The organism is Nonomuraea coxensis DSM 45129 (assembly GCF_019397265.1).
In the GTDB taxonomy this organism is placed as follows: Bacteria; Actinomycetota; Actinomycetes; order Streptosporangiales; family Streptosporangiaceae; genus Nonomuraea; species Nonomuraea coxensis.
The window spans coordinates 8,402,501-8,458,571 of the sequence record NZ_CP068985.1 but is presented as its reverse complement, the minus strand read 5'-3'; the positions used below and the strand labels follow the sequence as shown (position 1 = coordinate 8,458,571).

The following is a 56,071-nucleotide window of genomic DNA, read 5'->3' as shown; positions in this document are numbered from 1 at the left end:
CGCTCACACCGTGTCACCGGCGGAAAGGTCATCTCGTCTCAGAGGGCATGACGAACGCAGAACAGACCACAGTGCTCATCACCGGCGCCAACAAGGGCCTCGGCCTGGAGACGGCCCGGCGGCTCGGCGCGGAAGGGTGGAAGGTGTTCCTCGGCTCCCGCGACGAGGGCCGCGGCCGGGCGGCGGCGGCCACGCTCGCCGAGGGCGGCGCCGACGTGGTCGTGGTCCCGCTCGACGTCACCTCCGACCGGTCGGTGGCCGACGCCGTACGGCTCGTCCGCGAGCACACCGACCGCCTCGACGTGCTGGTCAACAACGCCGGCGCGCCCGGCAACGTCGTCCCGCCCGCGCAGACGACCGCCGAGGAGGTGCACGCCGTCTACGACACCAACGTCTACGGGCCGGTCCGGGTGACGAACGCGTTCCTGCCCCTGCTCCAGGCGGCCGACAACCCGCGCGTGGTGATGGTCTCCAGCGCCGGCGGCTCCTTCGCGGTCATGGCCGACCCCACCCAGCCGGTCACGAAGATGCACGAGCTCGCCTACAGCTCGTCGAAGGCGGCACTCAACATGATCACCGTCCGCTACGCCCAGGCGCTCCCGCACGTCAAGGTCAACGCCCTCACCCCGGGGGAGGTCGTGGCCCGCAAGTTCACCGCCACCGACATGAACCACCACACCGGACAGCTCACCGTCACCGAGGGCAGCGACCCGATCATCGAGCTCGCCACGCTGGACGCGGACGGGCCGAGCGGGATCTTCATCGACCGCCTCGGCCCCATCGCCTGGTGACCAGGACCCAGGGCTTCGAGCAGCTCCGGCCGCTGCTGTTCTCGATCGCCTACCGCCTGCTCGGCAGCGTGGACGACGCCGAGGACGCGGTCCAGGAGACCTGGCTGCGGTACGCGGCCGCCGGCGCCGCGCCCGACTCGGTCAAGGCGTACCTGTCGACCGTGGTCACCCGGGTGGCGATCGACCAGCTCCGGTCGGCGCGGGTGCGGCGGGAGTCGTACTTCGGGGAGTGGCTGCCCGAGCCGCTGCTGGAGGACCCCTACCAGGACCCGGAGCGCTCGGCGGAGCTGGCCGACTCGGTCTCCACGACGGCGCTGCTGATGCTCGAACGGCTGAGCCCGGCCGAGCGGGCGGTCTTCGTGCTGCGCGACGTGTTCGGCTTCGAGTTCCCCGAGATCGCCGACGCCGTGGGCCGGTCGGAGGCGGCCTGCCGGCAGCTCGCCGTACGGGCCCGCCGGCACATGCACGAGGGCCGTCCCCGGTTCGCGGCCGGCCGGAGGGAACGCGCGGAGCTCGCCGGGCGCTTCTTCGACGCGATCCGCGGCGGCGACGTCGGCGCGCTGCGCGAGGTGCTCGCCGCCGACGTGCGGGCGTTCGGCGACGGCGGCGGCAAGGCGCCGGTGCTCGCGCGCGCCATCGTCGGCGCGGACAACGTCGCCCGGGTGTTCGCCCGGCTGGTCCCCGCGCTCCTCGCGATCGGCGGCTCGGTCGAGGCGCGCGAGCTGAACGGCGAGCCGGGGGCCGTCTTCCGCGACGCGGAGGGCAAGGTGATCAACACGGTGTCGCTGGACATCCGCGGCGGCAGGATCGCGACGATCCGGGCGGTCGCGAACCCGGACAAGCTGCGGCACCTGGGCCCGGTGGGCGACGCTTACAAGGTCAGCCGCGAGGCCCACGAGGCGATGCGCCACGCCGGATGACGCGGCCCGGGGCGACGTGACCCGATGACGGCCATCGGGCTCACGTCGCGCGCGCGTGCGGCCCCAGCCGCCGCGATCACATGTTGATCATGTGCCCCGCGAGCCCGTGGACGGCCTCCTTGACCGCCTCGCCGAGCGTCGGGTGGGCGTGGACGTTGCGCGCCACCTCGTGCACGGTGAGGTCCCACTGCTGGGCCAGCGTCAGCTCCGGCAGCAGCTCGGTGACCTCGGGGCCGATCAGGTGGGCGCCGAGCAGCTCGCCGTGCGTGTCATCGCTGATGATCTTGACGAAGCCGGCGCTGTCGCCGAGACCGTGCGCCTTGCCGTTCGCCGTGAACGGGAACTTCGCCACCTTCACGTCGTAGCCCAGGTCACGGGCCTGCGCCTCGGTGTAGCCGAAGCTCGCCACCTGCGGCTGGCAGTAGGTCGCCCGCGGGATCATGACGTAGTCGAGCTCCATCGTCTCGGCGTCGCCGATCGTCTCGGCCGCGATGACGCCCATGGCCTCGGCCGCGTGCGCCAGCATCAGCTTGGCCGTGACGTCGCCGATGGCGAAGATGTGCGGCACGTTCGTACGGCAACGGCCGTCCACGGCGATCGCGCCCCGGTCGGTCAGCGCCACGCCGGTCTTCTCCAGGCCGTAGCCGTCCACGCGCGGCTGGAAGCCGATCGCCTGCATGACCTTGTCGGCCTCCAGCACCTGCTGCTGGCCGTTCTTGGTGACGGTGACCTTGACGGAGGAGCCGGTGTCCTCGATGCCGTCCACACGGGTCGAGGTCATCACCTCGATGCCGAGCCGCTTGTAACGCTTGGCCAGCTCGGCGGAGACCTCCTCGTCCTCCAGCGGCACGACGCGGTCGAGGAACTCGACGATGGTCACCTTGACGCCGTAGTTGTGCAGCACGTACGCGAACTCCACGCCGATGGCGCCGGCGCCCGCGATGATGATGCTGCGCGGCAGGTCCTCGCTGAGGATCTGCTCCTCGTACGTCACCACCCGCTCGGACAACTGCGTGCCGGGGATCAGCCTCGTGGTGGCCCCGGCCGCGATGATGCAGTGGGAGAAGGTGATGGTCTCGCCGTTCACCTGGAGGGTGTTGGCGTCGAGGAACGTGCCCCGCCCGTCGTACTCGGTGATGGCGTTCTTCTTCATCAGGTAGTGAACGCCCTTGACCCGGCCGTCGGCCACCTTGCGGCTGCGCTGGAAGGCCGCGCCGTAGTCGAAGGTGACCTCGCCGCTGATGCCGAAGGTCTTGGCCTCGTTGTGGAAGATGTGGGCCAGCTCGGCGTTGCGCAGCAGCGCCTTCGACGGGATGCAGCCGACGTTCAGGCAGACGCCTCCCCAGTACTTCTCCTCGACGACCGCGGTGCGCAGCCCGAGCTGGGCGGCGCGGACCGCGGCCGTGTATCCTCCCGGACCCGCGCCGAGAACGACGACGTCATAGTGAGTGCTCATGAGTCGGACCATACCGCTCGCCCGGAACCACCCCTGACGCTAGACCTCCACCTTGTACGGAAGGGTCAGCTCATCGGCGGGAACCCCGCGGATGCCCCAGTTGACCCGCGGCATCTCGATGATCGTGATCTCGATGTCCTCGGGGTCGTGCGGCCAGCGGGCGTAGAGCTCGCGGATGAGCGCCCGCTTGGCGTCGTCGCTGCGGCCGGTGAAGCAGACCACCTCCACGACGACGTAGCGCTCGCCCCGCTGGGGGCAGACGAAGTCGTCGGGGTCGAGCAGCAGGAAGCGGTGGAACCGCTTGTCCTCCGGCACGCCCCACGCGCTCACCAGGCACTCCTGCAGCATGTCCGACAGCTCCCGCTGCCGCCCGGCCCACACGTCCCTGCGTCCGTACACCTTCACCTGCGCCATACGCGCCACTATAGGAGGTGTGATCCGCATCCTCCTCGCCGACGACGAGGCCCTGATGCGCGCCGGGGTGCGCGCCATCCTCGCCGCCGACCCCGAGCTCGACGTGGTGGCCGAGGCGGGCGACGGACGGCAGGCCGTCGACCTGGCCATCAGCCACCACCCGGACGTCGCGCTGCTCGACATCCGCATGCCCAGGCTCGACGGGCTGGCCGCCGCCGCCGAGATCCGCGGGGCCGCGCCGGGCACCGCGGTGGTGATGCTGACCACATTCGGCGAGGACGACTACATCGCCAAGGCACTCGACGTCGGCGCGGCCGGGTTCCTGCTGAAGTCGGGCGACCCGCGCGAGCTGATCGCCGGGATCCGCGCCGTGGCGGAGGGGGCGGCGTACCTGTCGCCGCGGGTCGCGCAGCGGGTCATCGCGCAGTTGTCGGGCGGCCGGATGGTCCGGGGCGCGCGGGCGCGCGACCGCGTCGAGGCGCTGACCGGGCGGGAGCGGGAGGTGCTGGCCCTGGTGGGGGCGGGGCTGTCCAACGCGGAGATCGCGGGCCGGCTGCACCTCGTGGAGGGCACGGTGAAGGCGTACGTGAGCGCCATCCTGACCCGGCTCGACGTGCGCAACCGCGTCCAGGCCGCGATCATCGCCCACGAGGCCGGGTTGGTAGCCTGACCCGTGATGTATCGCCTCGTGTTCACGCAGGTCTTGCGGCGTTTCGACGCCGAGGCCGTGCACCGTCTGACCGTGAGCGCCCTCGCGCTCCTCGCCCGCCTGCCGCTGCTCAAGCGGCTCCTGCACCGGGCGCTCGCGCCGCGTGACCCGGTCCTGCGGGTCAGCGCGTTCGGCGTGCACTTCCCGGGCCCGCTGGGGCTGGCCGCGGGCTTCGACAAGGACGCCGCCTGCGCGGAGGCCGTCGCGGCGCTCGGCTTCGGCCACGTCGAGGTCGGCACCATCACTGCGCACGCCCAGCCGGGCAACCCGCGCCCGCGGCTGTTCCGGCTGGTGCCGCAGCACGCGGTGATCAACCGGATGGGCTTCAACAACGACGGCGCGAAGGCCGCCGCCCGCCGGCTGCGCCGTCCGCGCGGCGTGCCGGTCGTGGTCGGGGTGAACATCGGCAAGACCAAGGTCGTCCCCGAGTCGGGGGCGGTCGCCGACTACGTCGCCGGCGCGAAGGAGCTGGCGCCGCTGGCCGACTACCTGGTGGTCAACGTCAGCTCGCCCAACACCCCAGGGCTGCGCGACCTCCAGGCGGTCGAGCTGCTGCGCCCGCTGCTCGCCGCCGTCAAGGAGGTCGCCGACGGCACGCCGCGCCGCACCCCGCTGCTGGTCAAGATCGCGCCCGACCTCGCCGACGAGGACGTCGACGCCATCGCCGACCTGGCCCTGGAGCTGGGGCTCGACGGCATCATCGCGACCAACACCACGGTCAGGCACGGCGGCGAGACCGGCGGGCTGTCCGGCCGCCCGCTGAAGGAGCGCTCGCTGCAGGTGCTGCGCCGGCTGCGGGCCCGCGTCGGCGACCGCCTCACGCTGGTGTCCGTGGGCGGCGTCGAGGACGCCGACGACGTCTGGGAGCGGGTGCTCGCCGGCGCGACCCTGGTGCAGGGCTACACCGGCTGGATCTACGGCGGCCCGCTGTGGGCGGCCAGGATCCACCGGCAGCTCGCCCGCCGGGCCCGCAGACACGGGATGAAGAGCATCGCCGAAGCCGTCGGCCGCACCGCCTAGGGTGGAAAGGTGATCGAGACGGTAGCAATCGCCGACGGCGTCGTCCTGCGCCCGCTCACCGAGCAGGACGACGAGGCCCTGCTCCGGGCCTACACCCACAACCGTGACCACCTGCGCCGCTGGGAGCCGCGGCGCCCCGACGAGTTCTACACGCTCGCCGGCCAGTCCCACCGGCTCAAGGACCTGCTGCGGCAGGCGGCCGACGGCCGCACGGTGCCCTGGGTGCTGGCGGACGGCGACGAGATCGTGGGCGGCATGACGCTCAACAACCTCGTACGCGGCCCGTGGCTCAACGCCGACCTCGGCTACTGGACCGACGCCCGCTACACCGGCCGCGGCCTGACCACCAGGGCCGTGCTGGAGGTGTGCCGGCTGGCCGACCAGGTGCTCGGCCTGCACCGCATCGCCGCGGCGACCCTGCTCGACAACGTGGCCTCGCAGAGCGTGCTCCGCAAGGCCGGCTTCGAGCAGGTCGGCACCGCGCCCCGCTATCTGGAGATCGACGGCCGCTGGCAGGACCACCGGCTGTTCCAGCGGATACTCAACGACCGCCCCGCCTTCTCGTTCTGAGGGGGCTCACGACACGCTCGGCCTGGTGGACTCGGGGTCATGGGTCATGGCCTCGATGCGGGCCATGAGCTCGGTGACCGGCACGGGGCTCGCCCGGTGCGGGCGGCGCCGCTGCCACGGGTGCGGCCCGGCGAGCGGCCGGTACTCCACGCCGAGCGCGTCCAGCCGCCCCAGGTGCTCGGCCAGCCGCCCGTCGAAGCCGTCCTGGGCGGCGCCGGACCAGGCGACCTCGGCCAGCGCGCAGGCCCGGGGCCACAATTTGTAGTCGGCGGTGCGGGCGTCGGGGACGCGCTCGGTCCAGAGCTGCGCCTGCGCGCCCAGCACGCGGGCGCGCTCCTCGTCCGTCCATTCCTCGGGGGCGGGCACGAACGCGGCCACGTCCGCCACGGTGATCGCATCGGCGATCGCCTGCGGCTCGTCCGGCGAGGACGTCTCGGCGTAGTCGAAGTAGAGCGGGAACACCGGCGTCGCCACCACGTCGTGCCCGGCCGCCGCGGCCCGCCGGCCCACGCCCATGCCGCGCCACGGCATGACCACCGTGTCCTGCCGCAGGCCGCCGCTGACGAACGCCTCGTCCCACACCACGGTCCGCGCCCCCCGCTCGGCCAGCGCGTCGGCCAGCCGGCGCAGGAACCACGCCTGCAGCTCGTTGGCGGTGGCGAGCCCCAGCGACTCCTGGTAGGCGGTGATCTCGGGGGAGGCCGCCCAATGGTCGAGCACGACCTCGTCGCCGCCGATGTGCACGTACGGGGTCTCGCCGAGCGCGCCGATCACCTCGTCGAAGATCGTGGTCAGGAACTCCACGGTCGGCGGCAGCGGCGACAGGATCGCGGGGGAGATGCCCCACCGGTCCAGCACCTCGTACGGCTCCCCGGTCGCCCCGAACGTCGGATAGGCGGCCAGGATCGCCGAGGCGTGCCCCGGCACGTCGATCTCCGGCACGACCGTCACGCAGCGCGCCCGCGCGTACGCCCCGATCTCGGCCAGGTCGTCCAGCGTGTAGTAGCCGCCGTGCGGCACCTCGTCGTAGGCGGCGGGCTCCCCGTGGGGGTGGACGGCGGTGCGCGGCCGGTGCGAGGAGACCTCGTGCAGCAGCGGGTACGCCCGGCTCTCCACCCGCCATCCCTGGTCGTCCACCAGGTGCAGGTGGAGCCGGTTGAGCTTGTGCAGCGCCATGAGGTCGATCAGGCGCAGCACCTCGCGCTTGGGGAAGAAGTGCCGGGCCACGTCCAGGTGCAGGCCGCGCCACGGGAAGCGGGGAGCGTCCTCCACCCGTACGCCGGGCACCGGCCAGGACGCCCGCCCGGTGTGCCGGTAGGAGGCGGCCGGCAGGAGCTGGTGCAGCGTCTGCGCCGCGTAGAACGCCCCCGCCCGCCCGCCGGCGACGATCTCCACGCCCCGCGATCCCACCGTCAGCCGGTACGCCTCCGCGCCCAGCGCCGGATCGCGCCGCACGTCGATCTCGCCGGTGTCCCCGGGGCGCGGGTCGAGGCCGGGCAGGGCGAGACGGACGGCGTCCACGAGGTCGCCGGACACGGTCGCGCCGGTGGTCAGCTCGTACGAACCGGACAGGTGGGAGGAAAGTACGGGACGAGGGATCATGTCCCCAAATAGTGCTGCAATCCGTTCGCCAGCGCCACCGCGATCCGCTGCCGGAACGCCGGGCTCGACAGCTTGGCCGCGTCGCCCGCGTTGCGCATGTTGCCGGTCTCGATGAAGACCTTCGGCACGGTGGACAGGTTGAGCCCGCCGAGGTCGTTGCGGTAGTCGAGCGCGTTCTTGCCGATGTAGGTGGAGTAGGGGATGCCGGTGCCCTTGCGGAAGGCGTCCCGAATGTCGATGCCCAGCCTGGACGACTTGGCCACGACCTTGTCCACCGGGCCGCCGATCTTCTTCGGCATGATCACGTGGAAGCCGTGGTCGCGCGGGCCCGCGCCGTCGGCGTGGATGGAGAGCGCGGCGTCCGCGCCGGCCTTGTTGCCGATCGCGGCCCGCTGGGTGATGCAGGGGCCGACGCCGGTGTTGTTGCTCCTGGTGAGCTTGACGGTCGCGCCGCGCTCGCGCAGGATCCTGGTCAGCCGGGTGGAGACGTCCCAGGTGAAGGCGGCCTCGCTGTAGCCGCTGTTGGTCGAGGTGCCGGTGGTGTCGCAGGCCTTCTTCTCGGTCAGCACGTCGACCGGGCGGTTGATGATGTCCGGGCGGCGGTAGTTGTTGCCGTTGTGGCCCGGGTCGAGGACGATCACCTTGCCGTCCAGCGGCTTGCCCTTCGGCGGCTCCTGCTTGCCGGAGCTCTGCTCCTGCGCCGGGGTCTCCTGCGGCGGCGTCTGTCCCTGCGAGGGCTCCTGCCGCGAGCCGGCGGTCGCGGGAGCGGCCTGATCGGTCGCGGCGCCGCCGGAACCGGCACCGCCGCACGCGGAGGCGATCAGGCCGCAAGCGGCGAGGACTGAGGCTGCTAGAGCACGCATGGCGTCCAACCTACGTCAGACCGCTTGCTCAAACCCCTCATATGGCGTGCCCGGCGCGTTACCAGACGTGTTCGGCGACCTCCTGGCGCTCCAGCAGCGCGGCCAGCTCCCGCGCGTCCTCCGCGTCGAGGCCGAGCACGACGCGGGGGCGGCCCCACGGGTGGTCGAGGGAGTGGGCGACGTAGCTGGCGACGGATTCGGCACCGCCCTCGGCGCCCCGCCCCCTGCCCGCGCGCCAGTGCCCCCAGGCGCGTTCGAGCTCGGCAGCCGCGCGCTGGGCGCAGGACACCAGTTCCGGATCACGCATGACTGTTCCCCCGGATCAGATCGTGGCCGGAACGGATCCGGCCACCAATAGCATGACGCTGCCGAGTTAACCGCCGTGCGGCCGCGCCGCCGCACGGCTTGACCCAGCCTTGGGGCTTTTCAGACGCGACCCGTGCTCCGCCTCACGATCAGCTCCGGCCGCACCTCGCGCAGCCGCGAGCCCTTGCCGGGATCGCCGATCCGGTCGCTCAGCAGCGCCGCCGCCGACCGCCCCATGGCCCGCCTGGCCTGGTCGACGGAGGTCAGCGAGACGTGGGTGGAGGCCGACACCTGGGTGTTGTCGTAGCCGACCACGGACAGGTCCTCGGGGACGCGCAGGCCCAGGTCGGCGGCGGCGGACAGCACGCCGAGCGCGACCACGTCGTTGGCGGCGAAGATCGCCGTGGGCCTGGGGTCGCGGGTCAGCAGCGCCGTCGCCGCCTCCCGCCCGCCCTCCTCCGAGGCGTCCGCCGCTTCGACCATGATGTACGGCGCCAGCGAGTGCCTGCGCATCGCCACGAGGTATCCCTCGCACCGTGACGAACGCGGCCCCTCGATGTGCGCGATGCGCTTGTGGCCCAGCCCGACCAGGTGGTCGATGGCCAGGCGGGCGCCGAGCTGGTCGTCGTCGACCACGATGTCGACGCCGTCGAGCTCGATGTCACGTTCCCCGACGACCACCGTCGGCGTGTACGCGGTGGCCTCGATCAGCGTCTCGCTGGTCGGGGCGATGCCCAGCAGCACCAGCCCGTCGACCCGCAGCTCCAGGAAGGCCTCGACGGCCTCGTCCTCGAAGGCGGGGTCCCACTGGCTGTTGCCGATGAGCATGCGTAAGCCGTCGCCGTGCAGGCTCTCCTGCAGGCCGTCCAGGAACTCGGCGTAGAACGGGTTGTGCAGGTCGGCGACGAGCGCGCCGACGAGGTGGGTACGTCCTTCGACGAGGCTGCGCGCGACCGCGTTGGGCCGGTAGCCCAGCTCGCGGGCGGCCTGCAGCACGGCCTGGCGCCGGTGCTCGCTCACGTGCGGGGATCCTCGCAGCACGAGTGAGACCAGCGATTTCGAGACGCCGGCTCGCTCGGCGACGTTCCGGATGGTCGGTCTGGGCCGAGGCAAGGCATCTACCTCTCTCAGCTCAGTGATCGTTGAAGTTTTGACGGGCGGTCCTGACATGTGTCTCCCCCGCGATGCGGATATGGGCACCTGTCTGACCAAACGATCGAGTTCGCCGCAGGGTACGGCCTTCCCTGCGGATTGACGGACAGATGCGGACCTTGACCGGAAACGCACAGGCCAAGGGGTCGGATACCGTACAGGGGTGACATCCGGGAAGTCAGCCGAGACGGCACGGCCGGCGCGGCGCAGGCTCAGCGTGGACCGCCGTCGCGAAGAGCTGATGGCGGCGGCTCTGGAGCTTTTCAGCACCCGCGACGCGGAGGATGTCTCGATCGACGACGTGGCGTCGGCGGCGGGCGCCTCGCGCGCCCTGGTCTACCACTACTTCGGCGGCAAGCAGGAGCTCTACGTGGCCGCGCTGAAGAGCGCGGCCGAGCAACTGGAGTCGCGGCTCCGGCCGCAGGGCGGCGGCCGGCCGCTGGACGACCTGGCGTCCGGGCTCGGCCGCTATTTCGACTTCGTCGAGGAGCACGCGGCCGGCTTCGCGGCGCTGCTGCGCGGCGGCCCCGCCAACCGTTCCGGCGAGGTCGGCGAGATCGTCGACGGCGTGCGGCGGCGGTTGTTCCGCCTCATCCAGGAGCAGATGGGGGTCGAGGAGCCCAGCCCGGTGCTGCGCGCGACCCTGCGCTCGTGGATCGCGTCGGTGGAGACGGCCGGCCTCGACTGGCTGGAGCACCGCGATCTCGAACGCCCCGCGCTCGAACGCATGCTCGTGGACCAGATGGTGGCGCTGCTCGGGGTCGCGGCCGCCTACGACGCCGACGTCGCAGCCCTGCTGGAGCGGCTGGCTTAGGGCGCCGGCGGGCACGCGAGGCGGGCGGGAAGGATGGCGCCGGGCGGGCGGCGCCAACTCTTCGAGGTGGACCGGGCCCCAGTGCCGGCCAGGCCCACCCTTCACCCCCCTGAGGATCGTGGGACGACGACCCCCGGTTACTCGGAACGCTGCTGCGGAATCCCCGCGAGCAGTGCCCGGACCTCCGTCTCCCGGTAACGCCGATGGCCACCGAGCGTGCGGATGGACGTCAACTTGCCCGCCTTGGCCCACCGCGTGACGGTCTTGGGGTCGACCCTGAACATGGTGGCGACCTCAGCGGGCGTAAGCAGTGGCTCGGCCTCGGGTGTACGAGCTGACATTTGTGCGGCCTCTCCTCCGTGTGGACCGGCTTCGCGATCCTGTGACTGCCTTTTGCGCGTGTCACGGATGTCCGCCTATGGCGCAGAGCGTGCGGCTTTCCTGAGCCATATGCGGCATCACCCGATGTGACCATACCGCCACGCAGAGCGATTGGCGAGCCCTTCTTTGACCCAACTGCCCGCCCCCGTGGCCATGTCACGCTCGGTGATTCTAGCGACACGTTTCGTGGTATCGCAGTGAAAACGGCAAACTACTCAGTTCGCAGAAGAGAGCAGCCGCGAGCCGTGACCTACTCATGCAGGTCAGACGGCCGTATTGGGGTTCAGTTGGCTGATTCCAGCTGTTGCATTGACTTCCACCGCAGGATGACCCGCTGGTACATGGCGTAGGCAAGTTCTTCTTGACCCGTGTCCAGGCCCGTCAGGGCCGCCGCCATCTCCGCCACCGACTGGTCGGCCTGCAGCGCGTCGTCGTCCATCAGGTGCACCAGCCCGCCGTAGTCGAGCTCGACGAGGGAGTGCGGGTGGAACTCCTCCAGCCACCTGGCGATCTCCTCCACCTCGAAGCCGGCCGCGAGGTCGCCGAGGTGCTTGCGCAGGACGTTGAGCGCCCGCGCCGCCCGCCGCCTGGCCTGCGCCATGGAGGTGACGTAGATGAGGTTGCGCCCCGTAGCGGTCGTCTTCACATCCTGTCCAGGAACGGAGGAGCCGAGCACCAGCCAGCGCTCGTTCCCATCAAACGGCACGAACCACGAGGGCGGGACGTGCCACGCCGTGGACCTGATGTGGGTGCGCAGCGCCGACGACCCGGCCGTCCGCTTGAACCGGTCGAAGTCGTCGGCGACGCGGTCGGCGACGTTGCGCGGCACCAAGTGGTCCATCAGCTTCTGCGGAGTGGCCCCACGCCGCCGTGAGAAGGCCAGCCAGGAGCGCAGGCGCGTCTGCCAGGGGCAGACGTACAAGCGGTCCTCAACGCGCCGTAGATAGGCGTTGGGGCTCTCCTGGGCGGGAACGGGTTGAGGGGGCACGCCGAGCAGGCGCATCACCGACTCGTCGTGTTCCGCACTGAGCGCGTTGGCGCGGCGCGGGCGGTCACGTGAGTCGGCGTAGTCGGCCCACACCTTGCGCTCGGACTCGGCGAACGCGGTCAGTGGCTCATAGACGCGGAGGTAGGCGGCATAGGGCAGCACGGAGGAATCGTGTCACGAAGCGAACCTCCATCGCATCGTTGTGCCGTCACTACAGTGTCAGTGTGATCTCCGTCGCGAAGGAGCGGCGGACCGGACAGGGAGTCACCACCGTGACCGACGTCTTCGGCTCGTCCCACAAGGACGTCCATGAGCAGGTCGTCTTCTGCGCCGACGAGCAGAGCGGCCTGCGCGCCATCATCGCCATCCACAACACCGCGCTCGGGCCGGCGTTGGGTGGCACACGTTTCTATCCCTACGAGAGCGAGCAGGCGGCCCTCGCCGACGTGCTCAACCTGGCCAAGGGCATGGCGTACAAGAACGCCCTCGCCGGCCTCGACCACGGCGGCGGCAAGGCCGTCATCATCGGCGACCCCGCCAAGGACAAGAGCGAGGCGCTGCTGCGCGCGTACGGCAGGTTCGTCGAGTCGCTGGGCGGGCGCTACTACACCGCCTGCGACGTCGGCACCTACAGCGAGGACATGGACGTCGTCGCCCGTGAGTCGCGCTTCGTGACCGGCCGCACGGTCGCGCACGGCGGCGCCGGCGACTCCTCCATCCTCACCGCGTACGGCGTCTTCCAGGGCATGCGGGCCTCGGCCGAGCTCGTCCACGGCACGCCGTCGCTGCGCGGCCGGCGGGTGGGCGTCGAGGGCGTGGGCAAGGTCGGCCACCGCCTGGTCGAGCTGCTGCGCGAGGACGGCGCCGAGGTCGTGGTCTGCGACGTCGACCCCAAGGCCGTCGAACGGGTACGGGCCCGCCACCCCGAGGTCGAGGTGGTGGCCGACGCGGCGGCGCTGAAGGCGGCCGACCTCGACGTCTTCTCTCCGTGCGCGCTGGGCGGCGCGCTCGACGACGCGACGGTGGCCGCGCTGCGCGCGAAGATCGTCTGCGGCGCTGCCAACAACCAGCTCGCGCACGCCGGCGTCGAGAAGCAGCTCGCCGAGCGCGGCATCCTCTACGCGCCCGACTACGTGGTCAACTCCGGGGGCGTCATCCAGGTGGCCGACGAGATCGGCGGCTTCGACATGGAACGGGCGCGGGCCAAGGCGGCCCAGATCTACGACACGACTTCGAAGATCTTCCGAATCGCTGCGGAGGAGGGAGTTCCTCCTGCCGTCGCAGCGGATAGGCTAGCGGAGCGCAGAATGTCGGAAGTCGGGCGTATTAGGGCCATTTGGCTCGGCCAGTGACGCCCCACGCCCATACGACGTACCGAGCTGGGCACAAAACAGGTACGGTAATAGGCGAACGATAGGCTGACGTCCAAAGTCAGGCGGCGTCAGTGTGTGGTGCGTTAGCGACGAGGGGTCGGGGACGACCCCGACAAGGGGGTCGAGCCAATGGGGCGCGGCCGAGCAAAGGCCAAGCAGGTCAAGGTTGCTCGCCAGCTGAAGTACAACAGCGGTGGCACGGATCTTGACCGTCTTCGCGACGAACTCGGGGTCGGAGACTCCAGCCGCAATGACGACGCCGACGACCGCAACGACGAGCTGGCGGATCGCTATGCCGATTACGCCGACGACTACGGGGCCGACGACGAAGACCGTCCGTCCGGCCGCCGATAGGCGCACTCCTGGTTGACACATGATCGAGGGCCCGGCGCTCGCGCCGGATCCCTCGACTCATGCGCGTCGGGCCCCACGGGTGACCGTGGGGCTTCGTCATGCTCGCTCGCCGTCGAGTTCGCCGAGGAAGCGGGCGATCAGCGGGGCGATCTCCGGGAGTCGCTCCTCCAGCGCGAAGTGCCCCGTGTCCAGCACGTGCACCTCCGCGTCCGGCACGTCCCGCCGGTAGGCGTACGCGCCCGCCTCAGGGAAGAACATGTCCCCCCGCCCCCACAGCACCAGCGTGGGCGGGCGGTGCTCGCGCAGCCACGCCTGCCAGGCCGGATACAGCTCCACGTTGCTCCGGTAGTCGCGGGCGAGCGCGAGCTGGGCCTCCTTGCGCCCCGGCAGGTCGAGGAAGTGCTGGTCGAGGGTCCAGCCGTCGGGCGCCACCCGTGACGGGTCTGTCGTGCCGTCCTCGTACTGGGCGCGCGTGACCGCCAGGGTGAACAGCTCCGCGGGCGGTTCGGCGATGGTCGCGCGGGCCGTGTCCGACAGGCCCTCCTCGTAGGCGTTGGCGTTCTGGACGACGAGGGCGGCGATCCACTCGGGGTGCCGCTGCGCCACGCGGAAGCCGACGGGGCCGCCGAAGTCGAAGGCGTACCAGGCGAAGCGGGTCAGGCCGAGCGCCTGGACGAAGCCCTCGACGACGTCGGCGAGGCGGTCGAAGGAGAAGACGAAGCCGTCGGGGACGCGCGTGTGCCCGAAGCCCGGGTAGTCCGGGGCGATCAGCCGGAAGCGGCCGCCCAGCGCGTCCATGAGCCGCCTGTACTGGTGGGACGCGGTCGGGAAGCCGTGCAGCAGGAGCACGGGCAGGGCGTCGCGCGGGCCCGCCTCGCGGTAGAAGACCTGGACGCCGGCCACGTCCACGAACCCGTGCCGCACCTCGGGGAGATCCATAGCTAATGCCTCTTTCGCTCGAAGATGCATTAGTTATAGCCAGACGGATACTAACGGGTCAACCGGGACAGGTAGCATTAGGAAGTATGGAGCTGCTGATCGGCGAGCCGCTGGCGCTGGACCTGCTCAACACGCGCACCCGCGACCACGACGTCCTCGACACGCCCGGCGACTTCCAGACGTGGCTGGCCCGCCAGGCCGGCCGGCTCGACCCGCCGTCCGGGCCGCTCACGCCGGACGGGCTGGCCGCCGTACGACGCCTGCGCGGGCACGTGGAGGCGGCGCTCGACGCCGTGCGCGCGGGAGAGCCGCCGCCCGCCGCGGCGCTGGCCGCGATCAACGAGGCCGCCCGGGCCGCTCCCGCGCACCGCGTGCTGGAGTGGCGCGACGGCGGCCCGCGGGTGCGGGCGGAACGCGACGGCGACGCCACCGCAGCGCTGCTCGCGCTGCTCGCCGAGGCCGCCATCGATCTGCTCGCCGACCCGGCCGCCGGCCGCGTGCGCGGCTGCGAGGGGCCGGGATGCCGGCTGGTGTTCCTGCCCGCGCATCCGCGCCGCCGCTGGTGCTCGCCCGATTTGTGCGGCAACCGGGTGCGGGTGGCCCGGCACTACCGGCGGCGCAAGGAGACGTGAGGCCGCGCGCTCATCGCCGGCGGGCCCGGTGTTGAGCGGCGGCGCGGCGGCGCGGCGGCGGGCCAGGCGGTCAGCGGTAGCGGGCCTGGCCGGAGCCCTCGACGATCTCGCCCAGCACCCAGGCCGGGAGCCCGCGCTCGGCGAGCAGGCGCAGCGCCGCGTCGGCCGCGTCGGGCGCGACCACGGCGGCCATGCCGACGCCCAGGTTGAACGTACGGTCCATGTCCTGCCGCGCCACCCGGCCGTGGCCCGCCAGCACGTCGAAGATCGGCGGCGGCGTCCAGGACGAGCGGTCGAGCACCGCGTCCAGGCCGGGCGGCAGCGAGCGGGACAGGTTGCCCTCCACGCCGCCCCCGGTGATGTGCGCGTAGGCGTGGACCTCGACCGAACGGGCCAGCTCCAGGCAGTCGAGCGAGTAGATGCGGGTCGGCTCCAGCAGCTCCTCGCCGAGCGGCCGGCCCAGCTCGGGCAGCTCCGCGTCGAGCGACAGCCCGGCCTCCCGCAGGACGTGACGCACCAGCGAGTAGCCGTTGGAGTGGACGCCGGAGGAGGCGAGACCCAGCACGACGTCGCCCGCGCGCACGCGGTCGGGGCCGAGCAGCGCGTCGGCCTCCACGACGCCCGTGCCGGCGCCGGCGAGGTCGTACTCGTCGGCGTCCATCGCGCCCGGGTGCTCGGCCGTCTCGCCGCCGACGAGCGCCGCGCCGGCCAGCCGGCAGCCCTCGGCGACGCCGCCCACGATCTCGGCGACCCGCTCGGGCACCACCTTGCCGCAGGCGATGTAGTCGGTCATGAACAGCGGCTCGGCCCCGCACACCACGAGGTCGTCGAGGACCATGCCGACGAGGTCGATGCCGATCGTGTCGTGCTTGCCGTAGCGCTGGGCGATCATGACCTTGGTGCCCACGCCGTCGGTCGAGGTGGCGAGCAGCGGCCGCCGGTAACGCAGCAGCGCCGAGGCGTCGAACAGGCCGGCGAAGCCGCTGGCGTCGTCGACGACCTCGGGCCGGCGCGAGCGCGCGACCTTGTCCTTCATCAGGTCGACGGCCCGCTCGCCGGCGGCGATGTCGACGCCCGCGGCCTCGTAGGTGCTTGGGCTGCGCTCGCTCACGCCTTGGTCTCCAAAACGAACTTGCCGACGTTGTCCTGGTCGATCGGGATCGGGTACTCGCCGGTGAAGCAGGCCCGGCACAGGCGTTCGGCCGGCAGCGTGGTGGCCTTCGTCAGGCCCTCCAGCGAGATGTAGCCGAGCGAGTCGGCGCCGAGCGAGGCCCGGATCTCCTCGACCGTCAGCGAGCCCGCGATCAGCTCGGCGCGGGTGGCGAAGTCGATGCCGTAGAAGCACGGCCAGGCGACCGGCGGCGAGGAGATGCGTACGTGCACCTCGCGCGCCCCCGCCTCGCGCAGCATCTTGACGATGGCCCGCTGGGTGTTGCCGCGCACGATCGAGTCGTCCACGACGACCAGGCGCTTGCCCTCGACGACCTCGCGCAGCGGGTTGAGCTTCAGCCGGATGCCGAGCTGGCGGATCGTCTGGGACGGCTGGATGAAGGTGCGGCCGACGTAGGAGTTCTTGACCAGGCCCTGCCCGTAGGGGATGCCGCTCTCCTCGGCGTAGCCCACGGCGGCCGGGGTGCCGGACTCCGGCGTGGGGATGACGAGGTCGGCCTCCACCGGGTGCTCGCGGGCGAGCACCCGGCCCACCTCCACCCGGGTGACCTGGACGCCGCGCCCGGCGATCGTGGTGTCGGGACGGGCGAGGTAGACGTACTCGAACAGGCAGCCCTTGGGCTCGGCCAGCGCGAAGCGGCGCGAGCGGACGCCGCGCTCGTCGATGGTGAGCAGCTCGCCCGGCTCGATCTCGCGGACGAACGTGGCGCCCACGATGTCGAGCGCCGCCGTCTCGGAGGCGACCACCCAGCCGCGCTCCAGGCGGCCGAGGACCAGCGGGCGGATGCCCTGCGGGTCGCGGGCCGCGTAGAGCGTCTTCTCGTCCATGAACACCAGCGAGTAGGCGCCCTTGACCTGCGGCAGCAGCTCGGCGGCGGAGTCCTCGATGCTGCGGGTGCGGTCCTGCGCGAGCAGCGTGGTCAGGACCTCGGTGTCGGTGGTGGCCCTGGTAGACCCCGGCGCGAGGCGCTGGGCCAGCACCGGGGTGTTGATCAGGTTGCCGTTGTGGGCGAGCGCGAGCCCGCCGACCTCGGTGGAGCTCAGCGTGGGCTGCGCGTTCTCCCACACGCTCGATCCGGTCGTGGAGTAGCGGCAGTGGCCGATGGCCAGGTGGCCCCGCAGGGTGCCGAGCACCGACTCGTCGAAGACCTGGGAGACCAGGCCCATGTCCTTGTAGACGAGAATGCGGCTGCCCTCGCTGGCCGCGATGCCCGCGGACTCCTGTCCGCGGTGCTGCAACGCGTACAGCCCGTAGTAGGTGAGCTTGGAAACTTCCTCGCCTGGCGCCCAGACGCCGAAGACGCCGCAGGCGTCTTTAGGCGCGCGGTCGTGGGGGTCCAGGTCATGGCCGAGCCGGCCGTCGCCCTTCAGCACATGGTTCAGTCTAGGTCGGGGGCTTCCGTGCTCGCGCAACCGGGTGCGTCATCACACGGCGTGCGACGACCTGCCCGCGTTGGAGCCGTCGCGGACGAGCTCGCCCGTGACGTTGCGGTTGGCGGCCGAGCCGAGGAAGACGATCAGTGCGGCCATGTCGTCGGCGGTGGACAGGCGGCGGCTCGGGGTGCGGGCGGCGATCTCGTCGAGCACGGACTGGGGGATCGGCCGCCGGGCGTCGGTGATCGTGAGGCCGGCGACCGCCACGTTGACCAGGATGCCGTCCCGGCCCGCCTCCCAGGCGAGGGCGCGGGCCATGCCGTGCAGGGCCATCTTGGCGGTGCCGTACGGGCCCGGGCCCGGCACGCCCTCCTCGGCGACCCCCGACGAGACGAACACGATCCGGCCGAACCCGCGCCGCCGCATCTCCGGCAGCACCGCCTGGACGAGCAGCGCGTTGCCGACGACGTTGGCGTGCAGGGCCGCGGTCCACTCGGCGGCAGGGACGTCCTCGAACGGCATGCTGCCGGGCATGACCTCGCCCCATCGGACGGCGTTGGCCACGAGCGCGTCCACCGGGCCGGCCTGGGCGACGGCGGCGGCGATGGTGGCGTGGTCCGCCAGGTCGAGGTGGACGGCCGCGGCCTCGCCGCCATCGGCCTCGATGCGCTTGACGACCTGGCCGCGCGGGCGGCGGGCGCGGACCAGGTGCGAGAGCGCGTCGCGCTGACTGTCGTCGAGGTCGCGCAGCAGGTCCTCGTCCAGCTCGTGCCAGATCCGCTCCACGGGGTCGCGCAGGGCCTTGCCCGCCTCGGTCAGGTGCACGCGGATGAGACGCGGGCGGTCGGGGTCGGGGGAGCGGCGGACGAAACCGGCCCGTTCCAGCCGCTGGAGGGTCTTCGTGACCGTGGGCGGCTCGACGCCGAGGCGGGCGATCAGCTCGCTCTGCGTCAGGCCGTCCTCGCGCCAGAGCTGGTTGAGCAGCATCTCCTGCCCCACGTGCAGCCCGAGCGGCACCAGAGCCGCGGCGAGCTGGTTGCGCTGCCGCTTCATGAGGCTGATCAGGGCGTACGACAGGGTCTCGTCCAGCATGCCCTCATCTTGCCCGCCGCCTGCCGGTTGGGCGCATGGTGACCCAAGGATGTGCGCCCTTTTGCCGTGTCGCGGCGTTTAGCGGACGGCCTCCGCGAAAGGGTGAAGTGTCCGGCATGCAGACCCGTCGGGAGGCGCAGACGTGACCACATCCGGCGATCCGAACGAGCCCCGCGAGGGGCGGCGCGTCCCGCCGCGCGAGGAGGAGCCCGACGCGCCCGAGCCGTCACGTGAGGGCCCCGGGCCGTACGAGGGGGAGGAACCCATCGCCCCCGTGCCGCCCGTCGTGCCCCCGCCCCACGAGCCGCCCCACGAGCCGCCGCCCCAGCCCGGGCCCGGGCCCGTGGGGGAGCCCCGGCACCCCGATCTGCCCACCTCGCCCGAGACCCCGAGCCCGTCCGTGGGTTCAGGGGAGGAGCGGCCGAGGCCGGGGGAGGACACGGAGGAGACGCAGGCGTTCCCCGTCGTGCCGGGCGCGACGCCCGCCTACCCCGGCTGGGAGAGCTCCCCGGGCGGTTCCCCAGGAGAGGAGCCGCCGGCCAGGCCGCCCACACCCTCCCGCTACGAGCAGCCGCCCGAGGAGCCCCAGGGCCCGCACTTCGCCTCCCCCGGAGCCGAGCCGCCGGCAGGCGGACCTCCCGCAGGTGGGCCTCCGGCTGGAGGGCCGTCGGGGGGTGGGCCCGGGGGGCCGCGGCATCCTTATGGGGGTTACCCGGCCGGTGGGGAGGGTCCGCCGGTCGCGCCGCCGCCGCAGGAGGCCGTGCCCGGCACGAGCCCGTCCAGCCCGTACGGCGGCCCGCCCGGCTACAACCCGCCCTCCTACGGCTACCCGGGCGCCCCCTACCAGTACGGCGGCCAGCCGCCGCCCCCGGACCGGACCGGCAACGGCCTGGCCACGGCCTCGCTCGTGCTGGGCGTGGCCAGCCCTTTCCTGGTGTTCGTCTGCTTCACCGGCCTGATCACCGCGATCCTGTCGATCGTGTTCGGCTGCGTGGCCCTCGCCAGGAAGGCGGGCAAGGGCCGGGCCGTCGCCGGGATCGTGATCAGCGCGCTGTCCCTGATCCTGTTCGCGATCGTGGCGATCTGGTTCTGGAACGTCGTGCAGGACTGCGCCCACCTGACCGGCCCGGCGGCCGACCGCTGCTTGGAGGAGCGCTTTCCCTGGATGAAGGGCAGCCGGGGCTAGTCCACGAGAGGCAGGTACGCCGACAGGTCCGCGCGGGACCCGCTGGCCGAGACCGCGCCTTTGGCCACGGCCTCCTCCCACGTCAGCCGCCCGACGGCGAGCTCGATCCAGGTGCGCCCGTCGGTCTCCACCACGTTGGGCGGCGTGCCCCGGGTGTGGCGCGGGCCTGGGATCGCCTGGACGGCCGCGTACGGTGGCACCCGTACCTCGACGGTCCTTCCGGGGGCCGCGGCGGCCAGGCGGTCGAGGAGGTGACGCACGGCCTGCCTGGCGGCGTCGCGCTCGGGCGTGAGCCCCCGGTCGTAGGCGGCGAGCACGGCCGCGACCAGCGCGCCGGGCAGGGCGGCGGCGGGCCCGTCGTACGGCGGCTCGTCCAGGGCGACGAGCTGCGCGTCGAGGGCGGCTCTCAGTTTCTCCGGGTCCAGCTTGCGAGGTGGCACCCCGTCATTGTCTCCCGTGAGCGTTCATCAGGACGGAGTCCGTCGTTCACCTGGGGTTTCGGCGCCGACCGTAGCCTCCGGACGGTACTGACGCGCACATTCTTGGAGGATTTGTGGCGAAGCTCATCGGGGGCGGGCGGCGACCGCTGCTGCCGCTGCTCTCCACCCCGCACAAAGGCGGCCGTTCCGCACTGACCTGCCGGTTCCGATGTGGGGACGCGTGCGCGCACGACGTGGCCAACACTTCGGACAACGCCTACTTCGGCGACGTGGTGCAGGAGGCGCTCTCGCGCCGCGGGGTGCTGCGGGCGGGAGCGCTCGGCGCGCTGGTGGCGGGCGTGGGCGTGGGCGTGGGCGTGGCCGGCGCGGCCCCGGCCTTCGCCGACCGGCCCGGCGGGCCCGGGAACGCCCCCGCCCCGAAGGGCGGCCTGGCGTTCACCCCCGTCGCGCCGAACACCGAGGACGCGCTGACGATCCCGGCCGGCTACCGCTCCTCCGTGGTCGTGCGCTGGGGCGACCCGGTGCTGCCCGACGCGCCGGCCTTCGACTTCGACCACCAGACCGCCGAGGCGCAGGGCAAGCAGTTCGGCTACAACTGCGACTACGTGACGCTGCTGCCGCTGGGCCGCGACCGCGCGCTGCTGTGGGTGAACCACGAGTACACCGACGAGAGCCTGATGTTCCGCGGCTACACGGGCGGCGCCGCCGCGACCGAGGAGCAGATCAGGATCGCCCTCGCCGCGCACGGCGGCTCGGTCGTGGAGGTCGAGCGCGCGGGCGGCACCGGCGAGTGGAAGCTGGTCACCAAGGGCCGCCGCCGCTACAACCGGCGCATCACCGCCCAGACGCCCATGAGGTTCTCCGGCCCGGCCGCGGGCAGCGACCTGCTGAGGACGGCCGCCGACCCCAAGGGCATCAACCCGGTCGGCATGCTGAACAACTGCGCGGGCGGCACCACCCCGTGGGGGACCGTGCTGACCGCCGAGGAGAACATCGACCAGTACTTCGTCAACGGCGACAAGGTGCCCGAGGCGCAGAGGCCGTACATCGCCCGCTACACGATCACCACCGGCACCCCGTCGGGCAACCGGCGCTTCGACCGCGTCGAGGAGCGCTTCGACCTGGCCAAGCACCCGAACGAGGTCAACCGGTTCGGGTGGATCGTGGAGATCGACCCGTTCGACCCGGACTCGACCCCGATCAAGCGCACCGCGCTCGGCCGCTTCAAGCACGAGGCCGCGACCACGACGCTGTCCCGCGACAACCGCCTGGTCGTCTACATGGGCGACGACTCGCGCTTCGAGTACATCTACAAGTTCGTCTCCAAGAACCGCTACATCCCGGGCAACGACCGGCACAACCGGACGCTCCTGGACGAGGGCACCCTGTACGTGGCCAGGTTCACCGGCAACAGCCCGGCCGCCGAGCTCGACGGCTCCGGCAGGCTGCCCGCCGACGGGGCGTTCGACGGCTCCGGCGAGTGGATCCCGCTGGTGTCGGGCGACCGGTCGTACGTGGAGGGCATGACCGCCCAGGAGGTGCTGGTCTACACCCGCGTGGCCGCCGACAAGGCGGGCGCGACGAAGATGGACCGGCCTGAGGACATCGAGCGCAACCCGGTCACCGGCGGCGTCTACGTGGCGCTCACCAACAACACCAACCGCACCCCGGCCCAGGTGGACGAGGCCAACCCGCGCTCGTCCAACAAGCACGGCCACGTGCTGGAGCTGGTGGAGAAGCGCGACGACGCCGCCGCGACGACGTTCTCCTGGTCGGTGCCCCTGGTCTGCGGCGACCCCGCCGACCCGGCGACGTACTTCGCCGGCTACGACAAGAGCAAGGTCTCGCCGATCTCGTGCCCGGACAACGTCACGTTCGACCGCGACGGCAACCTGTGGATCTCCACGGACGGAAACGCCCTCGGCTCCAACGACGGCCTGTTCGTCATGCCGGTGCGCGGCAAGGAGCGGGGTCACCTGCGGCAGTTCCTGACCGTGCCGGTCGGCGCGGAGACCTGCGGCCCGCTGGTGACCGAGGACCAGCGCAGCGTCTTCGTGGCCGTGCAGCACCCGGGCGAGCTGGACGGCGCCACGCCCGACCGGCCGGCCAGCCGCTGGCCCGACGGCGACCAGCCGCGCCCGGCCGTGGCCGTGGTCTGGCACGAGAGGAACAAGAAGATCGGCGCTTGACCTCAACATAACTTGAGGAAATAGCGTCCCATGCCATGAGCATGGAGATGACGGCCTGGCACCAGCTTTACTCGATGGACGACCAGCGGGAGCGTCGCCCCCTCTCACGGGCGACGCTCCTGCGCATCGGCGGCTTCGCCCGGCCCCACCGGGCCAAGCTCGCCCTGTTCGTGCTGCTCAGCGTGGTGCTGTCGGGCCTCGCGGTGGCCGCGCCGCTGCTCGCGGGCCGGGTCGTGGACGCGATCTTCAACGCCGAGCCGTTCGGCGTGGTGGCCGCGGTCGCGGTGGCCATCGCCGCGATCGCCGTCGCCGAGGCCGGGCTCGGGCTGGTCAACCGGTGGCTGTCGGCGGGCATCGGCGAGGACCTCATCCTCGGGCTGCGCACCGCCGTCTTCGACCACGTCCAGCGGATGCCGGTCGCCTTCTTCACCAGGACCCGTACCGGCGCGCTGGTCAGCCGGCTCAACAACGACGTGATCGGGGCGCAGCGGGCGTTCACCGACACTCTGTCCGGCGTGGTCGGCAACCTCGTGACGCTGGCGCTGACGCTCACCGCCATGATCGGCATCTCGTGGCAGATCACGCTGCTCGCGCTGGTGCTCCTGCCGGTGTTCGTGCTGCCCGCGCGGCGGATGGGCACGCGCATCGCCCGGCTGCGCCGCGAGGCGGCCGACCACAACGCGGCCATGGGCATCCAGATGACCGAGCGCTTCTCCGCGCCGGGCGCGACGCTGGTCAAGCTGTTCGGCCGGCCCTCCCACGAGTCGGCCGAGTTCGCCGCGCGGGCCCGCCGGGTCCGCGACATCGGCGTGCGCTCGGCCATGACCCAGTCGGCCTTCGTCACCGCGCTGACCCTGGTCTCGGCGCTCGCCCTGGCCCTCGTGTACGGCCTCGGCGGCTTCTACGCCCTGCGCGAGCAGCTCCAGCCCGGCGCGGTCGTCTCGATGGCCATGCTCCTCACCCGCCTGTACGCCCCGCTGACCGCCCTCGCCTCCGCCCGCATGGACATCATGAGCGCGGTCGTCAGCTTCGAGCGCGTCTTCGAGGTCCTGGACCTCAAGCCGCTCATCCAGGAACGGCCCGGCGCCCGCGAGGTCCCCGCAGGGCCGGTCGCGGTCGAGTTCGACGACGTGCGCTTCGCCTACCCCTCGGCCGACAAGGTCTCGCTGGCCTCGCTGGAGGCGGTCGCCGTGCTCGACTCGCGCGGCGGCCAGGAGGTGCTCCACGGGATCTCGTTCCGGGCCGAACCCGGACAGGTCGTCGCCCTCGTCGGCTCCTCGGGCGCGGGCAAGTCCACGATCGCCCAGCTCCTGCCCCGCCTGTACGACGTCGACTCCGGCGCCGTCCGCCTCGCCGGCGTGGACGTGCGCGAGCTGACCTTCGACTCCCTCCGCGACACCCTCGGCCTGGTCACCCAGGACGGCCACCTCTTCCACGAGACGATCAGGGCCAACCTGCTGCTGGCCCGCCCCGAGGCCACCGAGGACGAGCTGTGGGACGCGCTCACCCGGGCCCGCCTCGACACCCTCATCGGCTCGCTGCCCGACGGCCTCGACACCATGGTGGGCGAGCGCGGCTACCGCCTGTCGGGCGGCGAGCGCCAGCGCCTCACGATCGCCCGCCTGCTGCTGGCCCAGCCCCGGGTGGTGGTCCTGGACGAGGCCACGGCGGCGCTCGACGCGACCTCCGAGGCCGCCGTCCAGGCCGCGCTCACCGAGGCCCTCGCGGGCCGGACCGCCGTGGTCATCGCCCACCGCCTGTCCACGATCCGCGCCGCCGATCTCATCCTGGTCGTCGAGGACGGCCGGATCGTCGAACGCGGCACCCACGCCGAGCTCCTGGCCGCCGGCGGCCGCTACGAGGAGCTCTACCGCACCCAGTTCGACGACCCCACGACCGTCGAGGCGTTCGCCTAGCCCAGGTGCGAACTCGCCCTTCCCTGCCCCGTGATCCGAGCTGCCATCGCCTCCGAAGACGGGAAAGGTGGGCGATGACGGCCGGCGGATCCATCATGCCGAACGGCATGGAACATCACATCCGTGCGGATGAGCTCTTCTTCTCGACGACGGACCGGCGCGGGCTCCGCGAGCCGGTGCGCAGGATCGACGAGGAGGGCCGCTACCTGCTCAACAGCGCCATCGCCGACGCCCCCGTGCACCACCGCGCCGGCCGCGAGGCCGCCTCCGCCGTGCGGGCCAAGCTCATCGGCCTGCGGTCGGTGCCGCCCGAGACCTACCCGCACATCGTGGAGATGGCCGTGCCGCTGGTCGAGGGGCCGGACCCGGCGCTCTACGACACCTTCGGCGTCGACCTCGTCCTGGCGGGCATCGAAACCCTCGCCTGCCGGCGGCTAGGGTCCTCTTCGTGACCTTTGAGCTGATCTGCGAGATCGAACCCCCGACCAAGCCCGATCTGAAGCACGTCAGGCACCAGATCGGCACCATGAGCACGATCGCCCACTCCTTCCTCATCCCCGACAACCACATCGGGCGCGCGACCGTGTCGAGCGTGGCCGTGGCGCACGAGGTCGAGGCGATGGGCGGGCGGGGCATCGCCTGTCTCAACTCCCGCGACCGCAACCTGCTCGGCTTCCACCGCGACCTGCTGACCGCCGCCGCGTACGGGGTGGACCAGTTCCTGTTCGTGTACGGCGACAAGCCCACGAGCGGCAACCGGACCGGCGACCTCACCGTGCGCTCGATGATCGAGGAGGCGCGGGCGTTCTCGCCGGACCTCCGCCTCGGCGCGGCGGCCGGGCTGCGCTCCCTGCCCGCGTGGAAGCACACGGCCGACTTCCTGTTCCTCCAGGTCAGCTACTCGGTCGAGGATCAGCTCCGGTGGCGCGAGGAGCATCCGGCGGACGTGCCGGTCTACGCCGGGGTGATGGTCCTCGCCAGCGAGCGCCACGCCGCGGCCCTGGCCGCCGCGATCCCCGACATCGGCATCCCCGGCGACCTCGTCCGGCGGGTGGCGGCCGACCGCATGGCGGGCGTCGAGGCGGCCTGCGAGCAGGTGCTCGCGCTGCGCGAGTCGGGCGCGTTCGCCGGGGTCCACCTCGTCCCGGTCTCCCGCTACCGCGACGTCGAGGCGCGGCTCTCCGCCGTGCTCTGACCGCGCGCCAGCGCCGCGAGCAGCGCGCCCGCCACGGCCACCGCGAACAGCACCGCGTACGCCCGCTGGAAGCCGTCCATGAGCTGCCCGACGGCCACGGGGGAGAGCGCGGACAGCGTTCCGGCGTACACCTGGGCGCGCAGCTCCGGCCCGACGGAGGCGGTGAGCACGCTGAGCGACAGTCCGACGCTGATGACGATCCCGACGTTCATGATCATGACGCGGAAGCCGTTGACCACGCCCAGGCTGTCGCTCGGCAGCGCCGCCATCACCTGCGTGGTGTTGCCGGTCAGGAACGTTCCGCTGCCGCACCCGGCCACGAACAGGCCGATCCCGGTCACCCAGTACGGCGTCGCCGGATCGGTCGTCAGCATCAGCGTCCCGAGCCCCAGCGCGCTGAGCGTCGCCCCGCCGATCGACAGCGCGTACGGCGACACCCGCCGCCCCAGCAGCCCCACCAGCGGCGAGGCCAGCCCGATCCCGACCGGCACCGGCAGCACGCTGAGCCCGGCCGCGAACGCGTCCAGCCCTCGCGCGGCCTGGAAGTACAGCGCCACCACGAGGATCAGCGCCGAGCGGGCCAGCGCGTTGCAGAACGAGGCCGCGTTCGCGTACGCGAGCAGCCGCCCGCCGAACAGCCGCAGGTCCAGCACCGGGTTGGAGGCCCGCCGCTCGGCCAGCACGACGAGCGGCACCAGCAGCACGAACACCCCGGCCCCTGCCAGCACCACCGGGCTCGCCGGCCCGCGCGAGCCGGCCTCCGACAGCGCCAGCAGCAGCGCCGACAGCGCGGCGAACAGCAGCACGTTGCCCGGCGCGTCCACGGGCCTGCGCGGCCCCCGGGGCACCTTGCGCAGGATTGCCGCGCCCCAGCCGAGCGCGAGCAGCCCGGCGGGGACGTTCACCCAGAAGATCCACTGCCAGCCGGCCGTCGCGGCGATGAGGCCGCCGATCGTGGGCCCGGCGAGCTGCGCCACCGAGAGCGTGCCGATGTAGACGCCCATGCCCTGGCTCAGCCGTTCGGGCGGGAAGGCGTCGGTGATGATCACGGTGCCGTTCGCCAGGATCATCGCCGCGCCGACCGCCTGCACCACGCGCATCGCGATGAGGAACCACACGTCCGGCGACAGCCCGGCGAGCAGCGAGGCCAGCGTGAACAGGGCGAACCCCGCGAGGTACACCTCCCGCCTGCCCAGCAGGTCGGCCACCCGGCCGAAGAGCACCAGGGTCGCCGTGTTGACCAGGAGGAACGACAGCAGGATCCAGCCGGACTCCGTCGGCCCGGCCGCGAAGTGCCGCACGACGGTCGGTAAGGCCACGTTCAGCGTGCTGCCGGCGATGCCGATGAGGACGAGCCCCAGACTGGTGACCGAGCACGCCTTCCAGGCGTAGCGGAGGCGGCTGTCGTCTTGGGGGGTGACCGCGACCATGCTCCCACTATGACGTACGACGTACGTCCGATTTGGTGCGGGGGTTACCGGGCGCGCTTCCTGAGGCCGTCGAGGTCATGGATGACCACGCGCCGCCGCCCGGTCTCGATCAGCCCCCGGTCGCGCAGCGTGCGCAGCGCCTTGCTGACCGCCTCCCGCGACGCGCCGGTCCAGCCCGCCAGCTCGTCCTGCGACAGCGGCAGCGCCACGCGCACCCCGCCGTTGGTCTTCTCGCCGTACCGCTCGGCCAGCTCGATCAGGCGGGTCGCCACCCGGCCGGTCGTGTCGTAGGCGCCGTACTCGACGCGCTTCCTGTCGGAGTCGCGCAGCCGGCCGGTGACGAGCTTCATGAGCAGCACCGCGATCCGCCCGTGGGCCTCCAGGAACGCTGGGAAGTCGCGCACCACGATGCCGCTGATCGGCTCCAGCGCGGTGACCGTGGCCGAGCGCGGCGAGCCGTCGATGGCGGACATGTCGCCGAGCAGCCCGCCAGGCCCGCGTACGGCCAGTACCACCTCGGTGCCGCCGCTCGTGTGGGACGACACCTTGACCCGGCCGTCGAGCAGCACGAGCACCCAGTCGCCGCGGTCGCCCTCGTTCATCACGGCGGTGCCGCGATCCCAGCGGCGCAGGCGTCCGGCCGCGCGCAGGGCCTGCGCCTCCTCGTCGGTGAGCATCGACAGGAACTCGCCCGGCTCTGGGTCCATGCGCCCGATTATGTCGGCCTGGAACGCGCATAGCTACGGCTCCGCCGGAGGCATCGGCCGAAAGTACGGGCGCGGAGCGGGGGACCGGACTTGCGGTCGATGCCCGCGCCGGGGCCGCGTCGCCAGGATGAGGTCCCATGCCTTCCCCCCAAGATCACGCTCCGGGACCGGACCCCGGTGCCCTCGTCCGGCCGCGTATCGCCGCGCTCGACGTCCTGCGCGGGTTCGCGCTGGGCGAGATCCTGCTCGCCAACATCCAGCTCATGGCTTCCGGCGGCTCCGCCGTCGCGGTGCAGCCCATGGGCGACTGGGACCCCTGGCTCGGGCTGCCGATCTTCTCCCTGCTGTTCGGCATCGGGTTCTCGCTGCTGCTGGAGTCGGCCGCGCACCGCGACCCCCGCCCGTGGCTGGTCCTGCTGCGCCGGCTCGGTGCGCTGCTCGCGATCGGCCTCGTCCACATGCTGCTGTGGCCCGGCGAGGTCCTGACCAAGTACGCCGTCGTCGGCCTGCTGGTGCTGCTGCCGTCGAGCCGGATCCCCCGGTGGGCGGTGGCGGGCCTCTCCGCCGTGTTCCTGGCGGTGGCGGTGAGCAGCGGGGGCGGGCCCCTGCTGATCGCCGGGCTGTTCCTGCTGGGCTCGGCGCTGGTCCGCTACGGGGTGATCGCGAAGATCGAGGGGTCCACCCGGGGGCCGCTGCTGCTGGGCCTCGCCTTCGCGGCGGGTCTGGCCGCCGCCCTGTGGGAGCAGGCGAACCTGCGGGCGCTGGGCGAGACGGCCTACCTGCCCGCCCTGACCACCCTGGCCGACCTGCTGCTCGCCGCCATCTACGTGTGCGGCGTGCTGGTCCTGCTGAGGACGCCGCTGCGGCCGGTGCTGCGGTTCGTCTTCGCGCCGCTCGGCCGGATGGCGCTGACCAACTACCTGACCGCCACGCTCCTCGTCCTGGCGGCCGCGCACCTGCTCGGCCTGCCGATCGGCGAGTCGCCGACGGTGGCGTTCCAGGCGGCGGCGGTCATCCTCGCGGCGCAGTGGCTGTTCTCCACCCTCTGGCTGCGCCGCTGCCGCCAGGGCCCCCTGGAGTGGCTCTGGCGCTGGGCCACCTGGGCCCGCCGCCCCGCCCTGCGCCGCTGAGCCGGGAGCCCGCTACGCCAGCCCGGTCAGGACGTACGCCGCGACGAGCTCCTCCTTGCCCTTCAGGCTCAGCCGTCCCAGCGGGCTGACGCTCGCGCCCGCGCCGAGCTGCTTGAGCGTCGTCTCGCCGATGACGACCGTGCCGGGCTCGGCGACGCCCTCCAGCCGGGCGGCCACGTTGACGCAGTCGCCCATGGCGTTGAAGCCGCGCAGCTCGGGGCTGCCGATGTTGCCGACCAGGGCGGGCCCCGTGTTGATCCCCACCCGGAACGTCGGCCACGGCACGTCGTCCACCCGCTTCCACGCCATCTCCTCGGCCACCTCGGCCGCGGCCTGCTGCATCGCGAGCGCCGCCCGGCAGGCGGCCCGCGCGTGGTCCTCCTGCGCGGCCGGGGCGTTGAACAGCGCGAGCAGCGCGTCGCCCACGAACTGCACGATCGTTCCGCCGTTGTCGAGGATGCACGGCACGGCGGCCGTGTGGTAGCGGTTGAGCATCTCGACGATCTCGCCGGGCGTGACCTTCTCCGAGAACGTCGTGAAGCCCTTGAGGTCGGCGAAGAGCGCGGTCAGCTCGCGCAGCTCGCCGCCGAGCGCCGCCTGCGCCGGGTCGGCCAGCAGCGCGTGCGCCACGTCCGGCGACATGTACTGGTGGAACAACGTGTGCAGCTCCCGGTAGAGGCGGGCGTTCTCCAGCGAGAGGGAGAGCTGGCCGGCGAGCGTGGCGGCGAGGGCCTCGTCCTGGCTCGTCCGGCCGATCGGCACCTCCAGCACGCCCGCCAGCCTGCCCTTGACGGTGAGCGGGAAGGCCAGCAGGTGGTCGCGGCGGATGGGCTCGTCGCCGGTGAAGGCGTACTCGCGGGAGCCGACCTGCGTCCGGCCGTCGGCCACCAACGCGATCTTGACGTCTCCGTACGCCTGCCGCACCCGCTCCAGCGACGAGGCCAGCAGCTCGTCCTCCGGCAGCCCGACCCTGGTCCGGCCGCTGACGTCCACCAGGGCCGCCAGCCGGGCCGACAGCTCCCGCTCGCCCGCGAGCGCCGCGCCCGCCCGGTCCAGCACGGCGGTCTGGCTCTCGTTGAGCCGGAACTTGCCCGACAGGCGGGTCGCGGCCAGGGGCTCGCCCCTGCGTACGGCCTCGACCAGCTCCTCCAGGGCCCGGTCGTAGTCCTGCCTGATCCGGCGTACGGTCGCCGCGAGCGTCACCGAGTCGAACAGGCCCGCGCTCGACCCCTCGCGCCGGAACTGCAGGTAGGCGCTGTAGGCCACGAAGACGAAGGCCAGGGTCAGCAGCAGGTGCCACTCCCACCACGACAGGTGCCAGTTGAGCTGCGACATGCCGGCGACCATCGACTCGGCCAGCAGCGCGTACGCGGTGATGAGGCTGATCAGCATGGCCGACGGCCGCCGCCGGTGGATGAGGAACATCATCACGCTGGCGGCGGCGTACAGCAGCAGACCGGGGATCGAGCCCCAGGCGAGCCAGGGCACCGGCGTCACGGCGGGCGGCTCGCTGAGCGCGGTCAGCCCCGGCACCAGTGAGACGACGCCCCACACCGCCATGAAGCCGAGCAGCGCCGCGCGGACGAAGTGCTGCGCGCCCAGCACGCGGGCGGCGGCCGGCTCGCCGAGCGGCAGCGCCGAGGCGAAGGCGAACACGGCGGCGACCGACAGGCCCACCTGCTGGCCGATGTCGAAGCCGAGCGAGCCCGTGTGCAGGATGATCATCGGCGTGGCGAGGCCGTGCATGAGGAAGAAGCCGGCGCTGCTCAGGAAGACCATGGACACGAGGAACAGGCGGGCGTCGCGGCGGCGGCGCGAGGCTTCGCTGATCATCAGGCCGAGCGCCACGTTGACCCCGGCGACCGCGACGATCAGCCAGAAGTGGCTCGGGTTGTGCTGCCAGGGGATGTTGACGGAGTCGTTGGCGAGCAGGAGCCAGAGGCCCAGCATGGGCAGGACCAGGTGGATCGCCCAGACCGCGCCGCGGACCGGCTGGGTGGCCGGCGGCAGGTAGGGGGCGGGATCGGCGCGAGGCACATGCCGATTATCCACGGGCGGCCGGTGCCGCGACTGTGCCGTTTTACTCACCCGAGTCGGAGACTATCGGTCAACCCGGTCAGTCGCATTCTGCACCGTAATAAACACGTTATGTAGTTTCTGCCATCCTTTGGAGCGGTTGAAACGTGCTTCTCATGCATCTCTTACGCAACATCCGTCGCTTGGAAGGACAGTCGTGGCTATCAAGATCCGCGGTGGGCGTGCGCTCACCCTCGCCACTGTCGGAGCGCTCGCCGCCTCGCTTCTCGCCGTCGGTGGCGTCGCCACCGCATCGTCGGCCGGCAACCAGGTCACCGCCTGCGTGCACAAGAAGACGCGCTACGCGCGCATCGTGAACCCGACCACGAAGTGCCGCACCACCGAGATCCGCGTGCTCATCGGCGGCGGCAGCGAGGCCACCACGAACTCCGTCACCGTCGGCCCCAAGGGCGACACGGGCCCGCAGGGCCCGAAGGGCGACGCCGGCCCCCAGGGCCCGCAGGGCCGCCCCGGCCTGAAGGGCGCCACCGGCCCCGCCGGCCCGAAGGGCGACACCGGCCCCGCCGGTCCCGCGGGTCCGCAGGGCCCGAAGGGCGCGGACGGCAAGGACGGGCTCCCCGGCAAGGACGGCAAGGACGGGCTCCCCGGCAAGCCGGGCGAGCAGGGCCCCCGCGGCCCGCAGGGCCCCAAGGGTGACACCGGCCCCGCGGGCCCGCAGGGCCCGAAGGGCGCGGACGGCAAGGACGGCGGCAGCTTCACGACCTACACCAAGACCGCCTCGCTGAACAGCGTCGGCTCCGCCACCGCCTCCTGCAGCCAGGGCGGCAACGCCACCGGCGGCGGCTTCAGCTTCAGCACCCTGAAGAACGCGGAGGTCATGACCAGCGCGCCGAGCGGCAACGGCACCGGCTGGACCGTCAGTGTCGCCAAGGACGACAACGGCGGCGGCAACGACTTCGCCCCCAGCGGCGGGGAGAAGACCGCCGGCCACGGCGGCAACAACGGCACGTCCGTCAACGGCACGGTCTACGTCGTCTGCCTGAAGAAGGCGTAACCCCCCACGCGCGAAAGGGCCGGCACGGGGGAGACCCCGTACCGGCCCTTCTCACGTCCCGGGTCAGCCGAACAGCGCCGGCAGCGCCGCCTGGTGCGTCTCCCGCAGCTCCTCGACCGGCACCTCGAACACGTCCTCGACCACCAGCGACGCCCCGCCGGTGACCCCGAGCCCGTAACACGGCACGTCGTGCCGCCCGCACAGCGAGGCGAACTCGTCGTACGCCTCCGGCCGCACCACGACCAGCGCCCGCGCCGCCGACTCGCTGAACAGGTCGACGAACGGCTCGCCGGACAGCGTCACGCGCGCCCCGACGCCCCGCGCCAGGCACGACTCGGCCAGCGCCACCGCGAGCCCGCCGTCGGACAGGTCGTGCGAGCCCTCCAGCAGCCCGCGCCTGGCCGCCTCCACCAGCACGGCCCCGAGCGCCTGCTCGGCCTCCAGGTCCGCCTGCGGCGGCAGCCCGCCCAGGTGGTGGTGGACGACGTGCGCCCACTCCGAGCCGCCGAACTCCTCGCGCGTGTCGCCGAGCAGCACCACGCGCAGCCCCTCGGCGACGAACCCGGTGGGCACCCGCTTGGCGACGTCCTCGATGACGCCGAGCACGCCCACGACCGGGGTCGGGTTGACGGCGGTCGCGCCCGTCTGGTTGTAGAAGGAGACGTTGCCGCCGGTGACCGGCACACCGAGCGCCCGGCAGGCGTCGGCGAGGCCGCGCGTGGCCTCGGCGAACTGCCACATGACCTCGGGGTCCTCGGGCGAGCCGAAGTTGAGGCAGTTCGTGACGGCGAGCGGCGCGGCCCCGGTCACCGCGACGTTGCGGTAGGCCTCGGCGAGCGCGAGCTGCGCCCCCGCGTAGGGGTCGAGCTTGGCGTAGCGGCCGTTGCCGTCGGTGGCGAGCGCGATGCCGCGCGTCGTCGGCTCGGCGCCCTCGATGGCCTCGGAGATGCGCAGCATGCCGGCGTCGGCCGGCTGGGCCAGCACCGTGTTGGACCGGACGTAACGGTCGTACTGGTCGGTCACCCACGCCTTGGAGGCCAGGTTGGGCGAGCCGAGCAGCCGCAGCAGCGTCTCCCGCAGGTCGGCGGGCCGCTTCAGGCGGTCGGGGGTGTCGGCGTTGAGCGCGGACTGCCCGGCCGGCTCGTGGTAGGGCCGCTCGTAGACCGGCCCCTCGTCGGCGGCCGTGCCCGGCGGGATGTTCACGATGACCTCGCCGTCCCACGTCATGACGAGCCGCCCGGTGTCGGTGACCTCGCCGATGACGGTCGCGGGGACGTCCCACTTGGCGCAGATCTCCATGAACGCCGGGATGTCGTCGGGCCGGACCACGGCCATCATGCGCTCCTGCGACTCGCTCATGAGGATCTCCTCAGGGCGGAGCGAGGGGTCGCGGAGCGGCACGAGGTTGAGGTCGACGCGCATGCCGCCGGTGCCCTTGGCGGCCAGCTCGGTCGTGGCGCAGGAGACGCCGGCCGCGCCGAGGTCCTGGATGCCGACGACCACGTCGGCCGCGTACAGCTCCAGGCAGCACTCGATGAGCAGCTTCTCCATGAACGGGTCGCCCACCTGCACGGCGGGCCGCTTGGCCTGCGACTCGTCCTCGAACGTGGCGCTGGCCAGCACGCTCGCCCCGCCGATGCCGTCGGGGCCGGTGGACGCGCCGAACAGCACGACCTGGTTGCCGGGGCCGGGCGCCGTGGCGAGCTTGATCTGGTCCTTGCGCAGCAGGCCCACGCACAGGGCGTTGACCAGCGGGTTGCCGAGATAGCAGGGGTCGAAGACGACCTCGCCGCCGATGTTGGGCAGGCCCAGGCAGTTGCCGTAGCTGCTGATGCCCTCGACCACGCCGGGCAGCACCCGGCGGGTGTCGACCGCGTCGGCCGCGCCGAAGCGCAGGGAGTCCATGACGGCGATCGGGCGCGCGCCCATCGACATGATGTCGCGGACGATGCCGCCGACGCCGGTGGCCGCGCCCTGGTGGGGCTCGACGTAGGACGGGTGGTTGTGCGACTCGATCTTGAACGTGGCCGCCCAGCCGTCGCCGATGTCGACCACGCCCGCGTTCTCGCCCATGCCGACCAGCAGCGCCTCCGACTTGGGCGCCTTGGTGGCGAACTGCTTGAGATGCACCTTGGACGACTTGTACGAGCAGTGCTCCGACCACATGACGCTGTAGATGGCCAGCTCGGAGCCGGTGGGGCGGCGGCCGAGGATCTGCTTGACCCGGTCGTACTCGTCCTGCTTCATGCCGAGCTCGGCGAAGGGCATCGGCTCGTCGGGCGTCGCGGACGCCCGCTCGACGGTGTCAGTCATACATTCACCAGGCTCTTGAGGATGGAGGTGAAGAAGCCGAGGCCGTCGGTGCTGGGGGCGCCGACGAGGTCCTCGACCGCGTGCTCGGGGTGCGGCATGAGGCCGACGACGTTGCCGGCCGCGTTGCTGATGCCGGCGATGTCGTTGAGCGAGCCGTTGGGGTTGCCGAGGTAGCGCACGACCACCTGGCCGCCCGCCTCCAGCTCGGCGAGGGTGTCGGCGGAGGCGACGTAGCGGCCCTCGCCGTGCTTGATCGGCAGCGTGATCTCCTGGCCCTCGTCGAACGAGTTGGTCCAGGAGGTCGAGGCGCGCTCGACGCGCAGCCGCTGGTCGCGGCAGACGTAGTGCAGCGAGGCGTTGCGGGTCAGCGCGCCCGGCAGCAGGTGGGCCTCGCAGAGGATCTGGAAGCCGTTGCAGGTGCCGATGACCGGCAGCCCGGCTCTGGCGGCCGGGATCAGCTCGTCCATCAGCGGCGCGAAGCGCGAGATGGCGCCGCAGCGCAGGTAGTCGCCGTAGGAGAAGCCGCCGGGCAGGAAGACGGCGTCGACCCCCTTCAGGTCGTGGTCGGCGTGCCACAGCGGCACCGCCTCCGCGCCCACGAGGCGCACGGCTCTGGCGGCGTCCTGGTCGTCGAGAGTTCCTGGAAACGTGACTACGCCCACACGGGCAGCGCTCATGACAGTCGTCCCCTCCGAGGATGCGCGCGCACGCGCCACCGTCGATGCGGGGTGACGGTGGTCTGCGGCGGTCACTTCAGCGTATCGGAGGCGCTCAGATGCGCGGTATCGCGGTCAGACGGCGGCGAGCTCCCGGGGACGGGCCGCGACCTCGTCGTCCCAGTCGAGCGATTTGCGCAGATGGACGGTGGTGCCACGGCCCGGCGTGACGCCGAACGAGATCTCGTCCACGACGGAGCGCATGATCAGCAGCCCGCGGCCGTTCTCGGTGTCGGGCGGGGGCAAGCTCGGCGGGATCGACGGCACCCCGTTGCCGCTGTCCGCCACCCGCACGTCGCACTGGCCGTAGCCGATCGACGCGGTCACCTCGTAGCGGTTGGCGGGCCCCCCGTGCCGAACCGCGTTGGAGCATGCCTCGGAGACGGCGAGCAGCATGTCGGCGATGCAGGTCTCGCTCACGTTGAGCGACCTCATGGCATCGCCGAGCACCCGCCTGACCATCGGTATGCCGATCGCATCCCGAGGCAGTGCCAACGAGAACTCAATATCCACCGGACTCCTCCGGGCGCCAGAATGTCACCTGGAGTAGATTTCCCTGTGAAAACAGGGCTAACCGCAAAATCACGCGGTTGTTATTCACTGTTGGCAACCCCGTGGCATTGTGGCATGCCGGAGCCCGGCTTTAAGCGGCCACGGGGAAAACAGGACGCCAAATCTCCCTACTGCTCCTCGACCCGGACGGCGTAGTCCTCGATCACGGTGTTGGCCAGCAGGGTCTCGGCCATCTTGCGGACCTCGTCCAGCGCCGCGGCGTCGGCCGGGCCGTCGAGCTCGACCTCGAAACGCTTGCCCTGGCGGACGGACGAGACGCCGGAGAAGCCGAGCCGGGGCAGCGCCCGCGCGATCGCCTGGCCCTGCGGGTCGAGGATCTCGGGCTTCAGCATGACCTCGACGATGACGCGCGCCACTGACTTCCTCCTGCGTGGGACGGTGGTGGGAAAGCCAGCCTACCGGGGGCGTGTGGCCGACGCGGCAACGGGAACGGGGGAGACATGGGGCTTGCGCGGAGGGCTGTGACGTCTGCCACGATGTTCCCAAACGCGTACGAACCACCACCAGTTGGTTCATCGCCAAGAAGGCTGGCCTAAGGTGGCAACCCCATCAGGACCAGCCCCGACGCACAGGAGAGTGGCACGTGACACTCGACGCCTCTCGCGGTGCTCATGACGAAGCACCTCCGGAGCTCGTCCAGCTGCTCACCCCCGAGGGTGAGCGGATCGAGCACCCTGACTACGACGTCGATCTCACCCCGGAGGAGGTCCGGTCGCTCTACCGCGACCTGGTGCTCGTCCGGCGCATCGACCTGGAGGCCGTGGCGCTGCAACGCCAGGGCGAGCTCGGGATCTGGGCCTCGCTGCTCGGCCAGGAGGCCGCGCAGATCGGCTCCGGCCGCGCGCTGACCGACAGTGACATGGCGTTCCCCACCTACCGCGAGCACGGCGTGGCGTGGTGCCGCGACGTCGACCCGGTCAAGCTGCTCGGGCTGTTCCGCGGCGTCAACCACGGCGGATGGGACCCCAAGGAGCACAACTTCCACCTCTACACGATCGTCATCGGCAGCCAGACCCTCCACGCGGTCGGCTACGCGATGGGCATCCAGCGCGACGACGCGAACGCCGCCACGATCGTCTACTTCGGCGACGGCGCGACCTCCCAGGGCGACGTGAACGAGTCCTTCATCTGGGCCAGCGTGTTCAACGCGCCGATCGTGTTCTTCTGCCAGAACAACCAGTGGGCCATCTCCGAGCCGCTGGAGAAGCAGACCCGCATCCCCCTCTACCGCCGCGCCTCCGGCTTCGGCTTCCCCGGGATCCGGGTCGACGGCAACGACGTGTTCGCCTGCCTGGCCGTCACGCGCAAGGCCCTGGAGGCCGCGCGCACCGGGCAGGGGCCGACGCTCGTCGAGGCGTTCACGTACCGGATGGGCGCCCACACCACGACCGACGACCCCACGCGCTACCGGGTCGCCGGCGAGCTGGAGGCGTGGAAGCTCAAGGACCCCATCGAACGGGTGAAGGCCTACCTGTTCAAGAACGAGCTGGCCGATCAGGAGTTCTTCGACTCCGTCGACGAGGAGGCCGCCCAGCTCGGCGCCGACCTGCGGCGGCGCTGCCTCGCGCTGCCCGACCCCCGGCCGCTCGACATCTTCGACCACGTCTACCGCGAGCCCCACGCGCTGATCGACCAGGAGCGCGCCCAGTTCGCCGCGTATCTGGAGGGGTTCGAGAAGTGACCGTACTGAGCTTGTCCAAGGCCCTGAACGAGGGCATGCGCAAGGCGATGGAGGACGACCCCAAGGTCCTCATCATGGGCGAGGACGTCGGCAAGCTGGGCGGCGTCTTCCGCGTCACCGACGGCCTGCAGAAGGACTTCGGCGAGGACCGCGTCATCGACACGCCGCTCGCCGAGTCTGGCATCATCGGCACCGCGATCGGCCTGGCGCTGCGCGGCTACCGGCCGGTGTGCGAGATCCAGTTCGACGGCTTCGTCTTCCCGGCCGCCGACCAGATCATCACGCAGCTCGCCAAGATGCCCATGCGGTCGCTGGGCGCGATCAAGCTGCCGGTCGTCGTCCGCATCCCCTGCGGCGGCGGGATCGGCGCGGTCGAGCACCACAGCGAGTCGCCGGAGGCGTACTTCACCCACACCTCCGGGCTGCGCGTGGTCGCCTGCTCCAACCCGGCGGACGCGTACTCGATGATCCAGCAGGCGATCCGCTGCGACGACCCGGTGGTGTTCTTCGAGCCCAAGCGCCGCTACTGGGAGAAGGGCGACATCGACACCTCCTCCGCCGGCTGGTGGACGCCGTTCGACGCGGCCAGGGTCGTACGGCCGGGGTCCGACGCCACGCTGCTGGCGTACGGGCCGATGGTGAAGACCTGCCTGGAGGCCGCGGCGGCGGCCGAGGACGACGGCCGTTCCCTGGAGGTCGTGGACCTGCGCTCGCTCAACCCGCTGGACGAGGCGGTGATCATGGAGTCGGCGCGGCGCACCGGCCGGGTCGTGGTCGTCCACGAGGCGCCCGTCTACAACGGCTTCGGCGCCGAGCTGGCCGCCCGCGTCACCGAGCAGTGCTTCTACCACCTGGAGGCCCCGGTGCTGCGGGTCGGCGGGTTCTCCACCCCCTACCCCCCGTCGAAGCTGGAGGAGCACTACCTGCCCGACCTGGACCGGGTGCTCGACGCCGTCGACCGGGCCTTCGGGTTCTGAGAGGGGGGTTTCATGCGACGCGAGTTCAGGCTCCCCGACGTCGGGGAGGGGCTGACCGAGGCCGAGATCGTCCGCTGGCACGTCCAGGCGGGCGACGAGGTCAAGGTCAACCAGATCGTGGTCGAGATCGAGACCGCGAAGTCGATCGTCGAGCTGCCGATCCCGTGGGACGGCGTGGTGTCCGGCCTGCTCGCCGACGAGGGTCTGACGGTGGAGGTGGGCCGGCCGATCATCGCCGTGGACACGGCCGAGGAGCCCGGCGAGACCTCGCCGGTGGCGGCTCCGGCAGAGCAGGCGAAGGCCCTGGCCGAGGAGCTGGTGCCCGAGCCTCCGGCGGAGGGCGCGGTCGAGCCCGGCGCCCACGGCAGCCCGGCCCCGAAGGAGGAGCGCCAGGCGGTCCTGGTCGGCTACGGCGTCAAGACCGGCGCCACCAAGCGCCGCCCCCGCAAACCCCCGGCCACCGCCACCGAGACCCCGGCCACGCAGACCCCGCCCTCGGAAGCGGCGCCCACCACGATCCCCGCCGCCCCGGTGGCCAACCCGAGGCGTGTGGAGGTGGCGCCCGTACCCGTCGCCGAGGGGCCGGGCCCGATCACGGTGCTGGCCAAGCCGCCGGTCCGCAAGCTGGCCAAGGACCTCGGCGTGGACCTCACGACGGTCACGGGCACCGGCCCGCAGGGCTCCATCACGCGGGACGACGTCCACGCCGCGGCTGCCGCCGCCCAGGCCCCGGAGCAGGTCCCGCGGCAGGTCCCGCAGCAGGTCCCGCAGCAGGTCCCGCAGCAGGTCCCGGCCCCGGCCGCCCCCGGGCAGCGGGAGGAGCGCGTCCCGATCAAGGGCGTGCGCAGGATGATGGCCCAGGCCATGGTCGCGAGCGCCTACACCGCTCCGCACGTCACGGAGTTCCTCCAGATCGACGCGACCGGCACCATGGAGGCCGTCCGGCGGCTGCGCGCCCTGCCGGACTTCGCCGAGGTCAAGGTGAGCCCGCTGCTGCTGGTGGCCAAGGCCGTCCTGACGGCGGCCCGCCGGCACCCGATGGTCAACTCCTCCTGGGACGAGCAGGCCCAGGAGATCGTCGTCAAGCACTACGTCAACCTCGGGATCGCCGCCGCCACCCCCCGGGGCCTGGTGGTGCCCAACATCAAGGACGCGCACGCCCTCTCCCTGCCCGACCTGGCCAGGAGCCTGGCCGAGCTGACGGAGACGGCCCGCGCGGGACGCACCCAGCCGGCCGAGATGGCGGGCGGCACGTTCACGATCACCAACGTCGGCGTGTTCGGCGTGGACACCGGCACCCCCATCATCAACCCCGGCGAGGCCGCCATCCTCGCCTTCGGCCAGGTGCGGGACATGCCGTGGGTGGTGGACGGCGAGCTGGCCGTGCGGAAGGTGACGACGCTGTCGCTGTCGTTCGACCACCGCATCGTGGACGGCGAGCTGGGCTCCCGCTTCCTGCGCGACGTCGGCGACATGCTGGAGGACCCGCTCCGGATCATGGCCTGGAGCTGAGGACAAAGGGTGATCGCCGGGAGGACCCCTCCCCCGGCGATCACCACGGGCCCGGCACGAGAGCGCGCTTGCTCTCCGCGGCAGGCCCGTACGAGGCGAGCCACACGGTTGCCTTCATGACGTCGGAGACGGCGCCTGCCCAGTCTGATACATCGTCCTCGTAGATCGGCCGCGCCCGCGCCGTCCGCCCCGGCCGGCGCCTCGGCGTTTGGGGGTCTCCTTCAGGTCATCGGAGGTCGTCCTCGCGTGCCGGTCGCAGCAGCGCGGGGTGAAGCAGCCGGGCGTCGCCGGCGCGGTAGAGCTTGGCCCGGGGCCCGCCCTTGGGGCCGCCGGTCTCGGTGGTCTGTCCGGTGCTCTCGACGAACCCGGGCACGGACAGGACCTTGCGGTGGAAGTTGCCCGCGTGCAGCGGGGTGCCCCACACGCTCTCGTAGATGAGCCGCAGCTCGGAGATGGTGAACAGCTCGCCGGCGAACGCGGTGGCGAGCGGGGTGTACTCCAGTTTGGAGCGGGCCCGTTCGACCCCGTCGGCGAGGATGCGGGCGTGGTCGAAGGCGAGCGGCGGCACGTCGTCGACCGGGTGCCAGACGGCCGCCGCCGCGTCGGTGCCGGGCTCTGGGCCGGGCAGGCCGGGCGCGAAGGCGAGGTGGGCGATCGACACGACGCGCATGCGCGGGTCGCGGCCGGGGCCGCCGTAGCCGGCGAGCTGCTCCAGGTGGGCGGGCCGGGCGGCCACGCCGGTCTCCTCGGCCAGCTCGCGCACGGCGGCCTCGGCGAGGTCCTCGTCGGGCCGGATGAAGCCGCCGGGCAGCGCCCAGGACCCCGCGTACGGCTCGGCCCCCCGCTCGACGATCAGCACGTGCAGCCGCCGGTCCCGGATGGTCAGCGCGACCACGTCGACCGTCACCGCGACCGGGGCGTGGCGCCGCGGGTCGTAGCCGGCCAGGAAGTCCTCCACGCCCATGTCCTTCTCAGTTTGAGTATTTCTCTATCTGAGAATAACCAGGACGACACGAAGATGTCGATAGGGTGCCCCCATGATTCGCCACATCGTGCTGTTCACCTGGACCGACGACGCGACCGACGAGCAGAAGGCGACGGTGACCGCCGAGCTGCGCAAGCTGCCGGACGCCATCCCGGAGCTCCGCTCCTACACGGTCGGCCCCGACGTCGGCATCAACCAGGGCAACCACGCCTACGGGGTGGTCGCCGACTTCGACTCCGTGGACGACTACATCGTCTACCGCGACCACCCGCGGCACCAGGCGGTCATCGCCGAGCACATCAAGCCGATCCTCGGCGCCCGCGCGGCCGTGCAGATCGAGGTGTAGGGCCTCCTAGACCTCCGGCGGGTGGTTCTCGCGGTGCATCAGGCGCTCGTCGGACGTGCGGCCCCTCCTCGGGGCCAGCACGACGCTGAGCACGACGCCCACGCCGCCGACGATCATGAAGATCAGGCCGATGACGTCCATGTGGACGCTCTTTCCGAAGACGTCGGGCTCGATCGCGAACCTCAGGATGGCGCCGAGCGTGAGGAAGAAGATGCTGACCCCGACACCCATGACGAGCCTCCCTGGTCCTGCGGGCCGGTAAACGGCGGGTACGCCCACGGTCATACCCTGCTAATGCCGATCACACCCGCGATCAGGCGAGGCACGACAGCGGCCGGCCGCCGTTGTAGGCGATCATGTCGAGCACGGCGGCGGCCAGGTCGATCGGCGCTCCCGGCGGAGCGCCGTCCAGCTCCGCGTAGGCGCGGTGCAGGTTGCCCACGATCCGCTCGGCGTCCAGCAGCCCGCCCCACGGGCCGAGGTCGGTCTCCCTGGCCGCGTCGAGCGGCGTGAGCCCCGCCTCCCGGCCGCGCCTGGCGGTCTCCAGCACGAACCGCAGGTAGCCCTCGACCTCGTCGTAGACCTCCGGCCCGCACACCTCGCCGTGGCCGGGCACGATCGTCTCCGCCTCCAGAGCCCTGAGCCCGTCGAGCGCGTCGAGCGCCCCGGTGACCGAGCCCATGAGCACGAACGGGGTGCCGCCGTTGAACACCAGGTCGCCGCTGAACAGCACGCGCCGCTCCGGGATCCACACGTACGAGTCGTTGGTGGTGTGCGCGGCGTGCCCGACGTGCCGCACCTCGCACCGCAGGTCGTCGGAGTGCACCGTGATCCGGTCGGTGAAGGTCAGGAACGGCGGGGCGAGCTCCATCGCGCCCCACTCGACCTCGGCCGACCAGGCCGCCCGGTAGGCGGGGACGCCCTCGGCCAGGATCTGCGCCCGTACCCCCTCGTGCCCGACGATCGTCGCCTCGGGGAACAGCCAGTTGCCGAAGGTGTGGTCGCCGTGGTGGTGCGTGTTGATCAGCGTCGTGACGGGCCGCCCGCTGACCTTGCCGATGGCCTCACGCAACCGGCGGGTGCGCCGCTCGGTCGAGCAGGCGTCCACGCAGATCACCCCGCGCCGCCCGGCGAGGAAGCCGGTGTTGTTGATCCACCAGCTCCCGTCCGGCTGGACGTAGGCGTAGACGCCTTCGGAGACCTCGTCGACCCGCGCGGGCGGCAGGGGATCGTCGTGCACGGACGCGCTCATGCCCGCGAAGCTACTCGCTCCCGGGCCGCGAGGGCTGTGTCCTGAACGACAGAACGCCCGCACGGGCGTGCGGGCGTTCCGTGCGTTCCGGGACCTAGAACGCGTTCCGGGACCTAGAACGCCTCCTCCGGGAGCTCCATGAGCTCCTGGCCGGTGGAGTCGAGCACGCGCCGCTCGGCGGCGAGACGGGGCAGCACGGTCTTCGCGAAGAACGTGGCCGCCGCGACCTTGCCCTGGTAGAACGCGTCCTCGCCGGCGGCGAGCCGGGCCAGCGCCACCTCGGCCTGACGCAGCAGCAGCCAGCCGATGACGAGGTCGCCGAGGGCGAGCAGCAGGCGGGTGGTGTTGAGCCCGACCTTGTAGACCTCCTCCGGCTTCTCCATCGAGCCGAGCGCCCAGGTCGCCATCGTGTCGCCCATGGCCTTGACGTGGGCGGCGGCCTCGGCCAGCAGCTCGCGCTCCTCCTTCAGCCGCCCGTTGCCGGCCTCGGAGGCGGCGAAGGCGTTGATCTCGCCGAGCAGCGCGCCGACCGCCGCGCCCTGGTTGCGCAGGATCTTCCTGAAGAACAGGTCCAGGCCCTGGATGGCGGTGGTGCCCTCGTACAGGGAGTCGATCTTGGCGTCCCTGATGTACTGCTCGATCGGGTAGTCCTGGAGGTAGCCGGAGCCGCCCAGGGTCTGCAGCGAGCGGGCCAGCAGCTCGTACGACCGCTCCGAGCCGACGCCCTTGACCAGCGGCAGCAGCAGGTCGTTCATCGCGATGGCGTGCCGGTCGTCCGGGTCGATCATGACGGCGTCCTGGAAGGTGGCCGTGTAGAGGACCAGGGCGCGCATGCCCTCGGCGTACGCCTTCTGCAGCATCAGCTCGCGGCGCACGTCCGGGTGGTGGGCGATGGTGACGCGCGGGGCGGTCTTGTCGGTCATCTTCGTCAGGTCCGCGCCCTGGACCCGGGACTTCGCGTAGTCGAGGGCGTTGAGGTAGCCGGTCGAGAGCGTGGCGATGGCCTTGGTGCCGACCATCATGCGGGCGTGCTCGATGACCATGAACATCTGCTTGATGCCCTCGTGCACCTCGCCGACCAGCCAGCCGACCGCCGGGTGCTTCTCGCCGAAGGTGAGCTCGCAGGTCGTGGAGACCTTCAGGCCCATCTTCTTCTCGACGTTGGTGACGTAGACGCCGTTGCGCTCGCCGAGTTCCCCGGTCTCCAGGTCGACGTGGTACTTCGGCACCAGGAACATCGACAGGCCCTTGGTGCCGGGGCCGTGACCCTCGGGGCGGGCGAGCACCAGGTGGAAGATGTTGTCGGACATGTCGTGCTCGGCGCTGGTGATGAAGCGCTTGACGCCCTCGATGTGCCAGGTGCCGTCCGGCTGGCGTACGGCCTTGGTGCGGCCGGCGCCCACGTCGGAGCCGGCGTCCGGCTCGGTCAGCACCATGGTCGCGCCCCAGTTACGCTCGATGGCCAGCTCGGCGAAGCGCTTCTGCTCCTCGGTGCCGAGCTTCCACAGCGTGTAGGCGAAGTTGGGGCCGGCGCCGTACATGTAGAGCGCGGGGTTCGCGCCGAGCACCATCTCGGCCGTGGCCCAGGCGAGGCTGCGCGGGATGCCGGGGCCGCCCAGCTCGGCGGGCAGGTCGAGGTGCGCCCAGCCGCCCTCCACCAGCGCCTTGTACGACTTCTTGAAGCCTTCTGGCATGGTGACGGAGCTCGTCGCGGGGTCGAAGACCGGCGGCTTCCTGTCGCCCTCCTCGAAGGAGTCGGCGAGCACGCCGGTCGCCAGGCGGTTGACCTCTTCGAGGATGCTGCGCGCGACGTCCTCGTCGACTTCCGCAAAGGGCCCTGCGCCGAGGATCTCGCGTCGCCCGAAGACCTCGAAGAGGTTGAATTCAAGGTCGCGAACGTTGCTCTTGTAGTGGCCCATGGGGTCGATCTCCTTGAACCGAGACAGGGGTGTACTCGCGAGTAACCTTACTCTGAAATGCTACCCGCGGGTAACCCCCACCATGCATGGCATGCTCGTCTCCATGGACGCCGAAGAACTCGCCGCGCGGTGGCGGGAGCGACTGGAGACCTGGGCGATCCCGGACGAGATCCTGGCCCGCGCCTCCGCCGACCCCTGGACTCACTCGCCCGAACGGTTCGGCACCCGCACCGACCGTGCCCTCGCCGAGCCCGACGACGGGCCCACCATGACAAGGGTGGCCGAGGCCCTGCCCGACCAGGGCACGCTGCTCGACGTGGGCTGCGGCGCCGGCGCGTCCTCGCTGCCGCTCGGCGGGCGCGTCGGCCACCTCTACGCGGTCGACTCCTCGGCCGCGATGCTCGACGGGCTCACGCTGCGCGCGGACAAGCTCGGGGTCCCGGTCACCACGATCCACGGCCGCTGGCCCGACGTGGCGGGCGAGGCCCCTGTGGCCGACGTCTCCATCGCCGCGCACGTCGTCTACAACGTGCCCGACCTGGCCGGCTTCCTGCGCGCGCTCGACGCCCACACGCGCGGCCGGGTGGTGCTGGAGCTGACGCACCGCCACCCGACGAGCTGGATGACGCCGCTCTGGCAGCACTTCCACGGCATCGACCGCCCGGTGCGGCCGGTCGCCGAGGACTGCGTGGCGCTGGCGGCGGCGCTCGGCTTCGCCGTACGGGTGGAGGAGCGGGAGGCCCCGCTGGAACGATTCAGCTCCCTGGAGGAGCTCGCGGGCAGCGCGTGCCGGCGGGCGTGCCTCGACCCGTCCCGGATGGACGAGGTGGCCGCCACGGCCGTCGAGCTGGGCATGTGGCCGTTGCCGCGGGACCGCTGGGTCACCGTCTGGTGGGACTGACACCGGTTTGACGTCTTCGGCGGTGTCGGGTTGGGTGGTTCCCATGATCGAGATCCACGCCGTCACCATCGACGCCGCCGACCCGTACGAGCTCGCGAGCTGGTGGAGCAGGGCCACGGGGCTGCCCCTGGGCGAGGGCGACCAGCCGGGCGACGACGAGGTGATGCTGCGGACCGAGCGCGACCCCTACCTGCTGTTCATCCGTGTCCCCGAGGGCAAGACGGTCAAGAACCGCCTGCACTTCGACGTCAACGGCACCGCGGGCCGGACCCGCGACGAGGAGGTCGACCGGCTCGCCGGGCTTGGCGCGACCGTCCACGCCGATCTGCGCCGGCCCGACGGCACCGGATGGGTGACGATGCTCGACCCCGAGGGCAACGAGTTCTGCGTGTGCCGCAGCCAGGCCGAGCGGGAGTCCTGACGGTCCTGGCGGGTCACCGCTCGGAGCGCGCCCGGCCCTGCATCGTGAACGTCAGGATGCCGGCGATCAGATAGACGAGCGCGCCGTGCCACAGCGCCTGCACGGCCGAGCCGAAGACGCCCTCGCCGTCCAGGACGAGCTGCACCGGATAGTCGAGCACCGCGGTGATGCCCGCGGGCAGCAGCGCGAACTTCCACGGGTGGCGCAGCGACCAGACGCGCGCCTGGCGGGTGACGCGGTCGCCCTCGTGCGGCTTGGACACCGCCCCGATCGCGGCGATCAGGGCGAACAGGCTGATGCCGAGGCCCAGCGCCCACACGAGGTCGCCGCCGCCCGTGATCAGGCCCATGCCGTAGCTGGCCGCGGTCACCACGCCGCCGCCGACGGCGGCGGCCTTCCAAGGGGCGCCGCGGAGCGCGGCGCCGGAAAGCGATACCTCATCGCGTCGACTGATTTCGTTCATACCGCCATGGTCGTCTCCGAGGCCCCCCGGGAGCATCGGGGACGGACCCTGAGCCGTCCCTGACATGATGCGGGACATGCAGGAACCGTACGAAGCAGACGTCATCTTCCGCACGGCCCGCCGCGACGACGTGCCCGCCATCGTCGCGATGCTGGCCGACGACCCCCTCGGCGCGCGGCGCGAGGGCGACCCGGGCGACCCGCGTTACCTCGCGGCCTTCGACCGCGTCGACGCCGACCCCCACGACGAGCTGATCGTCGCCGAGCAGGGCGGCGAAGTGGTGGGCACGATGCAGCTCACGTACCTGGCCGGGCTCTCCCGCCTCGGGTCCGAACGCTGCCAGATCGAGGCCGTCCGGGTGCACTCCTCGGCCCGCGGCCAGGGGCTCGGCCGCCGGATGATCGGCTGGGCCGTGGACCGCGCCCGCGAGCGCGGCTGCGCCATGGTGCAGCTCACCTCGGACAAGGCGCGCACCGACGCGCACCGCTTCTACGGCTCGCTCGGCTTCGCCGCCTCCCACGAGGGCTTCAAGCTCCAGCTGAGCTGAGCCGCTCCAGCACCCACCTGCACCATTCGACGCGGTGCCGCTCGTAGCCGAGCCCGCACCAGAGCGTCGCGTAGTTGCCGAACCGGGGATCGCCGGGCGGGGGCGGGCCGCCGAAGGCCGCCTCCTCCCGCTCGTAGTGCGCCAGCCGCTCCTCGTGCATCGCGAGCTGGTCGGCGAACAGCCTGCGCAGCAGCCCCGGCTCGGCCAGCCATGAGGCGTACGTCTTCAGCACCAGCTCGTCGCGCTCCGGCCGGGCGCGCGGCGGCTCGGTCACCCATGCGCGCAGCGCCGCCAGGCCGTCGGGGGTCAGGTGGTAGACCTTCTTGCCCTGCGGGCCGGGCCCGTGCTCGGCCTCGAACCCCACCAGCCCTCCGGCGCGCAGCTTCTGCAGCTCGGCGTGGATCTGGCTGTGGCCGGCCGTCCAGAAGTAGCCGACCGGGGTGCGCATGGCCGCCGCGAGGTCGTATCCGGTGCGCTCGCCGCGCGCGAGCACAGCGAGGATCGCGAATCCCAGTGTTGAGGTCATCGTGGCCCCAGGATAGGGTGCTTCCCACTATGTCACTTCTGACATAGTGTGCAGCAATGGGAGGTAGGCCATCGTGCGCAAGCTGGTGAGCGCCGCAGGGCTCGTGGTCACGCTGGCCGCGTCGGCCGCCTGCGGGAGCGGGGGCGGGACAGGGGCGGCCCCCGCCCCGGCGACCCCCACGACCGCCACGACCCCGGCGAACCCGGCGACGCCCGCCACGACCAGCGCCGCCCCCAGCAGCCCGCCGCCCACCGGCCCCAACGTCTCCGGCTGCTTCACCGAGGCCGACGGCAAGATCTTCGAGTACGGCGGCGGCCTCCCCGGCGTGATCGCCGGCACCGGCTCCACCGGCGTCGTCATCACCTACGAGCGCCGCGGCAACGTCTGCGCCTGGCGCCCGCTCTCCGACCGCCTCGTCGCCGCCGGCTACCGCGTGCTCCTGTACGCGAGAAGCGCCGTCGCCGCCCCCGGCGACACCACCGTCGCCATGGCGAAACGCCTGGCCAAGGAGAAGGGCGTCGAGCGCGTGTTCCTGGCCGGCGGCTCGATCGGCGCCACCGTCGCCGCCACCGCCGCGCTGGAGCTCGGCCCCGACAGGATCGCCGGCGTGGTCGCCCTGTCAGGCGAGATCGCCCCCGAGGACGCCGCGAAGCTCACCGTCCCGCTGCTCCAGGTCGGCAGCGAGCACGACGACTACGGAGGCCGCGCCGCGCTCGACGCCGCCCGCGCCGCCGCCACCAAGTCCCCCGACGCCCAGGTGCTCGTCATCCCCGGCGAGCGCCTGCACGCCTCCGAGCTGTTCGCCAGCCCGTACGCCGATCAGGTGCTGGACACCGTCGAGACGTTCATGAACCGGCACAAGGGCTGATCTCGACCAGGTTGTCGTGGAAGCCCGGCCCCTTGCCCATGTCGCCGTCCCGCTCGGCCACCACGGCGTTCGGGTTGGAGCCGCCGGGGCTGAGCTTCGGCCAGCGGCCCTTGGGCGAGGCGACGACGCCGGGGGCCACCCGGTCGCTGATCTCCACGTCGGCCAGGAACTCGCCGCCGTCGTTGTGGACCCGTACGCGCCGGCCGTCCACCAGCCCGCGCGCCGCCGCGTCGGCCGGGTTGACCAGCACCACCGGGTCCTTGGCCCGCCGCCGCAGCTCGGCGTTGTTGCCGAACGTCGTGTTGAGGAACGTGTGCGCGGCCGGCGTCACCAGCGTCAGCCGGTACGGCGAGCCTTCCGCCGCCGCCAGCGTCGCGTGCGACGGCACGTACGCCTCCCCGGGCCGCGGGAACCGCATCCGGCCCGACCGCGTCGGGAACCCGTCGGCGAAGGGCGTGAACGGCTTGGGATAGTTCATCCGCACCCACCCCTCCTTGCGCAGCCGGTCGAGCGTGACGCCCTCCAGCGACGGATGCCCGCTGGACAGCAGCTGCTCGGCCAGCTCCAGATCCGAGTCGTAGAGCGACGGTTCGGTGAGCCCCATGTGCCTGGCCAGCCGCCGGAACGTCTCGGTCGTCGACAGGCACTCGCCCGGCGGCTCTGCCGCGGCCTCGTTCCACAGCAGATAGAGGTGCCCGTAGCCGGCGTGCAGGTCGTGGTGCTCGGTCTGCATGGTGGCCGGCAGCACGATGTCGGCATAGTCCACGGTGTCCGTCGGGAACTGCTCCATGACGACCGTGAACAGGTCCTCGCGGGCGAGCTGCCGCCTGATGGCGCCCGCGTCGGGCGTGGAGCCGAGCGGGTTGGCCGCGTACACCCACAGGCACTTCACGTCGTCGAGCTGCGAGGCCAGCTTCGTCATGACCAGCGTGCGCACCGGCTTCGGCAGCAGGTCGTCGCGTCTGTCGATGTTCAGGTGGACGTGCCCGCTGGTCGAGTACGCCACCCCGCCCCCCGGATGCCGCCAGTCGCCCGTCACGGCCGGGATCGCGGCGATCGTCCGCATGGCCGCGCCGCCGCCCGCGTGCCGCTGGATGCCCATCGTGGCCCGGATGGCGGTCGGGCGGGTGCGCGCCAGCCGCGTCCCCAGCCTGTGGATGTCGGCCGCCGGGATGCCGGTGATCTCGCTTGCCTTCTCCACCGGGTGGGCCAGGATCTCCTCGCGGAAGCCGGCCCAGCCCTCGGTGTGCTCGGCCAGGTACGCCTCGTCCTGCGCGTTCTCGGCCAGCACCACGTTGAGCAGCCCGAGCGCGAGCGCCGCGTCCGTGCCCGGCCGGATCGCGAGGTGTTCGTCGGCCTGGTCGGCGGTCCTGGTGCGGATCGGGTCGATGGCGACCACGTGGGCGCCGGCCGCGCGGGCGTCCTGGATGAACTTCCACAGGTGGTGGCCGCTGGTCAGCGTGTTGGTGCCCCAGAGCAGGATCAGCTTGGAGAGCGCGAAGTTCTCCGGGTCCATGCCGCCCGCGGTGCCGTTCGCGCGGTACAGGCCGAGGCTGCCGGCCGCCGAGCAGATGTTGAGCCAGTGCTTCGACGCACCCAGCACGTTCCAGAAGCGGCGGCCCGCCACGCCCTCGCAGCCCTGCAGATAGCCGAGCGTGCCGGTGCCGAGGTAGGGCCAGATGGCCTCGCCGCCGTGCTCCTCGACGATCGCGCGCAGCCGGGTGGCGATCTCGTCCAGGGCCTCGTCCCACGAGATCCGCTCGAACCGCCCCGAGCCCTTCGGGCCGACCCGGCGCATCGGGTAAAGGATCCGGTCGGGCGCCCGCGTGTGCTCCAGGTAACGGTTGACCTTCACGCACAGCGCGCCCCTGGTGTAGGGCTGGTCGGGGTTGCCGCGCAGCTTGACGGCCGCGCCGTCCTCGACGGTGACGACCCAGGAACAGGTGTCCGGGCAGTCCAGCGGACACGCCCCCAGAACTCGCAATTCGCCCGACATGTGACACAGCCTACGTCGGGCTCCGAGAGATGAACTGGCGGAGCTCCACCGTGTAGCCTGCCTGCGCGGACGTAGGCTGCCCACGGGACGGCAGGCGCCTCGTCCGCGTTGCGAAACGGGGACACTGCGACCCAGAGATCGTACGGTCCTGCCGGGAAGGTGCAGAATCGCTGACGGTGGCCGAAATCAGGGAACGAGATGACACGGAGGACCTCACGGAGGGGGATCCGGCCGTGGGCGCGTCACGCGCGGACAGCGACGTCTACGTCGTAGAGCCGCTGCTGCCGCAGCGCCTGCGCCGTCCCTCCGACCTGCTGCGCTTCTTCGCCACGCTCATCGTCCTCGGCGCGGTCGTCCTGCTCACCCTGGTCGCCAAGCAGACCCTCATCGGCCTGGAGGCCGACGTCAAGGAGGGCGCCGAGCTCGTCCCGCTGCTCAGCCGCATCGCCGCCTTCCTCGGCGGCGCCGCCGTGCTCGTCGTGCCCACCGCGTTCGCCGTCGAGCGGGTCTTCCACCGCGACGGCCTGCGGGTCGCCGAAGGGCTCATCGCCGCCATCGTCGGCATGGCCGGCTCGTTCCTGCTCGGACAGTGGCTGGTCGGCGGCAACCTCGAGGACCTGCGCCTGCTGCTCACCGGCAACCGCGACATCGAGCCGCTGAACACCCTGCTCACCTCGGTCGTCGCCTACACCACCGCGGTCCGCATCTCCCGCCGCCCCACCTGGCGGATGCTCATGTGGACCACGATCGCGCTCTACATCCTCGCCTTCTTCTCCGGCCGCCAGATCACCCTCCCGAGCGCCATCGTCACCGTCCTCGTCGGCATGGCCATCGGCTACGCCACCCTCTACGGCGTCGGCAGCCCCAACACCCGGCCGCCGGGCAGCGCCGTGGTGGCCGCGCTCCGCAAGCTGTCGTTCCAGGTCGTCTCCGCCCGCCGCATCGAGGACGACCACCAGGGCAGCCGCCGCTACGCCGTCGGCCTCAAGGACGGCACCAGCCTCGACGTCACCGTCCTCGACCGCGACCGGCAGGTGGCCGGGCTCCCGTACCGATTGTGGCGGCGCATCAGGCTCAACTCCGAGACCCGCCGCCGCGCCATCCGCTCGCTCCGCGCCGAGCTGGAGCGCGAGGCCCTCATGGCGTACGCGGGCCAGGCCGCAGGAGCCAGCACCCCGCGCCTGCTCGGCACCAGCGAGATCGGCACCGAGGCCGCCCTGCTCGCCTACGAGCACATCGAGACCCGCCCGCTCGACGAGGTCCCCGACAACGAGATCGACGACGCCCTGCTGCACCAGATCTGGGAACAGGTCGAGCTGCTGCAGATCCAGCGCCTCGCCCACCGCCGCCTCACCGGCGACGGCATCCACCTCGACCGGGCCGGCCGGGTCGTGCTCACCGACGCGCGCAGCGGCGAGATCGCCGCCGGCGACCTGCTGCTGCGCATCGACGTCGCCCAGCTCCTCACCTACCTCGCGCTGCGCGTCGGCCCCGAGCGCTCCGTACGCGCCGCGGCCGCCGTGATGGGCCCCGACGCGCTCGCCGCCGCCATGCCGCTGCTCCAGCGCATCGCGCTCACCAGGGAGACCCGCTCGGCCCTCGGCAAGGCCAAGCAGATCCTGCCCGGCATCCGCGAGCAGATCGTCGCGCTCAAGCCGCAGGGCAAGGTCGAGGAGGTCCGCCTCGAACGCTTCCGCCCGCGCACGCTCGTCACCATCATCGCCAGCGCGCTCGCCGCCTACTTCCTGCTCTCCCAGCTCAGCCAGGTGAACATCTACGAGGTGGTCACCACGGCCAACTGGGCCTGGTCGGTCCTGGCGCTCGCGGCCTCGTTCGTCAGCTTCGTGGCCGCCGCGCTCATGCTGCGCGGCTTCGTGCCCGAGCCGCTGCCGCTCTGGCGGACCGTGCTGGTGCAGTTCGCGTCGTCGTTCGTCAAGCTGGTCGCGCCCGCGGCCGTCGGCGGCGTCGCGATCAACACCCGCTACCTGCAGAAGCGCGGCATCTCCCCGGCCAGCGCGGTGGCCAGCGTCGGCGCCTCCCAGCTCATCATGCTGGTCTTCCACATCGCGCTGCTGCTGCTGTTCGCCTACATCACCGGCTCCAACACCGCGACGTCCTTCACCCCGTCACGCGGCCTGGTGCTGGCGCTGCTGGCCGTGGCGGTCGCGGTCGTGGGGGTGCTGGGCGTGCCGCCGCTGCGCCGGCTGATCACCTCGCGGATGCGCCGGCTGTTCAGCAACGTGCTGCCGCGCCTGCTCGACGTGCTCCAGTCGCCGCGCAAGATGATCGAGGCGTCCGTCGGCACCCTCATGATCACCATGGCGTTCGTGGTGTGCCTGGACGCCTGCGTGGCGGCGTTCGGCGGCAGCCTCAGCTTCACCGCCGTCGCCGTCGTCTACCTCACGGCCAACGCCATCGGCTCGGCCGCGCCCACACCCGGCGGGCTGGGCGCGGTCGAGGGCGCGCTGGCCCTGGGCCTGACCGTGGCCGGGCTGCCGGCCGAGCTCGCCACCTCGGCCGTGCTGCTGCACCGGCTGCTCACCTTCTGGCTGCCGGTGCTGCCCGGCTGGGCCTCCTTCACCTACCTCCAGCGGCACGAGGCCCTGTGAGCGAAGCGAACCATCAGACGCAGCATCTTGATCACCGGGCCGACGAAGTCGGAACGGTGATCTTGTCGATCGCGTCGAGTTCGTCCTCGGTGAAGGCGGGGCCGTCCACGCAGGCCACGTTGTCCTCAAGCTGCCCGACGCTGCTCGCGCCGATGAGCACGCTCGTCACCCGCGGGTCCCTGAGCGTCCACGACAGCGCCATCTGGGCCAGCGTCTGACCCCGGCCGCGGGCGATCGCGCCGAGGTCGCGGGCGAGCTCCCGGTCGATCCGGTCCGGGGTGAGGAAACGGCTGGTCGCCGCCCGCGAGTCGGCCGGCACCCCCTCCAGGTAGCGGTCCGTCAGCACCCCCTGCGCCAGCGGCGAGAACACGATGCAGCCCATGCCCGCCTCCTCCAGCGTGTCCAGCAGCCCGTCCTCGATCCACCGGTTGATCATCGAGTACGACGGCTGGTGGATGAGCAGCGGCGTGCCCAGCTCCCGCATGATCCGCGCCGCCTGCGCGGTCTGCTCGGGCGAGTAGTTGGAGATGCCCGCGTACAGCGCCTTGCCCGAGCGCACCGCCCGGTCCAGCGCCCCCATGGTCTCCTCCAGCGGCGTGTCCGGGTCGGGCCGGTGGCTGTAGAAGATGTCCACGTAGTCGAGGCCCATCCGGGCGAGCGACTGGTCGAGGCTCGCCAGCAGATATTTCCGCGAGCCCCACTCGCCGTACGGGCCGGGCCACATGTCGTACCCGGCCTTGGTCGAGATGACCAGCTCGTCCCGGTAGGGGAGGAAATCCTCGCGCAGGATCCGGCCGAACGTGCGCTCCGCCGACCCGTACGGCACCCCGTAGTTGTTGGCCAGGTCGAAATGCGTCACCCCGAGGTCGAACGCCCTGCGCAGGATCGCCCGCGAGTTCTCCACCGGCCGGTCGTCGCCGAAGTTGTGCCACAGCCCGAGCGACACCGCCGGCAGCCGCAGCCCGCTGCGCCCGCTCCGGTTGTACGGCTGCCGTTCGTAGCGCCGCTCGTCCGCCCGATAGCTCATGCCGTGCCCCTCTCGATGATCCAGGAGAGCGCGAACGCCTCCTCCCGCCAGGCGTCGTAGCGTCCGCTGCGCCCGCCGTGACCCGCCCCCATCTCCGTCTTCAGCAGGAACGGGCCGCCCTGCGCGCTCGCCCGCAGCCGGGCGATCCACTTGGCCGGCTCGTGGTAGAGGACGCGGGTGTCGTTGAGGCTCGTGATCGCCAGGACCGGCGGGTACGTCCGGCCGTCCACGTTCTCGTACGGCGTGTAGCTCTTCATGTAGGCGTACACGTCGGGATCGTGCAGCGGGTCGCCCCACTCGTCCCACTCGATCACCGTCAGCGGCAGCGAAGGATCGAGGATCGTGTTGAGCGCGTCCACGAACGGCACCTCGGCCACCACGCCCGCGAACTCCTCCGGCGCCAGGTTCGTCACCGCGCCCATCAGCAGGCCGCCCGCCGACCCGCCGCGCGCGATGATCCGCTCGCTCCAGCCGGACGCCTTCATGTGCCTGGCCGCCGCCACGAAGTCCGTGAACGTGTTGCGCTTCCTCGTCAGCTTGCCTTCCTCGTACCAGCGGCGGCCCATCTCGCCGCCGCCCCGCACGTGCGCGACGGCGAAGACGAACCCGCGGTCGAGCAGCGACAGGCGCGGCACCGAGAAGCCCGGGTCGATCGACGTCTCGTAGCTCCCGTAGCCGTAGAGCACGGTCGGCGCCGGCCTGGCCGCGTCCTTCCGCTTGACGATCGAGATCGGGACCCGCGTGCCGTCCTCCGCCGTGGCCCACTCGCGGAACTGCTCGTACTCGGCCGGGTCGTAGCCGCCCAGCACCGGGCGCCGCTTCAGCAGGATCAGCTCGTGGGAGTCGAGCTCGTAGTCGTACACGCTGGGCGGGGTCACCATGCTCGTGTACGTCAGCCGCAGCCGCGTCGTCGTGAACTCGGGGTTGCCGGCCGGGCCGACGTCGTACAGGGGCTCGGGGAAGTCGATCTCGTACGCGTTCCGCTCGGCCGCCTCGGCCCGCTCACGCCAGCCCCGCCCGTCGGCCGGGTACGGCAGCACCCGCAGCCCGGTCAGCCCGTCGCGGCGGAAGTACACCACCGCGTGGCCGGCGAAGGCGTCGATGCCCAGCAGCCGGGTGTCCTCCCGGTGGGGGATCAGCGGCGTCCACGTGCCGGGGGCGTCGAGCGGGGCCGTCGCCAGCTCGAAGTTCTCGGCGTTCTCGTTGTGCAGGACGTAGAAGAAGTCGCCGGCGTGCTCGACGCTGTACTCCACCCCGGTCGTCCGCGGCCGGACGAGCCGGAACTCGCCGGACGGGTCGGCGGAGTCCAGGATCCGGACCTCGCTGGTGATCTTGCTGCCCACGGCCAGCACCAGGTAGCGCTCGCTGCGGGTCAGCCCGATGCCCACCCAGTAGCGCTCGTCGGACTCCTCGTACACGAGGACGTCCTCCTGGGTGCCGAGGGTGTGGCGGTAGACCTGGTAGGGACGCCAGGCGTCGTCCACGCGCGTGTAGAAGAACGCCGAGCCGTCGGGCGACCAGGCGCCGCCGTAGAAGATGTCGGCGATCTCGTCGGGCAGCACCTCGCCCGTCTCCAGGTTCTTGAAGCGCAGGGTGAAGCGCTCGTCGCCCTTGAAGTCGGTGGAGAAGGCCAGCATCGTCCCGTCGGGACTGACCGCGCTGGTGCCGACCGAGAAGAACGGGCTGTCGCCGGCCAGCTCGTTGCCGTCGAGGATCACCTGCTCCCGGTCGAGGCGCTCACCGGGGGTGATGCTCGGGGGCGCGTCGCTGTCGGCGGGCACGCGGCACGAGACGGCGTACTGCTTGCCCTCCTCGGTGCGGCTGAAGTACCACCAGGCGCCCTTGCGGCTCGGCACCGACAGGTCGGTCTCCTGGGTGCGACCCTTGATCTCCTGGAACACCTGCTCCTGGAGGTCCGCCAGATGAGCGGTCTGCTCCTTGAGAAACGCGTTCTCCGCCTCCAGATAGGCCGTGGTGTCGGGATCGTCCTTGTTGGCCAGCCAGGCGTACTCGTCGATGACGGTGTCGCCGTGATGCGTGCGCTCGGCCGGGATCTTCTTCGCCACTGGCGGCATGTTGCTGCTCACGCTGGGAGTCTATGGTCGGCCGTGATCGTACTGTGGCCGGAGAGACAGGCGAATCGGCACGAGCAGCGTGGAGGCGCTGCTAATCTTTAGGAGCCGACGCGGTGCGGCACAACCCTCCTCCATCACTCCGGTGACATTGATGTGTGTT

Annotated in this window: 54 protein-coding genes; 25 read left to right on the top strand and 29 right to left on the bottom strand. The window is 71.9% G+C overall.

What is annotated here, in order from left to right:
• Positions 1-47 precede the first annotated feature (47 nt).
• On the top strand, positions 48-791 hold the full coding sequence (locus Nocox_RS39615) for an SDR family NAD(P)-dependent oxidoreductase (protein WP_026214553.1): 744 nt from the start codon (positions 48-50) through the stop codon (positions 789-791).
• Positions 788-1,711 (top strand): RNA polymerase sigma-70 factor, encoded by a 924-nt coding sequence (locus tag Nocox_RS39610; protein WP_020544245.1) that lies wholly within the window; start codon positions 788-790, stop codon positions 1,709-1,711. Before Nocox_RS39615 ends, Nocox_RS39610 begins: the two co-directional genes overlap by 4 nt.
• Positions 1,712-1,787: 76 nt before the next feature.
• Here the strand turns inward: Nocox_RS39610 and lpdA are convergent, their stop codons facing one another.
• Positions 1,788-3,167, bottom strand: a complete 1,380-nt coding sequence (lpdA, locus tag Nocox_RS39605) for a dihydrolipoyl dehydrogenase (protein ID WP_026214552.1) — start codon at positions 3,165-3,167, stop codon at positions 1,788-1,790.
• Positions 3,168-3,206: 39 nt separating this feature from the next.
• Positions 3,207-3,581 (bottom strand): tautomerase family protein, encoded by a 375-nt coding sequence (locus Nocox_RS39600; protein WP_020544243.1) that lies wholly within the window; start codon positions 3,579-3,581, stop codon positions 3,207-3,209.
• Positions 3,582-3,600: 19 nt separating this feature from the next.
• Between Nocox_RS39600 and Nocox_RS39595 the strand changes: the two genes are divergently transcribed.
• From Nocox_RS39595 to Nocox_RS39585, 3 genes are read left to right on the top strand one after another with little or no spacing between them, the layout of a single operon-like run.
• A complete protein-coding gene (locus Nocox_RS39595; protein WP_020544242.1) occupies positions 3,601-4,251 on the top strand; it encodes a response regulator in 651 nt (216 codons plus the stop codon).
• Positions 4,252-4,257: 6 nt separating this feature from the next.
• Positions 4,258-5,310 carry a quinone-dependent dihydroorotate dehydrogenase gene (locus Nocox_RS39590; RefSeq protein WP_020544241.1) on the top strand — a complete coding sequence of 351 codons (1,053 nt, stop codon included), beginning with the start codon at positions 4,258-4,260 and terminating at the stop codon, positions 5,308-5,310.
• A 9-nt stretch (positions 5,311-5,319) separates the two neighbouring features.
• Entirely contained in the window at positions 5,320-5,880 is a 561-nt protein-coding gene (locus tag Nocox_RS39585; protein ID WP_020544240.1) for a GNAT family N-acetyltransferase, read from the top strand.
• A 6-nt stretch (positions 5,881-5,886) separates the two neighbouring features.
• Here the strand turns inward: Nocox_RS39585 and Nocox_RS39580 are convergent, their stop codons facing one another.
• The 4 genes from Nocox_RS39580 to Nocox_RS39565 all read right to left on the bottom strand — a co-directional run bounded on the left by Nocox_RS39580 (position 5,887) and on the right by Nocox_RS39565 (position 9,821).
• On the bottom strand, positions 5,887-7,482 hold the full coding sequence (locus tag Nocox_RS39580) for a beta-N-acetylhexosaminidase (protein ID WP_020544239.1): 1,596 nt from the start codon (positions 7,480-7,482) through the stop codon (positions 5,887-5,889).
• Positions 7,479-8,345, bottom strand: a complete 867-nt coding sequence (locus Nocox_RS39575; RefSeq protein WP_033409601.1) for an N-acetylmuramoyl-L-alanine amidase — start codon at positions 8,343-8,345, stop codon at positions 7,479-7,481. Before Nocox_RS39575 ends, Nocox_RS39580 begins: the two co-directional genes overlap by 4 nt.
• Positions 8,346-8,403: 58 nt before the next feature.
• The gene (locus Nocox_RS39570) at positions 8,404-8,652 is read right to left on the bottom strand and encodes a hypothetical protein (protein ID WP_020544237.1); all 249 of its coding nucleotides are present in this window, start codon (positions 8,650-8,652) and stop codon (positions 8,404-8,406) included.
• 119 nt (positions 8,653-8,771) lie between these two features.
• Positions 8,772-9,821: a LacI family DNA-binding transcriptional regulator gene (locus tag Nocox_RS39565; protein ID WP_026214550.1), complete on the bottom strand. Its 1,050-nt coding sequence runs from the start codon at positions 9,819-9,821 to the stop codon at positions 8,772-8,774.
• Positions 9,822-9,966: 145 nt separating this feature from the next.
• Between Nocox_RS39565 and Nocox_RS39560 the strand changes: the two genes are divergently transcribed.
• Positions 9,967-10,617: a TetR/AcrR family transcriptional regulator gene (locus Nocox_RS39560; RefSeq protein WP_157383150.1), complete on the top strand. Its 651-nt coding sequence runs from the start codon at positions 9,967-9,969 to the stop codon at positions 10,615-10,617.
• A gap of 137 nt (positions 10,618-10,754) precedes the next feature.
• Here Nocox_RS39560 and bldC read toward each other — a convergent pair whose 3' ends face one another.
• On the bottom strand, positions 10,755-10,958 hold the full coding sequence (gene bldC, locus Nocox_RS39555; protein WP_013133571.1) for a developmental transcriptional regulator BldC: 204 nt from the start codon (positions 10,956-10,958) through the stop codon (positions 10,755-10,757).
• 323 nt (positions 10,959-11,281) lie between these two features.
• The gene (locus Nocox_RS39550) at positions 11,282-12,148 is read right to left on the bottom strand and encodes a DUF8083 family protein (RefSeq protein ID WP_020544234.1); all 867 of its coding nucleotides are present in this window, start codon (positions 12,146-12,148) and stop codon (positions 11,282-11,284) included.
• A gap of 110 nt (positions 12,149-12,258) precedes the next feature.
• Between Nocox_RS39550 and Nocox_RS39545 the strand changes: the two genes are divergently transcribed.
• Together Nocox_RS39545 and Nocox_RS39540 are read left to right on the top strand one after the other, a co-directional pair.
• A complete protein-coding gene (locus tag Nocox_RS39545; RefSeq protein WP_020544233.1) occupies positions 12,259-13,338 on the top strand; it encodes a Leu/Phe/Val dehydrogenase in 1,080 nt (359 codons plus the stop codon).
• 150 nt (positions 13,339-13,488) lie between these two features.
• Positions 13,489-13,713: a DUF3073 domain-containing protein gene (locus Nocox_RS39540; RefSeq protein ID WP_020544232.1), complete on the top strand. Its 225-nt coding sequence runs from the start codon at positions 13,489-13,491 to the stop codon at positions 13,711-13,713.
• Between the two features lie 96 nt (positions 13,714-13,809).
• Here Nocox_RS39540 and Nocox_RS39535 read toward each other — a convergent pair whose 3' ends face one another.
• Complete coding sequence (locus Nocox_RS39535) at positions 13,810-14,652, bottom strand: alpha/beta fold hydrolase (RefSeq protein WP_020544231.1); 843 nt, start codon at positions 14,650-14,652, stop codon at positions 13,810-13,812.
• Positions 14,653-14,738: 86 nt separating this feature from the next.
• On the opposite strand from Nocox_RS39535, the gene Nocox_RS39530 reads away from it, so the two are divergent.
• Entirely contained in the window at positions 14,739-15,284 is a 546-nt protein-coding gene (locus tag Nocox_RS39530; RefSeq protein WP_020544230.1) for a CGNR zinc finger domain-containing protein, read from the top strand.
• A gap of 70 nt (positions 15,285-15,354) precedes the next feature.
• On the opposite strand, the gene purM is transcribed toward Nocox_RS39530, so the two are convergent.
• From purM to Nocox_RS39515, 3 genes are read right to left on the bottom strand one after another with little or no spacing between them, the layout of a single operon-like run.
• A complete protein-coding gene (gene purM / locus Nocox_RS39525) occupies positions 15,355-16,395 on the bottom strand; it encodes a phosphoribosylformylglycinamidine cyclo-ligase (RefSeq protein WP_020544229.1) in 1,041 nt (346 codons plus the stop codon).
• Positions 16,392-17,828 (bottom strand): amidophosphoribosyltransferase, encoded by a 1,437-nt coding sequence (purF, locus tag Nocox_RS39520; RefSeq protein WP_020544228.1) that lies wholly within the window; start codon positions 17,826-17,828, stop codon positions 16,392-16,394. Before purF ends, purM begins: the two co-directional genes overlap by 4 nt.
• Positions 17,829-17,879: 51 nt before the next feature.
• On the bottom strand, positions 17,880-18,920 hold the full coding sequence (locus tag Nocox_RS39515; RefSeq protein WP_051112604.1) for an SDR family oxidoreductase: 1,041 nt from the start codon (positions 18,918-18,920) through the stop codon (positions 17,880-17,882).
• Positions 18,921-19,062: 142 nt separating this feature from the next.
• Between Nocox_RS39515 and Nocox_RS39510 the strand changes: the two genes are divergently transcribed.
• Complete coding sequence (locus Nocox_RS39510) at positions 19,063-20,106, top strand: DUF4190 domain-containing protein (protein ID WP_157383149.1); 1,044 nt, start codon at positions 19,063-19,065, stop codon at positions 20,104-20,106.
• Here Nocox_RS39510 and Nocox_RS39505 read toward each other — a convergent pair.
• The gene (locus Nocox_RS39505; RefSeq protein WP_020544226.1) at positions 20,103-20,546 is read right to left on the bottom strand and encodes a sterol carrier family protein; all 444 of its coding nucleotides are present in this window, start codon (positions 20,544-20,546) and stop codon (positions 20,103-20,105) included. The genes Nocox_RS39510 and Nocox_RS39505 overlap by 4 nt on opposite strands.
• A 113-nt stretch (positions 20,547-20,659) precedes the next feature.
• Here Nocox_RS39505 and Nocox_RS39500 point away from each other — a divergent pair, with 113 nt between their 5' ends.
• The 4 genes from Nocox_RS39500 (at position 20,660) to Nocox_RS39485 (ending at position 25,846) form a co-directional block, all read left to right on the top strand.
• Complete coding sequence (locus Nocox_RS39500; RefSeq protein WP_020544225.1) at positions 20,660-22,735, top strand: PhoX family protein; 2,076 nt, start codon at positions 20,660-20,662, stop codon at positions 22,733-22,735.
• A 35-nt stretch (positions 22,736-22,770) separates the two neighbouring features.
• Positions 22,771-24,651, top strand: a complete 1,881-nt coding sequence (locus Nocox_RS39495; RefSeq protein ID WP_020544224.1) for an ABC transporter ATP-binding protein — start codon at positions 22,771-22,773, stop codon at positions 24,649-24,651.
• 74 nt (positions 24,652-24,725) lie between these two features.
• The gene (locus tag Nocox_RS39490) at positions 24,726-25,103 is read left to right on the top strand and encodes a hypothetical protein (protein WP_020544223.1); all 378 of its coding nucleotides are present in this window, start codon (positions 24,726-24,728) and stop codon (positions 25,101-25,103) included.
• On the top strand, positions 25,100-25,846 hold the full coding sequence (locus Nocox_RS39485) for a hypothetical protein (protein ID WP_020544222.1): 747 nt from the start codon (positions 25,100-25,102) through the stop codon (positions 25,844-25,846). The genes Nocox_RS39490 and Nocox_RS39485 overlap by 4 nt, the downstream gene beginning before the upstream one ends.
• On the opposite strand, the gene Nocox_RS39480 is transcribed toward Nocox_RS39485, so the two are convergent.
• Complete coding sequence (locus tag Nocox_RS39480; protein WP_020544221.1) at positions 25,807-27,276, bottom strand: MFS transporter; 1,470 nt, start codon at positions 27,274-27,276, stop codon at positions 25,807-25,809. The genes Nocox_RS39485 and Nocox_RS39480 overlap by 40 nt on opposite strands.
• Positions 27,277-27,320: 44 nt before the next feature.
• Entirely contained in the window at positions 27,321-27,983 is a 663-nt protein-coding gene (locus Nocox_RS39475) for a Crp/Fnr family transcriptional regulator (RefSeq protein WP_020544220.1), read from the bottom strand.
• A gap of 137 nt (positions 27,984-28,120) precedes the next feature.
• Here Nocox_RS39475 and Nocox_RS39470 point away from each other — a divergent pair, with 137 nt between their 5' ends.
• Positions 28,121-29,113: a DUF418 domain-containing protein gene (locus Nocox_RS39470; protein WP_020544219.1), complete on the top strand. Its 993-nt coding sequence runs from the start codon at positions 28,121-28,123 to the stop codon at positions 29,111-29,113.
• A 12-nt stretch (positions 29,114-29,125) separates the two neighbouring features.
• Here Nocox_RS39470 and Nocox_RS39465 read toward each other — a convergent pair whose 3' ends face one another.
• A complete protein-coding gene (locus tag Nocox_RS39465) occupies positions 29,126-31,150 on the bottom strand; it encodes an adenylate/guanylate cyclase domain-containing protein (RefSeq protein ID WP_246649686.1) in 2,025 nt (674 codons plus the stop codon).
• A gap of 196 nt (positions 31,151-31,346) precedes the next feature.
• Here Nocox_RS39465 and Nocox_RS43850 point away from each other — a divergent pair, with 196 nt between their 5' ends.
• Positions 31,347-32,204: a collagen-like protein gene (locus Nocox_RS43850; protein WP_051112602.1), complete on the top strand. Its 858-nt coding sequence runs from the start codon at positions 31,347-31,349 to the stop codon at positions 32,202-32,204.
• A 63-nt stretch (positions 32,205-32,267) separates the two neighbouring features.
• Here the strand turns inward: Nocox_RS43850 and purL are convergent, their stop codons facing one another.
• The 4 genes from purL to purS all read right to left on the bottom strand — a co-directional run bounded on the left by purL (position 32,268) and on the right by purS (position 36,162).
• Positions 32,268-34,517: a phosphoribosylformylglycinamidine synthase subunit PurL gene (gene purL, locus Nocox_RS39455; RefSeq protein ID WP_026214545.1), complete on the bottom strand. Its 2,250-nt coding sequence runs from the start codon at positions 34,515-34,517 to the stop codon at positions 32,268-32,270.
• Positions 34,514-35,194: a phosphoribosylformylglycinamidine synthase subunit PurQ gene (gene purQ, locus Nocox_RS39450; RefSeq protein WP_026214544.1), complete on the bottom strand. Its 681-nt coding sequence runs from the start codon at positions 35,192-35,194 to the stop codon at positions 34,514-34,516. Before purQ ends, purL begins: the two co-directional genes overlap by 4 nt.
• A gap of 114 nt (positions 35,195-35,308) precedes the next feature.
• Positions 35,309-35,653, bottom strand: a complete 345-nt coding sequence (locus Nocox_RS39445) for an ATP-binding protein (RefSeq protein ID WP_246649685.1) — start codon at positions 35,651-35,653, stop codon at positions 35,309-35,311.
• 260 nt (positions 35,654-35,913) lie between these two features.
• Positions 35,914-36,162 (bottom strand): phosphoribosylformylglycinamidine synthase subunit PurS, encoded by a 249-nt coding sequence (gene purS, locus Nocox_RS39440; RefSeq protein ID WP_020544216.1) that lies wholly within the window; start codon positions 36,160-36,162, stop codon positions 35,914-35,916.
• Positions 36,163-36,389: 227 nt separating this feature from the next.
• Between purS and pdhA the strand changes: the two genes are divergently transcribed.
• From pdhA to Nocox_RS39425, 3 genes are read left to right on the top strand one after another with little or no spacing between them, the layout of a single operon-like run.
• Complete coding sequence (gene pdhA / locus Nocox_RS39435) at positions 36,390-37,487, top strand: pyruvate dehydrogenase (acetyl-transferring) E1 component subunit alpha (RefSeq protein WP_020544215.1); 1,098 nt, start codon at positions 36,390-36,392, stop codon at positions 37,485-37,487.
• A 35-nt stretch (positions 37,488-37,522) separates the two neighbouring features.
• Positions 37,523-38,464, top strand: coding sequence for an alpha-ketoacid dehydrogenase subunit beta (locus Nocox_RS39430; protein WP_051112606.1), 942 nt, complete (start codon positions 37,523-37,525; stop codon positions 38,462-38,464).
• A 12-nt stretch (positions 38,465-38,476) separates the two neighbouring features.
• Positions 38,477-39,976: a dihydrolipoamide acetyltransferase family protein gene (locus Nocox_RS39425; protein WP_020544213.1), complete on the top strand. Its 1,500-nt coding sequence runs from the start codon at positions 38,477-38,479 to the stop codon at positions 39,974-39,976.
• A gap of 226 nt (positions 39,977-40,202) precedes the next feature.
• Here Nocox_RS39425 and Nocox_RS39420 read toward each other — a convergent pair whose 3' ends face one another.
• Entirely contained in the window at positions 40,203-40,940 is a 738-nt protein-coding gene (locus Nocox_RS39420; protein ID WP_020544212.1) for an NUDIX hydrolase, read from the bottom strand.
• 73 nt (positions 40,941-41,013) lie between these two features.
• Here Nocox_RS39420 and Nocox_RS39415 point away from each other — a divergent pair, with 73 nt between their 5' ends.
• The gene (locus tag Nocox_RS39415; protein ID WP_020544211.1) at positions 41,014-41,307 is read left to right on the top strand and encodes a Dabb family protein; all 294 of its coding nucleotides are present in this window, start codon (positions 41,014-41,016) and stop codon (positions 41,305-41,307) included.
• A 6-nt stretch (positions 41,308-41,313) separates the two neighbouring features.
• Here the strand turns inward: Nocox_RS39415 and Nocox_RS39410 are convergent, their stop codons facing one another.
• The 3 genes from Nocox_RS39410 to Nocox_RS39400 form a co-directional block, all read right to left on the bottom strand.
• Positions 41,314-41,538, bottom strand: a complete 225-nt coding sequence (locus Nocox_RS39410; RefSeq protein WP_020544210.1) for a hypothetical protein — start codon at positions 41,536-41,538, stop codon at positions 41,314-41,316.
• Positions 41,539-41,620: 82 nt separating this feature from the next.
• Positions 41,621-42,559, bottom strand: a complete 939-nt coding sequence (locus tag Nocox_RS39405; protein WP_020544209.1) for an MBL fold metallo-hydrolase — start codon at positions 42,557-42,559, stop codon at positions 41,621-41,623.
• Between the two features lie 113 nt (positions 42,560-42,672).
• Entirely contained in the window at positions 42,673-44,478 is a 1,806-nt protein-coding gene (locus Nocox_RS39400; RefSeq protein ID WP_020544208.1) for an acyl-CoA dehydrogenase, read from the bottom strand.
• A 91-nt stretch (positions 44,479-44,569) separates the two neighbouring features.
• On the opposite strand from Nocox_RS39400, the gene Nocox_RS39395 reads away from it, so the two are divergent.
• Positions 44,570-45,379 carry a class I SAM-dependent methyltransferase gene (locus Nocox_RS39395; protein ID WP_020544207.1) on the top strand — a complete coding sequence of 270 codons (810 nt, stop codon included), beginning with the start codon at positions 44,570-44,572 and terminating at the stop codon, positions 45,377-45,379.
• Between the two features lie 43 nt (positions 45,380-45,422).
• Positions 45,423-45,800 carry a VOC family protein gene (locus tag Nocox_RS39390; RefSeq protein WP_020544206.1) on the top strand — a complete coding sequence of 126 codons (378 nt, stop codon included), beginning with the start codon at positions 45,423-45,425 and terminating at the stop codon, positions 45,798-45,800.
• Positions 45,801-45,813: 13 nt separating this feature from the next.
• Here the strand turns inward: Nocox_RS39390 and Nocox_RS39385 are convergent, their stop codons facing one another.
• Entirely contained in the window at positions 45,814-46,263 is a 450-nt protein-coding gene (locus Nocox_RS39385; RefSeq protein ID WP_026214542.1) for a hypothetical protein, read from the bottom strand.
• A gap of 76 nt (positions 46,264-46,339) precedes the next feature.
• Here Nocox_RS39385 and Nocox_RS39380 point away from each other — a divergent pair, with 76 nt between their 5' ends.
• Positions 46,340-46,810 (top strand): GNAT family N-acetyltransferase, encoded by a 471-nt coding sequence (locus tag Nocox_RS39380; protein WP_026214541.1) that lies wholly within the window; start codon positions 46,340-46,342, stop codon positions 46,808-46,810.
• On the opposite strand, the gene Nocox_RS39375 is transcribed toward Nocox_RS39380, so the two are convergent.
• Positions 46,791-47,336 carry a PadR family transcriptional regulator gene (locus tag Nocox_RS39375; RefSeq protein ID WP_026214540.1) on the bottom strand — a complete coding sequence of 182 codons (546 nt, stop codon included), beginning with the start codon at positions 47,334-47,336 and terminating at the stop codon, positions 46,791-46,793. The two genes, Nocox_RS39380 and Nocox_RS39375, sit on opposite strands and share 20 nt — an antisense overlap.
• Before the next feature lie 73 nt (positions 47,337-47,409).
• Between Nocox_RS39375 and Nocox_RS39370 the strand changes: the two genes are divergently transcribed.
• Complete coding sequence (locus Nocox_RS39370) at positions 47,410-48,204, top strand: alpha/beta hydrolase (protein WP_020544202.1); 795 nt, start codon at positions 47,410-47,412, stop codon at positions 48,202-48,204.
• Here Nocox_RS39370 and Nocox_RS39365 read toward each other — a convergent pair.
• The gene (locus Nocox_RS39365; protein WP_026214539.1) at positions 48,182-50,200 is read right to left on the bottom strand and encodes a molybdopterin-containing oxidoreductase family protein; all 2,019 of its coding nucleotides are present in this window, start codon (positions 50,198-50,200) and stop codon (positions 48,182-48,184) included. The genes Nocox_RS39370 and Nocox_RS39365 overlap by 23 nt on opposite strands.
• Positions 50,201-50,433: 233 nt before the next feature.
• On the opposite strand from Nocox_RS39365, the gene Nocox_RS39360 reads away from it, so the two are divergent.
• Complete coding sequence (locus tag Nocox_RS39360) at positions 50,434-52,809, top strand: lysylphosphatidylglycerol synthase transmembrane domain-containing protein (RefSeq protein ID WP_020544200.1); 2,376 nt, start codon at positions 50,434-50,436, stop codon at positions 52,807-52,809.
• Positions 52,810-52,840: 31 nt separating this feature from the next.
• Here the strand turns inward: Nocox_RS39360 and mgrA are convergent, their stop codons facing one another.
• Both mgrA and Nocox_RS39350 read right to left on the bottom strand, forming a co-directional pair.
• Positions 52,841-53,836, bottom strand: a complete 996-nt coding sequence (gene mgrA / locus Nocox_RS39355) for an L-glyceraldehyde 3-phosphate reductase (RefSeq protein WP_020544199.1) — start codon at positions 53,834-53,836, stop codon at positions 52,841-52,843.
• Entirely contained in the window at positions 53,833-55,923 is a 2,091-nt protein-coding gene (locus tag Nocox_RS39350) for a S9 family peptidase (RefSeq protein ID WP_026214538.1), read from the bottom strand. Before Nocox_RS39350 ends, mgrA begins: the two co-directional genes overlap by 4 nt.
• Between the last annotated feature and the right edge of the window lie 148 nt (positions 55,924-56,071).

Coding starts and splice junctions, on each gene's coding strand:
- Nocox_RS39615 (WP_026214553.1), top strand. CDS start 48: ATGACGAACGCAGAACAGACCACAGTGCTCATCACCGGCGCCAACAAG.
- lpdA (WP_026214552.1), bottom strand. CDS start 3,167: ATGAGCACTCACTATGACGTCGTCGTTCTCGGCGCGGGTCCGGGAGGA.
- Nocox_RS39600 (WP_020544243.1), bottom strand. CDS start 3,581: ATGGCGCAGGTGAAGGTGTACGGACGCAGGGACGTGTGGGCCGGGCGG.
- Nocox_RS39590 (WP_020544241.1), top strand. CDS start 4,258: ATGTATCGCCTCGTGTTCACGCAGGTCTTGCGGCGTTTCGACGCCGAG.
- Nocox_RS39580 (WP_020544239.1), bottom strand. CDS start 7,482: ATGATCCCTCGTCCCGTACTTTCCTCCCACCTGTCCGGTTCGTACGAG.
- Nocox_RS39575 (WP_033409601.1), bottom strand. CDS start 8,345: ATGCGTGCTCTAGCAGCCTCAGTCCTCGCCGCTTGCGGCCTGATCGCC.
- Nocox_RS39570 (WP_020544237.1), bottom strand. CDS start 8,652: ATGCGTGATCCGGAACTGGTGTCCTGCGCCCAGCGCGCGGCTGCCGAG.
- Nocox_RS39565 (WP_026214550.1), bottom strand. CDS start 9,821: ATGTCAGGACCGCCCGTCAAAACTTCAACGATCACTGAGCTGAGAGAG.
- bldC (WP_013133571.1), bottom strand. CDS start 10,958: ATGTCAGCTCGTACACCCGAGGCCGAGCCACTGCTTACGCCCGCTGAG.
- Nocox_RS39540 (WP_020544232.1), top strand. CDS start 13,489: ATGGGGCGCGGCCGAGCAAAGGCCAAGCAGGTCAAGGTTGCTCGCCAG.
- Nocox_RS39535 (WP_020544231.1), bottom strand. CDS start 14,652: ATGGATCTCCCCGAGGTGCGGCACGGGTTCGTGGACGTGGCCGGCGTC.
- Nocox_RS39530 (WP_020544230.1), top strand. CDS start 14,739: ATGGAGCTGCTGATCGGCGAGCCGCTGGCGCTGGACCTGCTCAACACG.
- Nocox_RS39515 (WP_051112604.1), bottom strand. CDS start 18,920: ATGCTGGACGAGACCCTGTCGTACGCCCTGATCAGCCTCATGAAGCGG.
- Nocox_RS39495 (WP_020544224.1), top strand. CDS start 22,771: ATGAGCATGGAGATGACGGCCTGGCACCAGCTTTACTCGATGGACGAC.
- Nocox_RS39490 (WP_020544223.1), top strand. CDS start 24,726: ATGACGGCCGGCGGATCCATCATGCCGAACGGCATGGAACATCACATC.
- Nocox_RS39480 (WP_020544221.1), bottom strand. CDS start 27,276: ATGGTCGCGGTCACCCCCCAAGACGACAGCCGCCTCCGCTACGCCTGG.
- Nocox_RS39475 (WP_020544220.1), bottom strand. CDS start 27,983: ATGGACCCAGAGCCGGGCGAGTTCCTGTCGATGCTCACCGACGAGGAG.
- Nocox_RS39470 (WP_020544219.1), top strand. CDS start 28,121: ATGCCTTCCCCCCAAGATCACGCTCCGGGACCGGACCCCGGTGCCCTC.
- purL (WP_026214545.1), bottom strand. CDS start 34,517: ATGACTGACACCGTCGAGCGGGCGTCCGCGACGCCCGACGAGCCGATG.
- purQ (WP_026214544.1), bottom strand. CDS start 35,194: ATGAGCGCTGCCCGTGTGGGCGTAGTCACGTTTCCAGGAACTCTCGAC.
- Nocox_RS39430 (WP_051112606.1), top strand. CDS start 37,523: ATGCGCAAGGCGATGGAGGACGACCCCAAGGTCCTCATCATGGGCGAG.
- Nocox_RS39425 (WP_020544213.1), top strand. CDS start 38,477: ATGCGACGCGAGTTCAGGCTCCCCGACGTCGGGGAGGGGCTGACCGAG.
- Nocox_RS39420 (WP_020544212.1), bottom strand. CDS start 40,940: ATGGGCGTGGAGGACTTCCTGGCCGGCTACGACCCGCGGCGCCACGCC.
- Nocox_RS39415 (WP_020544211.1), top strand. CDS start 41,014: ATGATTCGCCACATCGTGCTGTTCACCTGGACCGACGACGCGACCGAC.
- Nocox_RS39410 (WP_020544210.1), bottom strand. CDS start 41,538: ATGGGTGTCGGGGTCAGCATCTTCTTCCTCACGCTCGGCGCCATCCTG.
- Nocox_RS39405 (WP_020544209.1), bottom strand. CDS start 42,559: ATGAGCGCGTCCGTGCACGACGATCCCCTGCCGCCCGCGCGGGTCGAC.
- Nocox_RS39400 (WP_020544208.1), bottom strand. CDS start 44,478: ATGGGCCACTACAAGAGCAACGTTCGCGACCTTGAATTCAACCTCTTC.
- Nocox_RS39395 (WP_020544207.1), top strand. CDS start 44,570: ATGCTCGTCTCCATGGACGCCGAAGAACTCGCCGCGCGGTGGCGGGAG.
- Nocox_RS39390 (WP_020544206.1), top strand. CDS start 45,423: ATGATCGAGATCCACGCCGTCACCATCGACGCCGCCGACCCGTACGAG.
- Nocox_RS39385 (WP_026214542.1), bottom strand. CDS start 46,263: ATGAACGAAATCAGTCGACGCGATGAGGTATCGCTTTCCGGCGCCGCG.
- Nocox_RS39380 (WP_026214541.1), top strand. CDS start 46,340: ATGCAGGAACCGTACGAAGCAGACGTCATCTTCCGCACGGCCCGCCGC.
- Nocox_RS39375 (WP_026214540.1), bottom strand. CDS start 47,336: ATGACCTCAACACTGGGATTCGCGATCCTCGCTGTGCTCGCGCGCGGC.
- Nocox_RS39365 (WP_026214539.1), bottom strand. CDS start 50,200: ATGTCGGGCGAATTGCGAGTTCTGGGGGCGTGTCCGCTGGACTGCCCG.
- mgrA (WP_020544199.1), bottom strand. CDS start 53,836: ATGAGCTATCGGGCGGACGAGCGGCGCTACGAACGGCAGCCGTACAAC.